The following is a 56,931-nucleotide window of genomic DNA, read 5'->3' on the forward strand; positions in this document are numbered from 1 at the left end:
GTGCCGCACCACCGGCAGGCCTTCACCGCCGCCGGGGTGCACCCCGACGACTGCCGGGAGCTGGCGGACCTGGCCCGCTTCCCGTTCACCGGCAAGGCGGACCTGCGCGACAACTACCCGTTCGGCATGCTGGCCGTGCCCCGGGAGCGGGTCGCCCGGTTGCACGCCTCGTCCGGCACCACCGGCCGGCCCACCGTGGTCGGTTACACGAAGGACGACCTGGCCACCTGGGCGCGACTGATGGCCCGCTCGATCCGGGCGGCCGGTGGCCGGCCCGGCGACCGGGTGCACGTCGCGTACGGCTACGGCCTCTTCACCGGGGGGCTCGGCGCGCACTACGGCGCCGAGGAGCTGGGCTGCACGGTCATCCCGGTCTCCGGGGGCATGACCGAGCGGCAGGCGCTGCTGATCCGCGACTTCGAGCCGGATGTCGTCATGGTGACGCCGAGCTACCTGCTGGCGATCGTGGACGAGCTGGAACGCCAGGGCGTCGACCCGCGCACCACCTCGCTGAAGGTCGGCATCCTCGGCGCCGAGCCGTGGACCGAGGACATGCGCCGGGAGATCGAGGAGCGCCTCGACATCCACGCGGTGGACATCTACGGCCTGTCGGAGCTGATGGGCCCCGGCGTGGCCGTGGAGTGCGTGGAGACCAAGGACGGCCCGCACCTGTGGGAGGACCACTTCTATCCGGAGATCATCGACCCGGTGACCGGCGCGGTGCTGCCCGACGGCGAGCGGGGCGAGCTGGTGCTGACCTCGCTGACCCGGGAGGCGATGCCGGTGGTCCGCTACCGCACCCGGGACCTGACCCGGCTGCTGCCCGGCACCGCCCGCCCGATGCGCCGGATCGAGAAGATCACCGGCCGGACCGACGACATGATGATCGTCCGAGGGGTGAACGTCTTCCCGACCCAGATCGAGGAGCTGATCCTGCGGCTGCCCGCGCTGTCGCCGCACTTCCAGTGCGTACTGGACCGGCAGGGCCGGATGGACACCCTCACCGTCCTGGTGGAACGCCGGGCCGGGGCGCCGGCCGACCAGGCCGAGCGGGCCGGCGCGACGCTGGTGGAGCAGGTCAAGAGCACCATCGGGGTCAGCGTCACGGTACGGGTGATCGAGCCGGACGGGGTGGAGCGGTCGATGGGCAAGATGCGCCGGATCGTCGACCAGCGGCGGGGCCGCTGACGTGGCGGCGCAGGACGGCCGCAACGCGGCGTACGCGATGTTCGACGCGGACGTGGCCTCGAAGGGCCTCGGCATCGAGCTGGTCTCGGCCGGCGACGGCGCCGCGGTGGCCCGGATGCGGGTCACCCCGGCGATGCTCAACGGTCACGCCATCGGCCACGGCGGTTTCGTCTTCCTGCTCGCCGACACCGCCTTCGCGCTGGCCTGCAACAGCCACGGCCCGGTGACGGTGGCCGCCGGTGGCGAGATCAGCTTCCTCCGCCCGGTGCGGGAGGGGGACCTGCTGGAGGCCCGGGCCACCGAGCGGACCCGCTACGGCCGCAGCGGCATCTACGACGTCACGGTCTGGCGGGACGACGAGGTGGTCGCCGAGTTCCGCGGCCGCAGCCGGACCCTCGCCTCCCGCACCGACGCCAGCTGACCCCCCGGCGCCGCGCCGCGCCGCGCTGCTCGCCCCGCCCCGGCCTTCGCTCAGGATCGCGCTGAAAGCAGGAAGTAGTGGCATCCGAGCGCCTACGAGGCCACTGCTTCCAGGATCGAGCACGATCTTGGGAGGCCGTCCGAGGCAAGGCCGTCCGGGGCGAGGAGGGCCGGGGCGAGGCGATGCGTGGCGGGGAACGGTGGGCGGCGGCTGGCCGGATCGGCCAGCGAGTCTGTTCGGACGTGGTCGCACGGTAGAACGGTCGGCCACCCGGACCCTCCGCGGACCGCCGGCCCGGGAAGCCCGACGAGCGTCCCCGCTCGTGCCCCGCCCTGGCGGGCGAGCGTCGACGGTGGTGCCGCGTCCCGCGCAGCGAGCGTCAACGGTGGGGTCGTCTCCCGCCCGGCGAGCGTCGCTGCTCGTGCTCCGCCCCGGCGGACGAGCGGCAACGGCAGGGCCGTGTCCCGCGCGGCGGGGGTCAACGGCGGTGCCGTGCCCGCGCGGCGAGCGTCGGCGCTCGTGCGGCACCCCGGCGGACGAGCGTCAACGGTGAAGCTGTGTTCCGCGCGGCGGGCGGCAACGGTCGGGCCTCGTCCCGGCCGGCGTCGACGGGCCGGAGACCCTCGGGCGTGACCGACTCGCCGGTCGCCACCTTCGACCTCGGCCGCCTCCCGGAGTGGACGACCAGGCCCACCCTCCGACGCGCGCTGCCCGGGTGCTGCCGGCGGGCGTACCGTCGCGGACGGCGCGCGGTAGCCGGTCCCGGGCCACCCGGGCCACCGCCGGGTCGGCGGGCAGATCGCCACCGGCGGCGGTCGGGCGCAGCAGCCCCTCGGCGACGAGTCCGCGCAGGACCGGGTGGCCCGGCCGGAGCCCAGCCGAGCGAACGTTCGATTGCCGGCGCGGTGACGGTCCACGAGGCTGGCGGCCGCCATCAGCACCGCCCGCGACACTCGTCGAGCCGGTCCAGCCGGGCGTCGACGACGCGGCGTACGTCTCCGGGACCGTCCGGCGGGCCGCCCGTCGCACGCGGCGACGTACGCCGCCGCCACGCCGGGGTTCCCGGCGACCAGCGGCAGCAGCGCCCCGGCCAGCGCGGCCGGGCGGCCGGCCCGGTCCAGCAGGTGTCGCAGCAGCCGCCCGGGTCGACGGCGCGCAGCCGGGGACGCGACACCCGCCGGCACCGGTCGGCGGCGTGGGCAGCAGGTCCGCCCAGCCCGGTCCGTGGGTGGCGACGACCGCGAGCGGCAACCGTCGCCGGCCGCCGTCGCGAAGAGACCGTGCAGGAACCGGTTCGCGGGTGCCGCCCGGTCCAGGTCGTCCACCGCCACCACCACCGGCCGGGCGGCGGCCAGTTCCAGCAGCACGCCGCCACGCCTCGGCGCCGGGGCGCGCGGCGGTGTCGTCGTCCGGGGCGGCGAGCAGGTCGGCCAGCGCCGGCACCGCCGCCGCCCGCGTCGTCGGGTCCAGCCGTCGAGCGCGCGACGAGCCGCCGGCGGACGGTCGCGGCCGGGTCCGTGTCGCGGATCCCGGCGAAGCCGCGGACCATGTCCGCCAGCGGTGCCAGCCGTCCCTGCGGGTACGGCGGGCAGTGCGTGACGCACCAGCGGACCTCGGTGCCCTCCACCGTGGGCACCGCCCGGGCCAGCTCGTGCAGCAGCCGGCTCCGGTGGCTGCCGGTGGCCCGACCAGCGACACCCAGCGGGGCCGACGGTCGCGGACGGCCCGGACGATCTCGTCGGCGGCGGTGGAGAGCCCCGACGCCGGCCGACCAGCGGGCCGTGGTGCCGGGCGGGCGCGGCCGGGCCGGGCCGGTGACCCGCCAGACGTCCAGCGGTTGGGCCTTGCCGGTGAGCGTCATCGTGGCGAGCGGACGCTGCTCCACCAGGCCGGCGGTGGCCCGCCGGGTGGTCGGGCAGACCACCACGGCACCGGGTGGGGCGCTCCGCAGGCGGGCCGCGGTGGTGAGCACCGCGCCGCTGGCCGCCCCGTGCCCCCCGTCGCGGATGCCGGCGACGTCCACCAGCGCCTCGCCGGTGGCCACCCCGACCCGCACCCGCAGCCGGGTGCCGGCGGGCATCCGCCGGTCGACGGCCTGCTGGATCTCCAGGCCGGCCCGCACCGCCCGGTACGCGTCGAAGCCGTCGGAGCCCCCCGCCCCGAACAGCGCCACCACCGCGTCACCGATGTACTTCTCCACCACGCCGTGCCACCGGCGCAGTACCCCCGCCACCGCGCCGAAGTAGGCGTACTGCAGGGTCCGCACGTCCTCCGGGTCGAGCCGTTCGACCAGTCCGGTGGAGCCGACGATGTCGGCGAAGAGCACGGTGACGGTCCGCCGCTCCTCCGGTACCGGCCAGTGGGCCGAGGTGGCGGCTCCCGCCCCGGTGACGATAGTGGACATTGGCTTCGCCCCTTCCCCCCGTGTGTGCCTGACGACCTCCGGAGACTTTCACCACCGGGTCGTCGGGGGATCGGTAGGACGACGTATGTCGAGCACCCGCAACCTTTGGTCGCGAAGTTGACGCGAGGAGTACCACAAGGGCCCTGAGCCCGTAGAGCGGCCAGGGAACCTGTGATTAGGCTGCGTGCCATGGCCAGCGATGTGGACAGCGCACCGCTCGTCGGCCGTGCCGACCAGCTCACGAAGCTGCGGTCGGCGCTGCTGGACGACCTCGGGCCCGGGCACACCGCGGCGGTCTTCCTCACCGGCGAGAGCGGGGTGGGCAAGACCCGGCTGCTGCGCGAGGTGACGGTCGAGTTGCGCGGCGCGGGCGCCCTGGTGCTCACCGGCTCCTGCCTCGACATCGGCGACGCGTCCCCGCTGCACCCGCTGCTGCAGGCGCTGCGCCGCTTCGACGCCGAGTTGACCGCCGCACAGGCCCGGACCTCCTCGGCGGTGCGCGGCCTGTTGCAGCTGTTCGCCGAGGAGACGCCGGGACCGGACGGCGCGGGCGCGCTGCTGGAGCGGGTCTCCCGGGGGCTGCACCTGATCGCCGCCGGTCGGCCCCTGGTGCTGGTCCTGGACGACCTGCAGTGGGTCGACCGGAGCACCCGGCAACTGCTGCTCTATCTCCTGGCCGGCCTGGGTGACCTGCACGTGTCCGTGCTCGCGGCGATCCGCGCCGAGTCGCTGCAGGGCGCCCACCCGCTGCGCCGGGTGCTCACCGAGCTGCGCCGGCTGCGGTCGGTCCAGGTGCTCGACCTGACGCCGCTGGACCGCGCCGACACCGACCGGTTGGCCGCCGCGGTCGTCGGCGCGCCGCTGTCGGCGGAGGCGGCCGACCAGGTGTGGCAGCGCAGCGGCGGCAACCCGTTCGTGGTCGAGGAGCTGGCCCGGGACCTGCGCGACGGGCGTGACGGGCTCTCCGACACGCTGCGCGAGATCTTCCTGGCCCGGGTGGACGCGCTGCCGGAGCACGCGCACGCCGTGGTGCACGCGGTCGCGGTCGGCGTCGAGCCGGTCGGGCACTGGCTGCTGGGGCAGGTGGTCCGGCTGCCGGAGGAGGAGCTGATCGAGGCGGTCCGGGCGGCGGTGGCGCACCGGCTGCTGGTCGGCGCCGACGACGGTTACCGGCTGCGGCACCGGGTGGTCGCCGAGGTGCTGCCGCACGAGCTGTTGCCGGCCGAGCGGGCGGCGCGCACCGCGGTACGCCGAGGCGCTGACCACGGCGCCGACCGAGCTGCACCGGACGCGCTGGCGCACCACCGGCGGCTGGCGGGCGAGCGGCCTGGGCGCTGCCGGCCGCGATGGCCGCCGCCCGCGAGGCCGAGCGACTGCACGGGTACGCCGAGGCGCACCGGCACTGGTCGGCGGCGTTGCAGCTGGCCGCGGTCAGGCACCGGGCGGCCCGACCGACACCGACCGGCTTGACCCCACGGCCGTACGCAGCTGCTGGAGCACGCCGCCGAGGCGGCCCACCACTGCGGCGAGCACGCCCGCGCGTTGGCCCTGCTGGAGGAGCTGGCCGGGGACCCGGCCGGCCACCGGCCTGTGCCCTGCACATCCGGCGGGCCCGTTCCTCGCCGCCGCCGGCCGGTCCGCCCTCGCCGAGGCGGAGTACCGGCGTCGCTGGCGGCCGCCGACTGCGCGTCCCGGGAGCGCGCCACCGCCGCCGCCCATCTCGCCGAGCTGCTGCTGCACCTCGGCCGGTACGCCGAGGCCGGCGCGCAGGCGCGCGAGGCGCTGGAGTTGGCCGCGGCGGTGGAGGGTTCCGCGTCGGAGGTGGTGCTGGCCAGCGCCGCGCTCGGGTTCAGCGAGGCCTACCTGGAGGACCCCGAGGCGGGTCTCGCGGTGATGCGGCAGGCTCTGGACACCGCTGAGCGGTCCGGCCGGCCGGAGGACGTGGCCTGCGCCTACCTGCACCTGGCCGAGTTGCTGACCGGGCCGCTGAACATCCTGGAGGAGGGGGTGGTGGTGGCCCGCCGGGGCGCGGAGCGGGTCGCCGAGCTGGGGTTGGGGCGCACCTGGGAGACCCGGCTGCTGGCGATCGCCACCAACGGGCTGTTCCGGGTGGGGCAGTGGGCCGAGGCGGAGAAGGTGGTCGCGGCGGCGCTGCGGCACCGGCCCTCCGGCGCGGACGCGGTGGAGCTGCTGCTGGCCCGCTGCCGGCTCTCCGTCGGGTACGGCGACGTCGAGGCCTCCGACCGGGACCTGGAGGCGGTCGCCACGGTGCTGGCCGGCGGGGGCGCCCGGCACGTGCTGCCGATGCTGATCCTGCGGGCCGGGCTGGCCATGTGGGAGGGCCGGCACGACGTGGCCCGGCAGGCCGTCCAGCGGGGCCTGACCGAGAGCCGCTCCGACGACGTGATCGTCCTGGCCACCCTGGCCTGGCACGGGCTGCGGGCCGAGGCGGAGGCGCACGCCAGCCGCACCGTTGCGGTGGACGAGACGGCGGTCCGCCGGCTGCGCGACGTGGTCGACCGGGTACGCCGCAAGAGCACGCACGCCGCCCGCCCGGTGCGCTACATCGTGGACGGTTTCCTCGCGCTGTGCGAGGCCGAGGTGAGCCGCCTCGACGGCCGGGGCGACCCGGAGCTGTGGGCCCGCTCGGTGGCGGAGTGGGACCGGCGTCAGCACCCGTACCCGGCGGCGTACTCGCGGTTGCGGCAGGCCGAGGCGCTGCTGGCCCGGCGCAGCCGGGTGGCCACCGCGGGCAAGCTGCTGCGCCGGGCGCACGAGATGGCGCAGGCGCTGGGCGCGGTGCCGTTGAGCAGCGAGATCCGTATCCTGGCCGGCCGGGCCCGGGTGGCGCTGCCGGACCGGCCGGGCGACCCGGTGCCGGTCCGGACGCCGACGCGGGCCGTGGTGGCGGTGGCCGAGCCGGCCGTCGACGAGCTGGCCGTGCTGACCGCCCGGGAGCGGGAGGTGCTCGCCGCGGTCGCGGAGGGACTGACCAACAAGGAGATCGGCCAGCGGCTGTTCATCAGCGAGCGGACCATCGGCGTGCACGTCTCGCACATCTTCGACAAGCTCCAGGTCCGCACCCGGGTGCAGGCCAGCGCGATCTTCCTGCGCAACCGGGCGGACTAGACGTACGACGGGACGCGCCGAATACGTCGTTCTACTGATCCGGCGCGGTGACGCCGGCTGGCAGGCTGTCCGGCGTCACCCGGTGGTGCTCGGCCCACCTCGACCACAATGGAGGAGAGATGACCGAACCGGTCTGGGGTCCCGTGCACCAGGACATCGCCGGGCTGCTCGCCGATCACCCGGCGGACGTGCCGGCGGTGGTCGACCACCTCACCAAGCTGCAGGACCTGCTGGTCCGGATCCCGCCGCTGGAGGCGAGCTGCCCGCTCGCCGACTTCAACAAGCTCTATCTGGTCATCACCAGCACCGTCCTGGACGGCCTCTACGACGACCGCTTCGCCGACCCGGTCTTCCTGGCCCGGCTGGACGTGGAGTTCGCCGCCCGCTACTTCGACGCGTTGCGGTTCTGGACCGAGTCGAGTCCGAGCACCCCGAAGGCGTGGTCCTGCCTGTTCCACCGGATGCGTGGCCCGGACGCCCGGCCGCTGCCCTCGGCCGCCGCCGGGGTGAACGCGCACATCAACTTCGACCTGCCGTTCGCGCTGGTGACCACCTTCGACAGCCTGGAGTCCGAGCCGGTCGACCTCAGCGACCAGCACCGCGACTACCTGGAGATCAACAAGATCTTCGCCGAGCGGATCCCCGAGCTGCGACGCGGCTACCTGGACCACTGGCAGCTCATGATCGACATGGTGAACGGCGAGATCGACGACTGGTACCAGGGCGAGTTGGTCGAGTACACCCGGAACGTGGCCTGGCGCAACGCGCAGAAGATCTGGCGCTGCCGGCACGACCCGGAGGCCCGCGAGTGTGAGCGGACGCGGCTGGACGACAACGCCGCGCTGCTCGGCCGGCTGTTGCTGTCGCCCCTCGGGGCGTTCCTGCAGTAGCCGGGACGGGGGGTCCCCGCGTTCCGCCGGCGCCGGCGGAACGCGGGGACACCGTCGTGCGGACGGCCCGCCCCTGACCGCTCAGGAGCGCCGGGTCCGGCCCCGGTACGCCGCCGCGGCGGCCCGGTTGTTGCACAGCTCGCAGCAGTACCGCTGCCGGCCGGCCCGGGTCCGGTCCAGGTAGAGGCGGCGAACGGTCGGCGGCACACACCCGAACGGTCGGTCCCGCGACCGCGGCCCGCGCGAGGGCCGGTGACCAGGGTCGGCGAACGCGCCCGACCGGGCCGGGCCGGGGCAGCGGGGTCAGGCGCAGGGTGCCGTCGGGGGCGGCCTCGACGGCGGTGCCCCCGCTGGTCTCGGCGAGGACGTCGTTGAGCGCGGTCACCCGGGCGGTCGGGTCGGGGGCGGCGAACACCCGGTAGAGCCGGTCGCGCAGGTCCCGCAGTCGGGGCAGGTCGGCCTCGGTCAACGCGCCGGTGACCTCGTCCAGGCCGGTCTCGCGGCCGGCGGCCCTCATCCGGGCGACGCTGAGCTGGTCGGCCGGGTCCTGGAGCACCCAGTGGGTGTGCAGCAGCGAGACGGCCAGCCGCAGCGCCGGTTCCAGGGGAGGCACCGCGCTCATCGCCCGTCCCGCCGTCCGGTTGCCGACACGTCCGCCGCCTTTCCGCCTTGACCGATCGCCGTCCGCCATTCTACCGTCGTCAGTCATAAAACAAATTTAGAAACTGATGGAGGTGGCTCGTGCGTCGTCTGCCCGTACTCCTGTCCACGGCGGTGCTCCTGCTCGTCGGGACCGTCGCCGGGGTCGCCCGCGCCGATGCCCCTACCGACGCCGCCCGGCCACCCGCCGACACCGTGCTGATCCGCGACATCGAGATCCCGGTGCCCGGGCAGCCGGCCGTCCGGGCGTACCTGGTCCGACCGGTGCGGTCGGGCCCGCACCTGGCCGGGGTGCTGGGCCTGCACTGGTTCGAGCCGGGCCGGTCCAGCCAGGACCGCACCGAGTTCCTGGCCGAGGCGACCGCCCTGGCCGCACGCGGGGTGGTGTCGGTGCTGCCCCAGCTGACCTTCCCGTGGGCCGCCGACCCGGTGGGCGACGCCCGGGACCGGGCCGCGGTCACCGCGCAGCTCGACGCCGTCCAGGCGGCGTACCGGCGGCTGCTCGGCGAGCCCGGGGTGGACCGGGCCCGCACCGCCGTGGTCGGGCACGACTACGGCGCGATGTACGCGGCCGACCTCACCGCCCGGGAGCCGGGCCTGCGGACGGCCGTGCTGCTCGCCCCGGACGCCACCTGGGCCAACTGGTTCGACCGCTACTGGCTCCAGCTCCCGCCGGGACAGGCTGCGGCCTACCGGGCGGTGTTCGCCGGGCTCGACCCGGTGGACCAGGTGCAGCGGCTCGGTGCCGGGGCCTACCTCCAGTTCGCCGCCGAGGACCGGTTCGTCGGCCCGGAGACCCGGGCGGCCTTCGGCACCGCCGCCCCCGCCGCCCGGGTGGCGCTCTATCCGCATGAGGAGCACGACCTGGGCGGGGCGCGGGTCCGCGACGAGCGGGTCGCCTGGCTCGCCGTCCGCCTCGGCCTCGCCGGATGACCGTCGGCCGGTCGGCCCGGGGGTGTCGACCGGCCCACGGGACCGGTGCGGGGCGGGCGGTGTCGCGCCCCGCACCGGGTACGCCCCGTCCATGGCGAGCAGCGCACCGGCCGACCCCACCGCCGCACCGGTTCGGATTCCGCTTCGATCCGCCGTTCCGGCTGCCGCTGGCACTGCTCGGCGTCCGGCCGGAGACCACCGGGGTCGAACTGGACGCCGACACGGTGACGATCCGGTTCGGTCCGTGGCGGCTGCGCACCGCCCGCGGCAACGTCACCGGGGCGCAGGTCGGCGGGCCGTACCGGTGGTGGCGGGCGGTCGGCCCGCACCTCTCCCTGGCCGACGGCGGCGTCACCTTCGGCACCGGCACCACCTCCGGTGTCTGCCTGCGGTTCGCCGACCCGGTGCCGGCGCTGGCGCCCGGCCGGTGGCTGCGCCACCCGGCGGTCACGGTGACCGTCGCCGATCCCGACGGGCTGCTCCGCGCACTCCGCCTCCCGGCGGGGAGCTGATCGGCAGCGACGCGACCGGCGGGGTACGATCCCGGCCGGCCCGATGATCTTTCCGGCTTGTCCGGTTCCGACGGGCGATGCCGTGGGTACCGCCTACGGTCGGGGCAGAGCCGGAAGGGACGGACATGGCGGACGGGCGGGACGGGGCGCAGCCCCGGCGGGTGCGGGGTCGGCGTGCCACCGCGCAGCCCGGCAACGGGCGGGCGCTGCGGGCGGCGCGGGACCCGGAGCGGGGCGAGCGGACAGCCGCGGCCCGCAGGGCGTTCCGGAGTGCGTGGAGAGCCCGGTACGACCCGGCCGAGCCGGCCGGCAGGCTGAGCCGGTGGCTGTTCCAGCACCGGGTGCAGCCGGTCGGCCCGGAGACCCAGGAGCCGGAGGCGAAGGCGCACCCGTGGTGGCAGGTGATGTGCCTGACCGGGGTCGACTACTTCTCCACCCTGTCCTACCTGCCCGCCATCGCGGCGGTGGCGGCCGGGGCGCTCTCCCCGCTCGCCACCCTGCTGATCGTGGCGCTCACCCTCTTCGGGATGCTGCCGATGTACCGACGGGTGGCCCGGGAGAGCCCGCACGGGCAGGGGTCGGTGGCCATGCTGGAGCGGCTGCTGCCGTTCTGGCGCGGCAAGCTCTTCGTGCTGGTGCTGCTCGGTTTCGTGGCCACTTCCTGGATCATCACGATCACCCTCTCCGCCGCCGACGCCACCGTGCACCTGCTGGAGAACCCCTATCTGCCGGCGTCGTTCCCGCACGGCAGCACCGCCGCCGTGGTGGTCACCGTGGTGCTGCTGCTCATCCTCGGCGGGGTCTTCCTGATGGGCTTCAGCGAGGCGGTGCAGGTCGCCATCCCGCTGGTCGCGGTCTTCCTCGGGCTGAACGCGGTGATCGTGGTGGCCAGCCTGGTCGAGATCGCCGCCGACCCGGCGGTGCTCGCCGACTGGACGTCGGCGTTGACCCGGGCCGGCAGCGTCGGCGACGTGCTGGGCACCACCGTGCTGGCGTTCCCGCTGCTGGTGCTGGGCCTCTCCGGCTTCGAGACGGGGGTGAGCATGATGCCGCTGGTCACGGGCGCGGGCGACGACCCCCGGCAGCGGCTCGAGGCCCGGATCCGCAACACCCGGAAGCTGCTCACCGCCGCTGCGCTGATCATGTCGGTCTACCTGATCGCCACCACCTTCGTCACCACCGTGCTGATCCCGGCGAACGAGTTCGCGCCGGGTGGGGCGGCGAACGGGCGGGCGCTGGCGTTCCTGGCGCACGAGCACCTCGGCGAGGCGTTCGGCACCGTGTACGACGTCAGCAGCGTGCTGATCCTCTGGTTCGCCGGCGCCTCGGCGATGGCCGGTCTGATCAACATCGTGCCCCGCTACCTGCCCTCGTACGGCATGGCACCGGAGTGGGGCCGGGCGGTCCGCCCGGTCGTGCTGGTCTACACGGCGATCAGCATCGCCATCACCGTCGCCTTCCGCGCCGACGTCAACGCCCAGGCCGGCGCGTACGCCACCGGGATCCTGGCGATGATGGTCTCCGGCGCGGTGGCGGTGACGATCGCGACGGCCCGCGCCCACCACCGGTTCGCCGCAGTCGGCTTCGGCGTGCTCACCGCGGTCCTGCTCTACGCCCTCGTGGAGAACGTGATCGAGAAGCCGGACGGCATCGCCATCTCCGCGCTCTTCATCGCCGGCATCGTCGCCGTCTCGCTGATCTCCCGGGTCACCCGGACCACCGAGCTGCGCGCCGAGCGGATCGAGTTCGACGAGGCGGCCCGGCGGTTCATCGCCGACTCGCTGGCCCACGACGGCCGGCTGCACCTGATCGCCAACAAGCGGCAGGGCGGCTCGGTGAAGGAGTACCGGGTCAAGGAGCGGGCCCAGCGGGGGATGAACCCGGTGCCGGGCGCCGCGGACGTGCTCTTCCTGGAGATCGACGTGGTCGATCCGTCGCAGTTCAGCCAGGTGCTGCGGGTGCACGGGGTGGAGGCCGGTGGCTACCGGATCCTGCGGGCCAGCAGCCCGGCCGCCCCGAACGCGATCGCCGCGATCCTGCTCGCGCTCCGCGACGCCACCGGGGTCCGTCCGCACGCCCACTTCGAGTGGTCCGAGGGCAACCCGATCGCCCACCTGCTGCGTTACCTGATTCTCGGCCGGGGGGACACCCCGCCGGTGGTCCGCGAGATCATCCGCAAGTCCGAGCCCGACCCCACCCGCCGCCCCGGCATCCACGTCGGCGGCTGACCCGGCCCCGCACCCGCCCCAGCCCGCATGGTCGTGCTCGATCCAGGATCGAGCACGACCATGCGGTGCGGTAGGGCGGCGAGTGGGCAGGGCACAGGGCGCGGAGCGAGGACGAAGCCCAGCCTCCTAGGACGCACTACGGGTGGTGACCCGGGACAACGGTGGCAGGAAGCGGCCCGCGCCACGGGGGAGCGGGGCACGGGCCGGGTGGAACGGGGCGACGACCTACTTGGACGGCTCCGGGAGCTTGCAGTCCACCTTCGGGTTGGCGCCGATGTAGTTCAGCGGCCCGGCGACGATGGTGACCAGGATGGTGCCGGCCTCGGCGCAGTTCTTGTCGTCGTTGCCGTAGTAGCCCCGCTGACCCGCGGCGATCGCGCCGATGATCAGCCAGATGACGACGATGACGCCGAGTATCGAGGTGCCGCGCATGATGTGCCTCCGGGGGTCGTGGTGGATCGAGGTGGAGGCCATGTACCCAATCGCGATGAACGGCTAACGGTGATCGGTACCGGTCAGCCGGACCGATTTCGGCACACCCCGGCATGCCGGCCTCAGTGCGGCGGCGACGGGTCCTCCGGCGGCCGGCCCCGGCTGCGCAGATGATCGGCCACCGCCACCCCGGTCAGGACCAGCATGGTGCCGAGCGCCGCGAAGAGCGGCGGCAGGAAGAGTACGCCGGGAGCGATGGTGAGCAGGGCCAGCAGCCCGCCGGGGCGGGACAGCGAGACCCGGCTGAACACCTCGTACTCGAAGCAGCACCGGCCGACCAGGAAGAGTGCCGGCCCACCCAGGATGACCGCCGCCCAGGCCGGTGGGGTCCGCCCGGCCGGTTCGTGCAGCACCAGGTCGAAGCCGGAGGCGGTGGTGACCACCCCGGCCACCATCAGCAGATGGGTGTACGGGGCGGTGAGCAGGAACCGGCTCGGCTGCCGGGCCCGGGAGATGGCGTGCGGCAGCAGTTCCCCGGACTTGTGCACGTAGATGCGCCACAGCAGCAGGGTGCTGACGAACGCGGTGGCGAAGGCGACGAAGTTCTCCAGCTCCGAGTGGCTGAGACTGAACATGGTGCCGGTGACCAGGATGGCGTCGCCCAGGGCGATGATGAAGAACTGCTGGTAGCGCTCGGAGAGGTGCTCGGCGGTGACGTTGCGCTGGTGCTCCGGGACCACGCCGAGGCCGGGCACCGGGTAGGCGAGGCGAAAGCCGAGATAGTCGATGGCCAGGGCCAGCGCCCAGAGCGCCTCCCGGGCGCCGCCGTGGACGACCCCGCCGACCAGCCAGGGCACCGCGGAGACCGCGAACCAGGTGAAGACCCGCGCCGCGCGCCGCCGGGCCTGCGGGTGGTGGCGCACCGTCGGGAGGAGGAAGAGGCCCCGGCCCAGGTGGATCGCCACGTACGTGCCGGCGAAGACGAGACCCCGGCCGCTGAACGCCTCGGGGATGGCGGTGGTCATCAGCAGCGCGCCGAACATCACCAGGGCGATCAGCACCTTGATCTCGGGGCGCTGCGGGTCGTAGAGGTCGGTGACCAGGGTGGTGATCGCCCAGGTCCACCAGATCGCCATCAGCATGAGCAGGGACTGGAAGGCCCGCTCCCAGGTCACCTCGGTGACCAGGCCCCGGGAGATGAGGGCGAGGGCCACCACGTAGACGAGGTCGAAGAAGAGTTCGAGCAGGGTCACCCGCCGGGGTGACTCCGGGTCACGCACGGGGGGCCGGCCGGCGGGCGGCTCCGGCGTGGCGAAGGGCACGAGCTGCTCCTGCGGTGGCGCGGCCGGCCCGTCCGGCCCTTCACCGACCGTAGCGACCGCCGCCGGCCGGCGCGCCCGTTTTCGTACTTCCCGTCCGATTCTCCGGCACCGGCCGGCGCGCAAACCGGTTGCGGCGGGCCGTCGCCGGCACCACCGTGGCGGGGATGACAGAACAGGGCGCCGCCGTACCCCCGTCGATCGACGTGCCGCTGGTGCGCCGGCTGATCGCCGCGCAGTTCCCCCGCTGGGCCGACCTCCCGGTCCGGCCGGTCGACGACGGCGGCTGGGACAACCGCACCTTCCACCTCGGCGACACGATGAGCGTGCGGTTGCCGAGCGCCGTCGGCTACGCCTCCCAGGTCGACAAGGAGGACCGCTGGCTGCCGGTGCTGGCCCCCCGGCTGCCGCTGCCGGTGCCGGCCCCGGTGGGCCGCGGCCGGCCCGGCGAGGGCTACCCGTTCCCGTGGTCGGTCCGGCGTTGGATCGAGGGGCGCACCGCGCGGGTCGAGCGGATCACGGACCTGACGGAGTTCGCCCGGACGCTCGCCGGGTTCCTGACCGCCCTGCACCGGACCGAGCCGGCCGACGGGCCGCCGGCCGGGGCGCACAGTGCGTTCCGGGGGGCGCCGCTGAGCACGTACGACGGGGAGACGCGGCGGGCGATCGCGGCGCTGGGGGACCGGGTCCCGGTCGACACCGTCACCGAGATCTGGACGCTGGCGCTCCGCTCGGCCCGGACCGGTCCGCCGGTGTGGTTCCACGGTGACGTCGCCGCCGGCAACCTGCTGGTACGCGAGGGGCGGCTGGTGGCGGTCATCGACTTCGGTTGCTGCGGCACCGGTGATCCGGCCTGTGACCTGGCCATCGCCTGGACGCTGCTGTCCGGTGCTAGCCGGTCGGCGTTCCGGGCCGCGCTCGCGGTCGACGACGGGACCTGGGCGCGCGGGCGGGGGTGGGCACTGTGGAAGGCGCTGATCCGGCTCGACGATCCGGACCCGGTCGGCGCGGCGGAGGCCCGGCACGCGCTCGACGCGGTCCTCGGCGAGTACGCGGAGTCCGCCACCCGGTGAGCCGGGCCGGTGGCGACGGATCGCCACCGGCCCGAGAGCGGCTCAGGCGTCCCCGCCCGCTCCCGCCGGCAGGACCTGGTCGGCCTCGGCGTGGGCACCGGCGAGCACCCGGGCCTGCTGGGGCCAGGTGGCGAGGCTGGCGGTGGCGCGCAGGCCGGCGGCGCGCAGCGTGTCCCGCAGCGCCGCCTCGTCCAGGTCGCCGAGCTGCCGGTAGGTGCGGATGCCGGCGGCCTGGAGGGCGGTGGCCAGCTTCGGTCCGATGCCCTGGATACGCCGGAAGTCGTCGGCCCCGGTGGGCTCGCTGCCGTTCGCCGCGCTGCTGTCGACGGCGGAGCCGGCTCGGCCGGGGTGGCGGTGGCGACCGGCGGGAAGGTGTCCTCCACGGCGGGTCGGGGGGCCGGGACGACGGCCGGCGTGGCGGGCTCCCCGGCCTCCGGCGCGTGCTGCCCGGCCGCGGCGACCGGCTCCGCGCCGGCAACCGCGGTGCGCGACGCCGCGTCGTCCCCGACCGGCTCCGCCTCGACAGCGACCGGCTCCGCCTCGGTGACGACCGGCTCCGCCGCGGGGACGGGTTCGGCGGCGACCGGCTCCGCCACGTGGACCGGTTCGGCCTGGACGGGCTCGGCCTGGACGGGCTCTTCGACGGGCGCGACCGGCTCGGCGACGACCGGCTCGGCGGCGACCGGCTCCGCGACGACCGGCTCCGCGAGCCGGGCGGGCTCGTCGGCCGGGGCGGCCTCGTTGACGTCGGTGCGGGGCTCGTCCACGTCGGTCCGGGTCTCGTCGACCGGCTCGTCGGCGGTCGGGAGCGGGGTGGCGGCGGCGGCCAGGGTGGCCGCGGCCGGCGGTGCCTCGTACCCGGTGGGGGTGGGCTCGTCGGACACCGCGGCGGGCGCCGGGGCCTCGTCCACGACGGCGGCCGGGTGCTGCTGGTCGACGACGGCGGTGGCCGGCAGCGGTACGTCGGCGACGCCGGCCACCGGGTCGCCCTCCACGATGGACCGGGTCGTGCCGGTGGTCGGCCGGCGGGATGCCAGCACCCACCCGCCCAGCAGGCCCACCAGCAGGGCCAGGATCACGATCAGCCATTGTCCGAACGTCGACGGCACGGCAAACCTCCCTTGTATGTACGGGTACAGAAGTCGCGGGAAAACTCGCCGCAGCTTGCCACACGTACGCCGGGGACGACAGGGAGGTGGGTCGCGTCCGGCGCTGGTGGGACGGCCTGGTGCCGCGCGGTGGTGGTGGGATGACCGAGCGTGCGACGACTGCGGCGGGTCGGGTGTCCGTACCGGACGAAGGGGGCGTCCCGGGCCCGGTGCCGCCGGGGCCCGGGACGCCGGTCCGGGTGGGGGTGATCGGTCAGCGCAGCGCGCCGGGCGAGGGCGCGTCGGCCGCGTCCCAGCTGTAGAAGCAGCCGGCCACGGCGTCCCGGGGGGAGTGCCAGGTCGGCAGGTAGGGCGAGGTGTGCGCGGAGAGGCGCTCGTTGACCTGGCGGTACAGCGGGTGCTGGCGCGCCCCGGCGACCGCGTCCGGGTCGACGTCCGTGGTCTCCATCAGGTGTACGCACAGGTCGTGCAGGCAGTACAGCGACCGGTGCCGGATGCCGGTCAGTCCGGGCAGCTCGGTGGCGTCGGACTCGGCGAAGATCTGCGCGACCCGCCCCTCCGCCCCTGGGACGATCCGGCTGACGATCAACAGACGACTCATCGGGACCCCTCTCGCCGGTGGTGCCGCGGGACCCACCGGGGGGTGTCGGACACCGTGTGGGACCACCATGCGGGCGGTGCTGTCATCTGCCCGTCACGCCTGCGGTCGGGCCCGTGACGCTGCCGGGGGTGTTGCCGCCGGTCGGCGTGGCGTCGCGGGCGGTCGGGTGGCGTGGCGGATCGGGGCGAGGGTCTCGTCGAGCAGCGCGCACATCGCCGGGGACGGTTCCAGGCGCAGTTCCCGCAGCAGCAGGTCCCGGTAGACGTAGAAGGCGTGCACCGCCTCGAAGGCGTTGCCCTCGGCGAGGTGGATCCGGACCACCAGCCGGTGCGGGGTCTCGCGCAGCGGTTCGGCGGCCATCGCCTCCAGGGCCGCCTCCAGGGCCTGCCCGTGCCGGCCGGCGGCCAGGTGGTTGCCGGCGAGCTGTTCCAGCATGTGCAGGCGCAGCTGCCGCAGCCGTTCGCGTTCCAGCAGCACCCAGTCGTCGTACCAGCCGGGGAGGAGGTCGTGGCGGCCGGCGGCGAGGGCGGCGCCGGTGGTGTCGGGCACGTCGCCGGTGCGGACCCGGGCGGCGGTCTGCACCAGTTCGTCGATGTCGACCGCGACGCGGGGCCCCAGGCGTACGGTGTCGCCGTCGGTGACCAGCGGGCAGTACGGGTCCTGGCGCAGCCGCCACAGCGCGGTCCGCAGCGACGACAGGGCGCGCTCCTCCGCCGTCTCGGGCCAGAGCAGGCCGGCCAGGTGGCTGCGGGTGGCGCCCGGCCGCAGGCCGATCAGCGCGATGACGCGTTGCAGTCCCCGGGGCACCACCACCGGGGTCTCGTCGTGCGTCAGTCGGAACCCGCCGAGCAGGTGCAGCGACACCTGGGGCGCGGACCGCTCCCCGGCGCTCCTCGAATGACCGGTCACGGGCGCACCCCCTGCGCCGGAACCCTCGTCCCGACTGTCCCTCGTTGGCCCGGCGCGACTGCCCGCGACGCCAGTGTCTCCAGCCGTTCCGCCGCGGCGCCCCTCGTACGTCCCGGCCACCGGGCTCACTGGGACGGAGATTATCAATTCCGATTACACTCAGTCAACGGGCGCGTCGACATTGTGACCAGCCGCAGCGCGCGACGATCAGCGCGCTGAACTGCGAGAAAGAGTCGACAAGCGACGGTCGTCAACAGTTGGCGCATAGCTGAAGCACAGTTTGCGTCAACACACCGTCACGAGAGTCCGCGCTGCTTCGGCGGTACCGGGACGCCCCGGTGACGCCCGCGCGAGCACCGTGTGCCGCAGTCGTCCGGCCGGACCGGGTGCACACCGCCGTCACAGGGGAGGCTCGTCCATGGACCGTTCGCTCATCGTCGCGAAGGTGGTGCCGACCGCCGAGGAGCAAGTGGCGGAGATCTTCGCCGAGTCCGACGCGACGGAACTGCCACGCCTCGCCGGCGTCCGGCACCGCTCGCTCTACCGGCTCGGTGACCTGTACGTGCACCTGCTGGAGACGGAGCTGTCGGGGGAGGGCGCGGTGGAGAACGTCCGTCGGCATCCCGAGTTCGAGCGGGTCAGCGCCCGGCTGCGGCCGTACATCACGCCGTACCTGGCGGACTGGCGCTCCCCGCGGGACGCGATGGCGCACTGCTTCTACCGCTTCGACGCCCCCGGGCGGCGGTCGTGACCACCACCGCGCCCCGCGACGAACAGCTCTGGTCGCGCTGTGCCGGTTGTGCGTCGCTGCTGTACCGCAAGCGGCTGCGGCGCAACCTGGACGTCTGCCCCGAGTGCGGCTCGCACGCCCGGCTCGACGCGCCGGAGCGGGTGGCGCAGCTGGTCGACCCGGACTCGTTCACCGCCCTGCCGGACCATCCGGTCGAGGTGGACCCGATCGGTTTCGTGGACACGCTGCCGTACCCGCGCCGGCTCACCGCGGCGCGGGCCGCCACCGGCCTGGCGGAGGCGGTGCTCTGCGGTGCCGCCCGGATCGGCGGGCACCCGGTCGCGCTGGCGGTGATGGACTTCCGGTTCCTCGGCGGCAGCCTCGGCTCGGTGGTCGGCGAGCTGATCACCCGTACCGCCGAGCGGGCGCTCGCCGAGGAGGTCCCGCTGGTGCTGGTCACCGCCTCCGGTGGGGCCCGGATGCAGGAGGGTGCGCTGTCGCTGATGCAGATGGCCACCGTCAGCCAGGCCGTCGCCGGGCTGCGTGAGGCGGGCCTGCTCACGGTCAGCGTGATCACCGACCCGACGTACGGCGGGGTGGCCGCGTCGTTCGCCACCAACACCGACGTGGTGCTCGCCGAGAGCGGTGCCCGGCTGGGCTTCGCCGGCCCCCGGGTGATCCGGCAGGTCACCGGCGCGACGCTGCCGGAGGGCTTCCAGACCGCCGAGTTCCTGCTGCGCCACGGGCAGGTCGACCTGGTGGTGCCCCGGCACGCCCGCGCGCGCGCGGTCTCTCTCTCTCTCTCTCTCTCCACCGCCCTGCTGGCCGCCGCCGGGGCCGGTCGTCCGGTGGCCGGCCGGGTGCCCGTACCCCGGCCGGAGCCGTTGCCGCGGTCGGGCCCGCCCGCCGCGCCGGCCGAGCCCGCCCGGGACGCCTGGCAGACGGTACGCACGGCCCGGCACCCGGGCCGGCCGACCACCCTGGACTACCTGGACACCGCCTTCGACGGCTTCGTGGAGCTGCACGGCGACCGGCTGGGCGCGGACTGCCCGGCGGTGGTCGGCGGCCTGGCCCGGCTCGACGGCCGGCCCGTCATGGTGGTCGGTCACCAGAAGGGGCACACCACCGCCGAGCTGGTGGCCCGCAACTTCGGCATGGCCAGTCCGGCCGGGCACCGCAAGGCGTTGCGGCTGATGCGGCTGGCCGCCCGGCTCGGCCTGCCGGTGGTGACCCTGGTGGACACGCCCGGCGCGGACCCCGGCGTCGGCGCCGAGGAGCAGGGGCAGGCCGCGGCGATCGCGGAGAACATCCTGGCGCTGAGCGTGCTGCCCACCCCGGTCGTCGCGGTGGTCACCGGCGAGGGCGGCAGCGGCGGCGCGCTGGCGCTGGCCGTCGCCGACCGGGTGCTGATGCTGGAGCACGCCGTCTATTCGGTGATCAGCCCGGAGGGGTGCGCGGCGATCCTCTGGCCGGACAGCTCCGCCGCCCCGCAGGCCGCGCGTGCCTTGCGGCTGACCGCGCCGGACCTGTGCCGGCTGGGCGTGGTCGACGAGGTGGTGCCCGAACCCGCCCCGGCCGCGCACCACGATCCGGCGACCGCCGCCGAGCTGCTGCGCGCCGCGCTGACCGCGAACCTCACCCCGCTGCTGGACGTGCCGCCGGCCACCCTGGTCCGCCGTCGCCGGCAACGTTTCCGCCGCGCGCGGCGCGGCCCGACCGGTGGTGGCCCGATGAGCGCCGTGCCGGGGCCCGACGCGGTCCTGGAGGGGCTGCGCCGGCAGGCCCGCAAGCTGGTCGACGAGCTGGCCGGCCCGGTCCGCCGGGTCCGGCTGCGCAGCGGCGAGACCGTCCTGGAGGTGGAGTGGCACGGTCCGGCGCAGGCCGCCCCCGCCCCGGCGCCCCGGACCGACCCCGAGCCGGTGGCGGTCGAGGAGCCGACCGTCGAGGCGGACCGGCTGACGGTGCGGTCGCCGGTGGTCGGCACCTTCTACCGCTCCCCGGAGCCGGGCGCGGCGCCGTTCGTCGCCGTCGGTGACCTGGTCCGCACCGGTCAGGTGATCGGCATCGTCGAGGCGATGAAGCTGATGAACGAGGTGATCGCCGACCGGGCCGGCCGGGTGCTGGAGATCATGGTCTCCGACGGCAAGCCCGTCGAGTACGACCAGCCGCTGCTCGCCCTGGCGCCGGCCACCGACGGCGGGCGGTGAGCGGTGTTCGGCAAGCTGCTGATCGCCAACCGGGGCGAGATCGCGCTGCGCGTCCTGCGCGCCTGCCGGGAGCTGGGCATCCGTACCGTGGTGGTGCACTCCAGCGCGGATGCGAACTCGCTGCCGGTGCGGCTGGCCGACGAGACCGTCCGGATCGGACCGGCGGCCAGCCGGCAGAGCTACCTGAACGCGGCGGCGATCGTCGAGGCGGCCCGGCAGACCGGGGCGGAGGCGGTCCACCCCGGCTACGGCTTCCTCTCCGAGGATGCCGACTTCGCGGAGATCTGCGCGGAGAACGGGCTGGTCTTCGTCGGCCCGCCGCCGCAGGTGATGTCCGCGCTGGCCGACAAGTCCACCGCGCGGGCGCTGCTGAGCCGGGCCGGGCTGCCGCTGCCGCCGGGCAGCGTACGGACCCTGCCGACGGTCGCCGAGGCCCTCGCGGTCGCCACCGAGGTCGGCTACCCGGTGATCGTGAAGGCCGCCGCGGGCGGGGGCGGGCGCGGGATGACCGTGGTCCGCTCCGCCGCCGAGCTGCCCCGGGCGTACACCCGCACCCGGGCCGCCGCGCAGCTCGCCTTCGGCGACGACCGGGTGTACGTGGAGCGGTACCTGACCGACGCCCGGCACGTCGAGGTGCAGGTGCTCTGCGACAACCACGGCAACGGGGTGCACCTGGGCACCCGGGACTGTTCGGTGCAGCGCCGCCACCAGAAGCTGGTCGAGGAGGCGCCCGCGCCGGGCCTCTCCGCGGCCACCCTGGACAACCTGGCGCAGTCCGCGCTGCGCGGCGCCCTGTCGGTCGGCTTCACCGGTGCCGGGACGGTGGAGTTCCTGGTCGACGAGGCGGAACGGTGCCACTTCCTGGAGATCAACTGCCGGATCCAGGTGGAGCACCCGGTCACCGAGATGATCACCGGGATCGACCTGGTGCACGAGCAGCTGCACGTCGCCGCCGGGGTGCCACTGCGCATGCGGCAGGAGGAGATCCAGCCGCGCGGGGTGTCGGTGGAGTGCCGGGTCAACGTGGAGGACCCGGAGCGGGACTTCGCGCCCACCCCCGGCCGGCTGGAGCGGTTCCGGCCGCCCGGCGGTCCGTTCACCCGGGTGGACACCCACGGCCACCCCGGCTACCTGGTCAGCCCGCACTACGACTCCCTGCTGGCCAAGGTGGCGGTCTGGGCGCCCGACCGGGACTCGGCCCTGCACCGGCTGGACCGGGCCCTCGGCGAGTTCGACATCGCCGGCCCCGGCATGCGGACCACCATCCCGTTCGTCCGGCGGGTGCTCGACGACCCGACGTTCCGCGCGGCCCGCCACACCACCGCCCTGGTCGACCGGCTGCTCGCCGCCCGTACCCCCACCACCACCGACGCCCCGGCCGGCGCCGACGGCCCGGCCACCATCGACGGCCCGGCCGGCCCGGTGCCGGCCGCGCGGAGCGGGACCGACCGGGAACCCGTCACCGCCGCCGACCCGCCCGGCCCACCCGCAAGGAGGACCCGATGACCGTCACGCACGACCGACCGCTCACCGCGGAGATCACCGACATCCTGGTGGCGCACTGCGGCCTGGATCCCGACGCCGCCGCCCGCACCCCGGCGGCCAGCCTGGAGGAGCTGGGCATGGACTCGCTGGCCCTGCTCGAACTCTCCGCGGTGGTCGCCGACCGGTGGCGGGTGACCATCCCCGAACAGGCCGGGCAGCTCAGCATCGCCGGCGTCGCCGACCTGGTGGCCCGCCGCGTCGCCCCGCCCGGGCACACCGAGAACGCGGTGGTCATCGACGCCCCGCTGCCGTTCGTCTGGGACGTCACCAACGACGTGGCCCGGTGGACCGACCTGTTCACCGAGTACGCCGTCGTGGAGATCCTGGAGCAGCAGGGCGACACCGTCCGGTTCCGGCTCACCATGCATCCCGACGAGAACGGGGTGGCCTGGAGCTGGGTCAGTGAACGGACCGCCGACCCGGCCACCCGCGAGGTGCGGGCGCACCGGGTGGAGACCGGGCCGTTCGCCTACATGAACATCCACTGGCGCTACGACGAGGTGCCCGGCGGCACCCGGATGACCTGGGTGCAGGACTTCGCGATGAAGCCCGACGCGCCGGTCGACAACGCCGGCATGACCGACCGGATCAACACCAACAGCAAGGTTCAGCTCGCCGTCATCAAGGACCGCGTCGAACAGCGCGCCGCCGCGTCGGCCGCCGCCGCTCCCGCGCCGCGGCAGTCCACCGAGGAGGTCGGGAATGAGTGACACCACCACCGCGCCGGTCGCCGCGCGGGACGTACCGGCCGACCGGCGGCGCGGCGGCGAACTGCGGGTGCTGCTCGGCCCCCGCACCGTCGGCAGCACCTCCGGGTTCATGGGGGTGGCCGTGCTGGCGCCGGGGGAGCGGATCGCCGAGCACTACCACCCCTACAGCGAGGAGTTCCTGTACGTCTCCCGGGGCGCGATCACCGTCGACCTCGACGACCGGCCGGTGCCGCTGGCCGCCGGGGAGGCGTTGTTCGTGCCGAAGGACGTCCGGCACCGGCTGCGCAACACCGGCGACGAGCCGGCCGAGGTGGTGTTCCACCTGGGTCCGCTGGCGCCCCGCCCCGAACTGGGCCACGTCGACACCGAGGTCGCGCAGCAGCGGGGGCCGTCGTGACCGGCCGACGCACCGTGGTCACCGGCATCGGCGTCGTCGCGCCCGGCGGCGTCACCCGGGACCGGTTCTGGAAGACCATCACCGAGGGGCGGACCGCCACCCGGCGGATCAGCTTCTTCGACCCGTCGCCGTTCCGGTCCCGGATCGCCGCCGAGTGTGACTTCGACCCGGACGCCGCCGGGATCACCCTCGCCGAACGGCAGCGCGCCGACCGGTACGTGCAGTTCGCCCTCGCCTGCTCCACCGAGGCGCTCGCCGACAGCGGGTTGACCCTCACCGACGTCGGGCGGGACCGCGCCGGGGTGGTGCTGGGCACCGCCGTCGGCGGCACCATGGCGCTGGAGCAGGAGTACGTGCGGGTCAGCGACGCCGGCAGCCGGTGGCTGGTCGACCACACCCGCGGCGGGCCGTACCTCTATCAGGCGCTCGTGCCGAGCAGCCTGGCCGCGGAGGTGGCCCGCCGGCACGGCCTGCACGGGCCGGCGCAGGTGGTCTCCACCGGCTGCACCTCCGGCATCGACGCCATCGGGTACGCCCACCAGCTGATCGTCGACGGTGAGGCGGACGTGCTGCTCGCCGGGGCCGCCGACTCGCCGATCTCCCCGGTCACCGTCGCCTCCTTCGACGCGATCCAGGCGACCAGCCCGGACAACGACGATCCGGAGCACGCCTCCCGGCCGTTCGACGCGGACCGGCACGGGTTCGTCCTCGCCGAGGGGGCGGCGGTGCTGGTGCTGGAGGAGGCCGAGCACGCCCGCCGGCGCGGCGCGCACGTCTACTGCGAGCTGGCCGGCTATGCCAGCCGCAGCAACGGCTTCCACATGACCGGGCTGCGCCCCGACGGGGTGGAGATGGCGCTGGCCATCACCGACGCGATGCGGCAGGCGCGGATCGCGCCGGGCGACGTGTCGTACGTCAGCGCGCACGGCTCCGGCACCCGGCAGAACGACCGGCACGAGACGGCCGCGTTCAAGCGGGCCCTGGGGCCGGCCGCGTACCGGGTGCCGATCAGTTCGATCAAGTCGATGGTGGGTCACTCGCTGGGCGCGATCGGCTCGATCGAGATGGCCGCCTGCGCCCTCGCGATCGAGTACGGCGTGGTCCCGCCGACGGCCAACTGGAGCACCCGGGACCCGGAGTGCGACCTGGACTACGTGCCGAACGAGGCGCGCGAGCTGCCGGTGGACGTGGCGCTCTCGGTGGGCAGCGGCTTCGGCGGCTTCCAGTCCGCGATGATCTTCCGCCGACTGGCGGCGGTATCGTGAGCGCGAGGAGTGAGCCGGTTCTGCGAGCCCCGCGGTCGCGAACGGAGCTGGCGCAGTGACCGCGCGGGCGGTGGTGACCGGGGTGGGGGTGGTCGCGCCGAGCGGCGTCGGCGCCGACGCGCACTGGGCGACGGTCCTCGCCGGCACCCGGCGCACCGGGCCGATCACGCTGTTCGACCCGGCCGGCTACCCGACCCGGATCGGCGGGGAGGTGCCCGACTTCGACGCCACCCGCTACGCCGACTCCCGGCAGCTCGTGCAGACCGACCGGTGGACGCACCTCGGTTTCGCCGCCACCCGGTTGGCGCTGGCCGACGCCGGCCTGCCCGAGCAGGCCCCGGACCCGTACGACTGGGCGGTCACCCTGGCCAGCTCGTCCGGGGGGAACCTGTTCGGGCAGCGGGAGCTGCAGCGGCTCTGGGGCGGGGCGACCCGGACCGTCGGGGCGTACCAGTCGATCGCCTGGTTCTATGCGGCGAGCGTCGGGCAGCTGTCGATCCGGCACCAGCTCAAGGGGCCGTGCGGGGTGCTGGACGCCGAGTCGGCCGGTGGGCTGGACAGCCTGGCCCACGCGGTCCGCACCATCCGCCGGGGCACCCCGGTGGTGGTCGCCGGCGCGACCGAGTGCCCGCTGAGCCCGTACGCGTTGGCGTGTCAGCTCCGCTCCGGCCTGCTCAGTGACGTGTCCGACCCGGAGCGGGCCTACCGGCCGTTCGACGCCACCGCCGCCGGCTACGTACCGGCGGAGGGCGGCGCGGTCTTCGTGGTGGAGGAACTCGGGCACGCGCTGGCCCGGGGCGCGCGGATCTACGGTGAGGTGACCGGCTGGGCGGCCACCCACGACGCCGCCCCCACCGAGGCGGACGTGGAGCCCGACCCGACACACTACGCGCGGGCGCTGCGGCTGGCCCTGGACCGGGCCGGGGTGCGGCCGCACGACGTGGACGTGGTCTTCCCCGACGCGCTGGGGGTGCGGGCGCACGACCGGGCCGAGGCGGCGGCGCGGCGGTCGGTGTTCGGTGACCGGCCGCCGCCGGTGACCACGCAGAAGCCGCTGACCGGCCGCGCCCACCAGGGCGGCTCCGCGCTGGACGTGGCGACGGCGCTGCTCGCCTTCCGGCACGGGCTGCTGCCCGCCTCCGCCGCCCCCGACCAGCCCGCCGACGGCTGCGAGCTGGACTTCCTGCGCGAGCCCCGCCGCCTTCGCACCCGGGTCGCGCTCATCGGCGCCCGCGGCTTCGACGGCTTCAACAGCGCCCTCGTCCTCCGCGGCGCCGCACCCCCACCCACCCCCTGACCGTCCGCCCCGGGCCCGACCAGACAGTGCGCCCGGTTTCCCGGAAAGAGTGGCCATTCCCCGCGGAATGGCCACTCTTTCGGTGAAAGTGCGCCCGCCGGAGGACTTCCGGCATCCCGGCGTACGGGGTCGATCCTTCCTGGCCGATCGAGGGTCGGCAATCCGTCCGGGCGCTCGTTTTGATCTAGCCATTTGCATCTAGCAATGGCTGAGGGGCTGTCGTACTGTTCCCGCAGCACCCCGGAGAGCGCACCTGTTGGGCGGATTCGCCCACTTTCAGCCTGGGCGGTGGGCGTGGTGGACAGTCAACGGACGACCGAAGATCCTGCGGTGACCGACCCGAGCTGGGTGGACGACATCCTGCTGGCCGGTCCGCCGACCGACATCTGTCTGCGCCTGCCCGAGCCGGTGGACCGCGGCACCCTGCGCCGGCTCGTCGAGGCGGCCCAGACCCGGCTCGCGGCGGCCGGGCTGCGTCCGGGCGGTGCCGCCGCGCTGCGCCTGCCGCCGTCGGTGGCGTACGTGGTGAACCTGCTCGCCACCTGGCGCACCGGGGCCCAGGCGGTCCTGCTCGACCACCGGCTCACCGACCATGAGGTGGACCGGGCGCTGCGCCGGCTCACCCCGCAGGTGGTCGTCGCCCCGGTCCGTACCGGCGGCGGCGCGCTGCGGGTCTTCCTGGACGTCACCGAGGGGGTCACCCCGTACGCCGACCGGCCCGCCGGCAGCGCCCACGCGGTGATCCAACTCAGCTCCGGCTCCACCGGCCCGTCCAAGGTGATCGGTCGGACCGCCGCCGACCTGGTCGCCGAGGTGCACCGCTACACCCTCATCGACGGGGTGGCGCGGGCCGGCGAGCGGATCATCCTGCTGCCCTCGATGGTGCACGTGCTCGGCCTGGTCGGCGGCCTGCTCCACGGGCTGCACACCGGCGTCGAACTGGTGCCGCCGCAGCGGCTCAGCGGGGATGCCATCCTCGCCGCCGTCGCCGCCCAGGACACCCCCGCCACCGTGCTCGGCGTGCCGTTCCACATCGGACTGCTCGCCTCCACCCGCCCGGCCGGCCCGCTGCCGCAACTGGTCCGGATGACCACCGGCGGCGAGCTGGTCCCGGCCGCCGTGGCCCGCGCCTTCACCGACCGCTTCGGCGTCCCGCTGGGCAACATGTACGGGATGACCGAGGTCGGCGTCATCGGCACCGACCTGTACGGGCGGCACCGACCCGCCATCACCCCCGCCCCGGGCATCCAGGTGCGCGAGGTCGGCGGCGAGCTGCTGGTCAGCTGCCCGGCGTCGCCGTACGTCGGGCTCAGCGACCCGACCCGCTGGTCCGACGGGTGGCTGCACACCCGCGACGCCGGCACCGTCGACCCGGACAGCGGCCGGGTCACGGTCGCCGGCCGGCTCGACTCGCAGGTGTCCGTGGGTGGCCTGAAGGTCGACCTGAGCGAGGTGGAGGCCACCGTCGCCGAGCTGCCCGGGGTGGGCGCCGCCGTGGTGGTCTGGGACGACGGGATCACCGCGTACGTGCAGCCGGACGGGCCGCTCACCGAGGAGACCCTGGACGACCTGCTCGCCGAGCGGCTGGCCGGCTACAAACGGCCGCGTACGCTGCGCCTGCTCGACCGGCTGCCCCGGACCACCACCGGCAAGCTGGTCCGCTCCGCCCCGGCGCTGCGGGCGGCGGCGTCGTGACCGGGCCCTGCGGCACGCGCCCGCCCCGCCCGAACCGCCACTCCCCAGCCCACCACCGACCGCGCCGACCGCGCGCGGCCTACCACCGGCGGCGCCGACCGCGACCGGGCCGCTAGGCGAGGACGACCCGGATCTCGCCGGCCGCCCCGGCGACCGCCACCGCCAGCACCAGCCCACCGTCGGACGCGAGGTCGCCGCCGAGCGGCGGATGGCCGACCCGGAGTCCGGGACGGCCGGGCACCGGACGCAGCGGTCCGAGTTCCGGCCGGGGCACCGGGCGGCGCAGTCCCTGCCCGCGCAGCCCCGACCCGAGCGCCTTGCCGACGGCCTCCTTGGCGGTCCACAGCCGCAGGAAGTCCAGGTCCCGCCCGGTTGCCGGGCGGTCGCCCAGCCAGCCCACCTCGTCGGGGTGGTACCAGCGGCGGGCCAGCGCCAACGCGGGCAACGGCCGGCACGGCTCGACGTCCACCCCGACCGGGCCGCCCAACCGGGCGGCGACCACCACCACCTGCTCGACATGGCTGACGCTGACCGGCAGCGTCCGGCCGTCGTCGGCCCGTACCACCGGGCGCCCGCCGGGCTCCCGGCTCACGTCGATCCGCGTTTCCGTCCGGCCGAGCAGTGCGCCACCCGCGCGCCGCAGCAGCCGCCCCACCAGCACCCGCTGGTCACCGGCGGTACGGCCCATCCACACGTACACGGTGTCCCGACCGGGCACCGGCAGCTGGACCACGGAAAGAGGTTACCGCCATGCGAGACGAGGTCCGCACCTTCGTCATAGCGCAACTCGCCGACATGAACTACGACGTCGACGACATCGACGACGACACCACCCTCGGCCCCTCCGGGGTCGACCTGGAATCGCTCGCCCTCGCCGACCTCTCGGTCCGGGTCGAGGACCGGTACGGCCTCAAGTTCGCCGACGACGAGTCGGAGAAGCTGGCCCTGATGACGGTCGGCGAGTTCACCACCATGGTGGCCGACCGGGTCGTCGGGGCGACCGGCGACCGGCCCTGATGGACGGTCGGCCCCGGCTGGGGCGCGCCGACCTGGTGGGCATGCTCGCCGAACTGACCGCGAGACCCGTCGACCAGGTGCCCGACCGGATCGGCTCGATGGAGCTGGCCTGGCTGGTGCACCTCGTCGAGCAACGCCACGACCGCCAGCTGGACCTCACCGACGACCAGCTGGCCGGCATCCGCACCGTCGACGACGCGCTGGCGGTGTTCCACGCCGCGCTGACCGCCCCCGCAGATGGTTGAGCGGGGACGGCCCGTACCGATCACCGGCGTCCATGCGCTCAGCGCCCTCGGCAGGGGCGTCGACGCGCAGCTCGCCGGGGTGCTCGCCGGCACCCCGGCGTTCGGGCCGGTACGGCGCTTCGACACCACCGGCCGCCGGGTCACGGTCGCGGCCACCCTGCCGCAGGTCGGCACCCTCGCCGACGAGCTGACCGACGCGGTCGACCGGCCCTGCCGGGCGCCGGCCTGGATGCGGCCCGGCGGGCCGAGTCGCTGCTGCTGGCCACTCCACGGCGGGCCCACGCCCGACGGCGGGCCCGAGGTGCCGGCGCTCGCCGGGCACCTCGCCGGCCGCTGCGGCCTCGGCGGATCGACCCGCGTCTACACCACCGCCTGCGTCTCGGCGAGCACGGCGGTGGCCGACGCGGCCACCTGATCGGGCGCGGTGACCTCACCCGGGTCGTGGTGGCCGCCGGCTACCTGGTCGAACCGGACCAGTACGCGCTCTTCGACGCCGGCCGGGCGCTCGCCGCCGACGGCGCGGTCCGCCCGTTCAGCGCCGGACGGCAGGGCCTGCTGCTCGGCGACGGGGTGGCCGCCGTGGTGCTGGAGTCCGCCGACGCCGCCCCGTCGGCGGGGCCGAACCGCTGGCCTCGGTGCACGGCTGGGGACGGGCCGGCGACGCGTACCACCCGTGCCAACCGACCCGCGCGGACCGGCCTGGCCCGCGCGGTGCGCTCCGCGTGCGCCGGGCCGGGCTGCCCGCCGAGGCGGTCGGCTACGTCAACGCCAACGCCACCGGTACGCAGTCCGCCGACGCGTCGGAGGCGGCGGCGCTGCGGCTGGCCCTCGGTGACCTCGCCGACCGGCTGCCGGTCGCTCCACCAAGGCGCTGCACGGGCACACGCTCGAGGCGTCCGGCCTGCTCGAACTGGTGGTCACCGCGCAGGCGCTGCGGCACGGGAAACTGCCCGTCAACGCCGGTTTCCTGGCCCCCGACGACGCCTGCCCCCTCGACGTCATCACGACGCCCCCGCGCCCGCCGTCACCCCGTACGCGCTCACCCTGAACGCCGCCTTCGGCGGCGCGAACACCGCGCTCCTGGTCGGTGCCCCGTGACCCCCGACGCCGGGCGGACACCGGTCGGGTGGCGGGTGCTCGCCGAGGCGCGCTGGCCGGAGCCCGGCGACGGACACCGCCGGGGGTGCCGGGCTTCGTGCACTCGGCGTTCGCGCCGCTGGTCGTGGCGGTGGCGGAGCGCTGCCTGCGCCGGTACGCCGACCCGCCGGCGGGCCGGACGGCGGTGCTGCTGGTCAGCGCGCACGGGGACCGGAGCAGCGCGGAACACGTCCGCGCCACGGTGGCCGCCGGGGGCCGGATCGGGCCGCTGTTCTTCTACCAGTCGGTGCCGAACAGCGTCGCCGGGCACGTCGCGGCCCGCTGGGGACTGGACGGCCCGGTGGTCTGTCTGAGCCCGACCGGCGACCCGTGGGCCGCCGGCGTCGCCGAGGCGGACCTGCTGCGCTACGACGGCGACGCCGACCAGGCGTTGCTGGTGCACGTCGACGCGGCACCCGACGGCACGCCCACCGGGGCGGTCGCGGTGCTGCTGGGGGGAGGGACCCGTCAATGAGGACGAAGGGACTGCGCGGCGCGCTCGCCGCCGACCCCGAACTGGGCGCCGGGAACGTGCTCGCCCGGGTGCTGGCGCACGGCGCCGACCCGGACGGGCCGGGGCTCACCTTCGACACACCGGTCGACGGCCACCCGGCCGAGCAGCCGCTGACCCTGGGGCAGCTCGCCGAGCGGGTCGCCGCCCGGGCCGCCTGGCTGCACGAGCACGGGGTACGGCCCCGGGACCCGGTCGCGGTCTGGGCCACCGGCGCGGCCGACATGGTGCTCTCCTTCCTGGCGCTGGCCCGGCTCGGCGCGATCCCGGCGCTGATGAACGGGCGGCTGCGCGGAGATCCGCCGAGTACATCCGCCGGCTGCGCCCCGCCGGGGTGTCGCCGACGCCGCGCACACCGGGCTGCTGGCCGGGCACGACCTGGGCGCCCCGCTGCTGGGCCGGCCAGCCGACGCGGGCGCCGGGGACCCGGCCGCCGCGCCCGCCCACCACCGGCACCACGACGAGGACCCGGTCGTCATCACCCACACCTCCGGCACCACCGGGGTGCCTAAGGCGGTGCTGCACTCGCACGCCAGCCTCTTCGCCGCCACCCGGCACCTGCTCACCATGCCGCAGGCACAGGGCACCCACCGGATCCTCAACGCGCTGCCCGCCCCGCACACCGCCACGGTGCTCATGGTCAACCAGGCGCTGGGCAACCGGGCGGAGATGTTCCTGCTCTCCGACCAGGGCGGCGAACGGGTCCTGGAGGCGATCCGGCGCTGGCGGCCCGACGGGGTGTTCGGCTTCTCGGTGACCTGGGCGGAGCTGGCCCGGTTCGACCTGTCCGCGTACGACCTGACGTCGGTGCGGCTGTGGTTCAACACCGGGGACGCCTCGCACGAACCGCACATCCGTCGCCTGGTCCGGGTCGGTTCCCGCGACGTGGTGACCCGCGACGGGGTGACCCGGGTGCCCGGCTCGGTCTTCATCGACGGGCTCGGCTCCAGCGAGATGGGGCACTCGATGTTCCACGTCACCCACACCGTCGACACCGACCGGTACGGCCGCTGCGTCGGCCGCCCCTACCGGTTCGCGAAGGTGGCGGTGCTCGACGAGCACGGCGACGAGCTGCCGCCCGGCCGGGTCGGCTGGCTCGGCGTCGACTCGCCGTCGCTGTTCCGGGGCTACTGGAACGACTCGGTGACCACCTGGCGGTCCCGGCTGCGCGGCTGGTACCTCACCGGCGACCTGGTCCGCACCGACTCCGACGGCCGCTTCTACCACCTGGACCGGGCGGTGGACTCCGTCGACGCGGGCGACGGGAAGCGCTTCTTCACCGCCCTGTCCGAGGAGCGGGTCCTCGCCGCCTGCCCCGACGTCACCGACTGCACCGTGGTGATCGTCAAGGAGGCGGCCGGGGTGGTCACCGACGTGCTGCTGGAACTCGCCACCGGGGCGGACCCGGAGGTGGACCGGACCGAGCCGGTCCGGGCGGCGCTCGGCCCGGACGTCGGGGCGACCCTGCGCCGGGTGGTGCCGGTCCGGGCGGACGACATCCCGGTCACCGTGACCGGCAAGGTCCGCAAGGTGGCGCTGCGCGAGCGCCACCTGACCGAGCGGGCGTCATGACCGCCGTCATCACCGGGATGGGCCTGTTCACCCCGGTGGGACGGGGGGCGGAGGCGACCTTCACCGCGCTGACGTCCGGCCGGTCCGGGCTGGTCCGACCACCCGAGGGCCACCCGGCGCGGGAGTCGCTGGAGGTGGCCGGGGTGCTGCCGCCGATCGACCCGCGCGACGTCGCGTCCGGACCGGAGACGAAGGTGCTCGACCGGATCGTGCTGCTCGCCCTGCTCACCGCCGCCGAGGCGCTGGCCGACGCGGGCATCGAGGTGGGCCGGGACGTCGACCCGGGCCGGATCGGGGTGATCGTCGGCGGGGTCGGCGGCATGGCCACCCTGGAGACGCAGGTGCTGGCCCGGGCCGCCCGGGGCCGCGCGGCGGTCAGCCCGTACCTGCTCACCGGGATCCTGCCGAACATGCCGGCCGCGCGGATCGCGATCGCGCACGGCATCCGGGGCTACAGCTCGGCGGTGGGCACGGCCTGCGCGTCCGGCGCGCAGTCGGTCGCCGACGCGGTACGCCTGATCCGGGCCGGCGAGGCCGACGTGGTGGTCTGCGGGGCGAGCGAGGCGCCGCTCTTCCCGACCTTCGCCGACACGTTCGGCAACGCCCGGGCGCTCGCCCGGGGCTGGGCCGACCCGACCGAGGCGAGTCGCCCGTTCGACAAGCGGCGCAACGGTTTCGTGCTGGCCGAGGGGGCGGCGCTGCTGGTGCTGGAGCGCGCCGGGCACGCCGCCGCCCGGGGCGTCACCGGCTACGCCGAGGTGGCCGGTTACGGGGCGACGACCGACGCGTACCACCCGACGGCGCCGCGACCGGACGGGACGGGGGCGGCCGAGAGCATGCGCCGGGCCCTGGCGAGCGGGGGAGTCACCGTGCGGGACGTCGGCTACGTCAACGCGCACGGCACCGGCACCCGGCTCGGGGACATCGCCGAGGCCACCGCGCTGGGGCAGGTGTTCGGGGTGGGCGGGGTGCCGGTCAGCGCCACCAAGGCGCTCACCGGGCACCTGCTCGGGGCGTCCGGGGTGCTGGAGGCGGCGGCCACCGCGCTCGCGCTCGGCCGGGGGCTGCTGCCGCCGACCTACCACCTCGACGACCCGGACCCGGACTGCCCGGCCGACCACGTCCGGACCTTACCCCGGGCGACCACCGCCGAGTACGCGCTGACCAACTCCTTCGGCTTCGGCGGCCAGAACGTCAGCCTGCTGCTGCGTCGGGTCGCCGGCGACTGCTCCGGGTCGCGGCGCGGCGACAGCCGCGCCGAGCCGGAGTGGTCGTCACCGCGCCGACCGGCCACCCGACCAGCGGAGTGATGCCATCCCGGGCGCCGCGCGCCCGCACGTCGACCACGGGGGGAACAGGAAGGGCTGGATCAATGGAGATCACCGGAATAGACCACCTCGAACTGCACGTGGGGGACGCCCGGCAGGCGGCCTTCTACTTCGGCACCGCGGTCGGTTTCCAGCTGCGCGGCCAGGGGGGACCGGAGACGGGGCTGGCCGACCAGCGGTCGCTGCTGCTGGGGCAGGCCGACATCCGGCTGCTGCTCACCTCCGGGCTGACCGCCGAACATCCGGCGTCGACGTACGTGCAACGGCACGGCGACGGCGTCGCGGTGGTGGCGCTGGAGGTCGACCACGCCGCCGGGGCGTACGCGGAGCTGGTGGCGCGCGGCGCGACGGCGGTGGCCCCGCCGCGCACCTGGACCGGCGCGGACGCCGAGGTGGTGACCGCCGAGGTCGGCGGCTTCGGCGACGTGCGGCACCGGCTGGTGGAGCGGCGCGGCGACCGGGCCGACTTCCTGCCCGGCGCGATCGAGTCGCTGCCGGCCGGCCCCGGCGACGACCTGCTCGCCGAGGTCGACCACCTGGCCGTCTGCGTGCCACCCGGGCGGCTCGCCGCGACCGTCGCCTACTACGAACGGGTCTTCGGCTTCGCGTCGACCTTCACCGAGCACGTCGAGGTGGCCGGGCAGGCGATGAACTCCACCGTGGTGCAGAGCCCGTCCGGGCGGGTCACCCTCGTGCTGCTGGAGCCGGACACCAGCCGGCGGCCCGGCCAGATCGAGGACTTCCTGCGCTGGCACGCCGGGGCCGGGGTGCAGCACCTGGCGCTGCGCACCGACGACATCGTCAGCGCCGTCGGCGCGCTCGCCGGGCGGGGCGTCCGCTTCGCCGGCACCCCGGGCAGCTACTACGACGGCCTGGAGCAGCGGGTGGGGCCGGTCGACGCGCCGCTGGCCCGGCTGCGTGAGCTGGGCGTCCTGGTCGACTCCGACCACGGTGGACAGCTGTTGCAGATCTTCACCGAGTCGATGCACGTGCGCCGCACCCTCTTCCTCGAACTCATCGAGCGGCGCGGCGCGCGCACCTTCGGCAGCGGCAACATCCGGGCGCTCTACGAGGCCAAGGAACGGGAGCTGACCGCGGCGGGGGCGAACCCCGGCGTCGCGGCCGGCACCACCACACCCACCGTCGCGGCGCGACCCGCCGTGGCGGCGACGAGTCGAGAGGTGGCGGCATGACCACGACCGAGCCCGCGCTGACCGCCGAGGAGGAGGCGCTGCTGCCCTCCCCGGCCGACGTGCGGTTCTACACCGAGCACGGCTGGTACCTGTCGAAGAAACTGTTCACCGACGACGAGGTCGACGCGCTGGCCGCGGCGGCCGACCGCTACTACGCCGGGGAGCGGGACCGCACCCTGCCGGTCCGGCCGCCGAAGCTCGCCTACTGGGACCCGTCGAAGGGACCGGTGCAGCGGCACAACGACTACGTCCACCACGAGCACGACGGGCTCGGGGCGATCCTGCGCAAGCCGCTGCTCGGGGCGGTCGCCGCCCGCCTGGCGCAGGCCGACGAGATCCGGATCTTCCAGTCCACCCTGATCTACAAGCCGCCGATCTCCGGCGAGCCGTCGAACATCGTGCCCTGGCACTTCGACAAGCACTACTGGGCGTCGTCGTCGTCGGAGCGGATGCTCACCGCGTTCATCCCGTTCCACGACTGCGGCGAGGAGATGGGCACCATCACCATGGTCGACGGCTCGCACCGTTGGCGGGAGGTGGGCGCGGACGACACGGTGGTGCGGCACTTCGCCGAGCGCGACCGCGACCAGCTGGAGGAGATGCTCGCCGAGAACGCCGCGTACAACGGCGCGGTGATCCGCAAGATCCCCGTGGTGATCCCGAAGGGACACGTCAGCTTCCACCACTGCCGCACCTACCACGGCAGCGGCCCGAACCTCAGCGACCGGCCCCGGCAGGCGATCTCGCTGCACCTGCAGGACGGCGGCAACAGCTGGCGGGAGTATCCGCTCTCCGACGGGACGCTCGCCGCGTACAACCACGACGTGCTGGTCCGCCGCACGCCCGACGGGCGGCCGGACTACGCGGACCCCGAATTCTGCCCGGTCGTCTGGCGCGACCGCGCCCAGCAGGGAGGCTGACAATGTCACGGTACGACTGGGGTGGCACGCACCCGGGCATCGAACGGCTGGAGCAGGCGGTCACCGAGCGCCGCGACGCCGTCGTCCGGCATCCCCTCTACGCCCACCTCGACACCCACGAGGCGCTGGTCACCTTCATGGCGCACCACGTCTTCGCGGTGTGGGACTTCATGTCGCTGCTGACGTCGCTGCAACGCCAGCTCACCTGCGTCACCGTGCCGTGGATCCCGACCGGCCCGACCGGCAGCCGCCGCCTGATCAACGACATCGTCATGGTGGAGGAGAGCGACGAGCTGGGCGACGGCTACATCAGCCACTTCGAGCTCTACGTGCGCGGCATGCGGGAGGCCGGCGCCGACACCACCGCCGTCGACCGCCTCGTCGACCTGCTGCGGGCCGGGCGGCCGGTCACCGAGGCCCTGACCGAGGCCGGCGTGCCCGCCCCGTCGGCGGCGTTCGCCGGCACCACCTGGCGGATCATCGAGCAGACCCCGGTGCACTGCCAGGCGGCGGCCTTCGCGTTCGGCCGGGAGGACCTGATCCCCGAAATGTTCACCCAGGTCGTCGCCGTCAACGACCGCAGCCACCGGCTGAACACCTTCGTCGACTACCTCGAGCGGCACATCGAGGTCGACGGCGAGCAGCACACCCCGATGGCCATGCAGATGCTGGCCGACCTCTGCGGCGACGACGACACCAAGTGGCAGGAGTGCGCCGACACGGTCAACGAGGCACTCACCGCCCGGGCGAAGCTCTGGGACGACATCCTCGCCGCGATCAAGGAGGGCCGGCCGGCGTGAGCGCCGACCCGGTCCGGCTCTACCGCACGGTACGGCTGATCCGCCGGTTCGAGGAGCGGGCCATCGACCTGGTGCACGCCGGGACGATCGTCGGCGGCATCCACCCGTACCTCGGCCAGGAGGGGATCGCCGCCGGGGTCTGCGCGGCGCTGCGCGCCGACGACCTGGTCACCGGCACCCACCGGGGGCACGGGCACGTGCTGGCCAAGGGCGCCGACCCGGCCCGGATGCTCGCCGAGCTCTGCGGCCGGGCCACCGGGCTCAACCGGGGCCGGGGCGGGTCGATGCACGCCGCCGACCTCGGCGTCGGGGTGCTCGGCGCGAACGCCATCGTCGGCGCCGCCGGCGCGATCCTCACCGGGGCGGTGTGGGCCCGCCGGCGGCGCGGCGCCGACGTCGTCGGCGCCACCTTCTTCGGTGACGGCGCGGTCAACGAGGGAATGCTGCTGGAGGCGTTCAACCTGGCCGCGCTCTGGCGGGTCCCGGTGCTGTTCATCTGCGAGAACAACGGCTACGCCACCACCATGCCCGTCGCGGGCGCGGTCGCCGGCACCATCGCCGGCCGCGCCGAGGCGTTCGGCATGCCGGCCACCGTCGTGGACGGCCAGGACCCCGAGACCGTACGCGTGGCCACCGCCGCCGCCGTCACGCGGATGCGCGCCGGCGGCGGCCCGGAGCTGGTCGAGGCCCGCACCTACCGCTTCGACGCCCACCACACCTTCGAACACGTGGTACGCCTCGACTACCGGACGCCCGACGAGGTGGCCGCCGGTCGGGCCCGCGACCCGGTGGACATCCAGGCCGCCCGGCTGTCGGCGGCCGACCGGGCGGCCGTCGACGCGGAGGTCGAGACCACCCTCGCCGCGGCGGTCGAGTTCGCCCTGGCCAGCCCCGAGCCCGACCCGGCCGGCGCGCTGGACCACCTGTACGCCAGCGGGCTGGTCGCCCGGACCGGAGGTGGCTGATGCCCCGGCTCTCCTACCGTCGGGCGCTCACCCGGGCGCTCGCCGACGAGTTGACCCGCGACGAGTCGGTCTTCCTGCTGGGCGAGGACATCCGGGTGGGTGCCTCGAACGTCACCTCGGGGCTGCTGAAGCGGTTCGGGCCGGACCGGGTGATCGACACCCCGCTGTCGGAGCAGGCGTTCACCAGCTTCGCCACCGGGGCGGCCCTGGCCGGGCTGCGGCCGGTCGTCGAGTTCCAGATCCCGTCGCTGCTGTTCCTGGTCTTCGAGCAGATCGTCAACCACGCGCACAAGTTCCCGCTGATGACGGGCGGGCAGTGCGCCGTGCCGGTCACCTACCTGGTGCCCGGCTCCGGCTCGCGGACCGGGTGGGCGGGGCAGCACTCCGACCACCCGTACGGCCTCTTCGCGCACGTGGGGGTGACCACGGTGGTGCCGGCCACCCCGGCCGACGCGTACGGGCTGCTGGTGTCGGCGATCCGCTGCGACGACCCGGTGGTGGTCTTCGCCCCGGCGGGCGCGCTGGACGTCCGCGCCGACGTGCCCGATCCGGCGCCGGTGCCGCTGGGCCGGGGCGTGGTCCGGCGCGCCGGCGCCGACGTCACGGTGGTCGCCGTCGGGCACCTGGTGCACGACGCGCTCGCCGTCGCCGACGAACTCGCCGACCAGGTCTCCGTGGAGGTGTTCGACCCGCGCACCCTCTATCCGTTCGACCGGGACGGGCTGGTCGAGTCGGTGTCCCGCACCGGCCGGCTGGTGGTGGTGGACGACTCCAACCGGTCCTGCGGCATCGCCGCCGAGATCATCGCCACCGTGGTCGAGCGGGTCCGGCTGGCCGCGCCGCCCCGCCGGGTCACCCGCCCCGACGGGGCCGTGCTGCCCTTCGCGCCCGCCCTGGACCGGGCCGTGCAGCCCGGCCGGGACCAGCTCCGCGCCGCCATCCAACTGACCATGAAGGACGGATGACCGATGGACCCGAACTACGTGTGGCCGCCCGCCGCACAGCCGTGGAGCGACCTTCCCGAGTCCACCCGTACGGCGATGGTGGCCAGCGGCGCCGCGGCCTGGGAGCAGGTCTTCCACGGCCGGGCGACGTACAACCGGCAGTGGCGGCTGGCCCGCCCCCCGGTGTTGACCGCCGACGCGTTCCGCGAGCTGAACGAGGTCTGTGACCGGATCGCCCAGCTGATCCTCCAGGCGTGCCGCCGGCGGGCCTCCACGGCCGGACAACTGCGCCGGCTGCTGGACGTGCCGGAGGGGGAGACCCGGCTGCTCGACGAGGACGAGCCGCTGCACGACGGCCTGCTCGCCGCGTTCCGGCCGGACGTGCTGCTCTCGGACGGGGTGCCGTGCATCGTCGAGTACAACATCGACAGCAGCCTCGGCGGCGCGTTCGACGCCGACACGGTGATCTACCGCTACGCCGACCTCTACCGCGAGCGGGGCCTGCTGGACGGGGTCCGGCCGGCGCCGTCCCTGCTGGATCAGCGGTTCGTGGCGATCCGGGACACGCTGGGCCTGGCCGACGGTGCCCGGGTGGCGCTGCTGATGGACCTCGACGCCGACTATCCCGGCCTGGAGGACCCGGAGACGTTCCTGCGGATCCTCGACCCGCTCGCCGACCGGGCCAAGCACTTCGGCATCGACCTGGTCATCGCCGGCCTCGCCACCGCCACCGTGGACGCCGGGAAGCACCTCTTGGTCGGCGGTGCACCCGTCGACGCGCTGTTCCGGCTCTTCGTGCCCAACCGGGTCACCCCCAGCGCCGGCCTGGACGCGGTGGCCGCCGCCCTGGCCGCGGGCACCCTGCCGATGTTCGTCAGCGCCGCCGCCTGGCTGCTCGGCAACAAGCTCAACTACGCCTGGCTCTGGGCCGACCTCGACCTGCTCTCCGAGGCCGACCGGACGCTGGTCCGCCGGTACGTCCCGCACACCGTCGCGCTCACCGCCGACCAGCTCGACCGGGCCCTCGCGGACCAGGCGAACCTGGTGGCGAAGCCGGCCGGTGGCTCCGCCGGGTACGGGGTGCTGATCGGCCGGGAGCTGAGCCCGGTCGCCTGGGAGGACGGCGTCCGCGCCGCCGTCGACGCGGGCGGCAACATCCTCCAGCGCTACCACCACGCCGACCGGGTGCCGATGGACTTCGTGCGGATCGAGACCGGGGAGACCGTCACCGCCGAGGTGCCGTACAGCCTGGCCCCGTACCTGTTCGGCCGTACCGCCTCCGGCGCCCTGGCCCGCGTCGGCTTCCCCGGCTGCGAGGAGGTCCTCAACCTCGCCCGAGGCGTCCTCCTCACCGGCATCCTCCTCACCGACTGAGCCCCCGCACCCCACCACCCGCCCGGCCCGGCCCCGGTGATCAAGAAGTTCTGGTCCGCCGACCGGCGTGTCCCCGACGCAAACTTCTTGATCACCGGGCCACCGGCGGGCCGCGAGTGGGTGGGGTGGGTGGAGGTCGGGCGGGGCAGCCGGCGGGGTAGGTCGTGCGCTACCGTCGACGGGTGATCCCGGTGGAGGCTGTCGCAGCCGCGTACGCCCGATGGATCACGCCCGCGCTGCCGTTGTACGGCAACGACCACGAGCGGGCCGACTTCGCTCCCTGACCCGCGCCGGCCTTCGCCCGCAGGTCCGCCCGTCCACGCCATCGCACCGGGAGCGATGTCCCATGCCCACTGTCCAGTCGCCCGCCACCGGGATCGGGGCGGTCCTGCGTACCGCGCAGGTGCCGCGGGTGCTCGTCGCCGCTCAGGTCGGCCGCCTGCCCACCGCCTCCGGCCCGCTCGCCCTGCTGCTGTTCGCCCGGCAGTCGCTCAGCCTGACCACCGCCGGTCTGCTCGTCGCCGCGTACACCGGCGGGATGGCGGTCGGGGCGCCGCTGCTCGCCCGCGCCGTGGACCGCTGGCGTCAACCGCCGGTGCTGTGGGGCTCGGCGATCCTGTCGGGCGCCGGATTCGGCGTCGTCGCCACCGGCGTCCTGGGTGTCCCGGGCGCCGTGCTGGGTGCCGTGCTGGCCGGGTTCGGCACGCCACCGTTGGAGGCGTGCCTGCGTTCGCTCTGGCCGGATCTCCTGCCCCCGGCGGCCGTGCCGGTCGCGTACACGTTGGACGTCGCCGTCCAGGAGGTCATCTTCGTGGTCGGTCCGCTCACCACGCTGCTCGCGGTGGCCCTCGGCGGTCCGGCCGCGGGGCTTCCGGTGGCGGCGCTGCTGCAACTCGCCGGCACCGCGGTCTTCGCCCGCGCGCCCGCGGTCCGCGCCTGGCGCGGTGTCCCGGCCGTACGCCACTGGGCCGGCCCACTCCGGCGTCCCCGGTTCACGGCCATGCTGGCCGGCGTGGCCTGCGTCGGCATGGCGATCGGCGGCATCGCGGTGGCCGTCACGGCCTACGCGGAGGCGGCCGGCGACCGGCACCTCGCCGGTTGGCTGCTCGCCGCGCAGGCGACCGGTGCCCTGATCGGCGGCCTGCTCTACACCCGGGCTGCGCCCGGCGGCCCCGGGCGGCTGCCGCTCTTCGCCGGGGCGTTGGCGGTCGGGTTCCTGCCGCTGTTGTCCACCCCGCGCCCCGCCCTGATGGCGGTGCTGCTGGTCGTCAGTGGGTTGGCCCTGCCGCCGGTGTTGACCGCCGTCTTCGTCGCGGTGGACCGGCTGGCGGCACCAGGCACCGCCGCCGAGGCGTTCGCCTGGGTCGCCACGGCGTTCACCGTCGGCAGCGCCGCCGGCTCGGCGCTCAGCGGCCCGTTGCTGGCGATCGGCGTCCGCCACGGCCTGGCCCTGGCACCCGTCGCGGCCCTGCTGGGCGCCGTGGTGATGACGGCTGTCACCAGGCACGCATCCACCGGTGACCTCCGTGCCGCCTCAGGTGCCGGGGGGCGGCCATGACCGGGCACCCTGACCGCCACCGGCACCTCGAGGTCGGCGACCCCGGGTCGACGGCGTCGTCGGTCGCGGGAGGTGCGGCGGACCTCCGCCTCGCGTTCGAGGTGTCGGAGCTGGCGGCGCAGCTCGCGCTCGCCTACTTCCGCTCCGGCGTGGCGGCGACGCTGAAGGACGACGGCACTCCGGTCACCGAGGCCGACCGGGCGGTCGAGCGACTGCTCCGCGAGCGGCTGTCCGCGGCGAGGCCGGCGGACGCGCTCCTCGGCGAGGAGTTCGGTCGACTCGGTACGTCGGATCGGGTCTGGATCATCGACCCGGTGGACGGCACGTCGTTCTTCAGTCGGGGTGATCCGAACTGGCGGATCCACGTCGCGTTGGAGGTCGCCGGGCGCACCGAGCTCGCGGTCGTCACCGCTCCCGCGCTGGGACGCCGCTGGTGGGCCATTCGGGGCGGCGGATCCTTCGAGTCGCCCTGGCCCCGCGGGGAGACCGCGCCGAGGCGCCTGCGGGTCAGCACCACGTCGCACCTGGCCGACGCCCGAGTCGATGTCCTGGGCGACGCGCACCGCGACTGCCTGCCACCGGGTGTGGCCCGCGCACCGGCGACCCCCCTCCCGCTCGTCGAGCTGGTCCGGGGCGAGATCGACGGCTTCCTGGTCGAGCGTTACCACCTCTGGGACCACGCGCCCTGGATCCTGCTCGTCGAGGAGGCCGGCGGACGGTTCACCGACCGGACCGGCGGCCACGCCGGCGACCAGGGCGGCGGCCTCTACTCCAACGCCCTCCTGCACCCCCACCTGCTCACCGCCCTCGCGTACCCCACCCACCCCTGACCTGGTTGATCAAGAGGTTTGCGTCTCCCGGAGCCGGATTCCTGACGCAAACCTCTTGATCAACCCGCGGGGGCGGGTCAACCCGCGCGGGTGGGGGTGGTGAAGAAGGTGGTGACGGGGGTGATGAGGGCGGGGGGTGCCACGGCGATGCCGTTGTGGGGGCTGCCGGGGACGCGGAGGGTTCGGGCCCGCGGGATGACGGCGGCCAGGCGGGTGTTGACCTCGGTGAAGTAGGGGGCGGCCCGGGCGCCGCTGATCAGCAGCGTCTCCGCGGTGATGGCGGCGTACTCCTCGACCGGGCCGTCGTACTCCTGGATCTGCCGCGACTCGGCCAGCGTCATCCCCACCAGGCCGCCCATCGTCCGCCCGACCTCGGTGCGCAGGAACGCCCGGCAGATCGCGGTCCGTACGCCGAGGGGGAGCCGCGACGCCGCGGACTGCGGGTTGACCGCCGCGCCCACGATCGCCAGCGCCCGCGCGGTGTTCCCGTCCCGGACCGCCTCCTGCGCCGGGTCGATGAACCCGGTCGGCAGGCCGTGCCCGGCCAGGTGGAGCGGCGCGTCGTAGACGGCGATCCGGTCCAGCGGCAGCCGGAGCGCGGCCCGCAGCACGACGAAGGCGCCGTAGCTGTGCCCGATGGCGCGCCGGGCGCCGGTGTGCGCGAGCACCGCACCCAGGTCGTCGACCTCCTGCTCCACCGTGTACGGCTCGCGGCGCGGTGCGGCGTCCGCCCGGCCGCGCCGGTTGTACAGGTGCACGGTGAACCGGTCGGCGAGCCGCGCGGCGAGCCGCCGGTATTCGTGGATGGTGACCCCGCCCCCGTGCACCACCACGAGATCCGGGCCGCTTCCCCTGGAGTGCAGGACGATTCTCGCGCCGTCCGGTGCCGTGATCCGCTGCATGACCGCTCCCTTCCGCACCGCGAAACCGCGAACGCTGTTTGCAGTTTAGAGTAGTGGGGTGAACGGCGCACCGAGCAGTCCGGCCGACGGCGACTCGGCCGGACGGTCGATCTGGACCCGGCCGCAGCGCGGCACCCGCGGGCCCGCCCCGACGCACAGCCGCGACGAGATCGTCGCCGCCGCCGTCGGGTTGGCCGATGCCGACGGGTTGGCCGCCGTGTCGATGCGCGCGGTCGCCGGCGCGCTCGGGATGGCGGCGGGTTCGCTCTACCGGCACCTGTCGTCCCGCGACGACCTGCTGGACCTGATGGTCGACCGGTGTGCGGGGGAGCTGCGGCCCTACCCGGCCGGCGACGGGCACTGGCAGGACCAGTTCCTGCTGCTGGCCCGCCGCCAGCTGGCGCTCTACCGGCATCACCCGTGGCTGCCGGACGCGACGGCCCGCCGCGCCACCCCCGGGCCGAACACCCTCGCCTACTTCGACGCCTGCCTGCGTCTGCTGCAGCCGGTGCGGGCCGGGGTCGCCGCGAAGTTCGAGGCGATCGCCATGGTCACGGGCGTGGTGTCGCTCTTCGCCCGCAGCGCGGCGGCCGCCGGCACCGTCACCTTCGACCACGTCGATCTGGCGGACCATCCACACCTGGCCGCCGCGTTCACCGAACCCCCGGCCGCTCCACCTCGCGGGGACCTCTTCGAGCGCACCCTGCGCAGCCTGCTGACCGGCCTGCTCGCCGCCGATCCGGGCTGACCCCGCTCAGCGGGCGGTGAGGTGGCGGCCCAGGACGCGAAGAGTGACGGCGGTGGCGACGGCGTCGCTGCGCGCGCTGCCGTGCCGGCCGTCGCTGCTGTAGAGCGACGGGTCGGCGACGAGCGGATGGTCGGTCAGGTGCACGTGCAGCGTGCCGAGCCGTTCCGCCAGCCGGCCGGTACGGGAGGACAGCAACCGCATCCGCTCGCCCAGGCCGGGCCGTAGCGACGCCGGTACGGCCGGGCTGTGCGAGACGTCGAACATGCCGACGGTGATGACGTCCGCCCCGGCCGCTTGGAGGGCGCCGACGATCGCGGTCAGCTCGGCGTCGACCGCGTCCGGGTCGTAGCCGGGTCGGAAGGCGTCGTTGCCGCCGCAGACCACCAGCGCCAGGTCCGGTCCGAACGCCAGCGCGGGGGCCAGTTGCGTCGCGCGTACCTCGTGCGCCCGCAGCCCTCGCAGCCCCAGGTTCAGGTACGCCAGTCCCGGCCGCACCGCCGACAGCTCGGCGGCGATCCGGTCGGCCCACTGCACGTCGGGATAGCCGTCGACCGGCTCGCACATCCCCTCGGCCACGCTGTCGCCCAGCACCACGAAGCGCCGCCACGGATGCCCCCGCAGCAGCTCCCCGCCCTCCCCGTCCCGCAGGCAGTACGGATCCGAAGCTTCGGCGACCGTCGATCCCATCCCCGCACGCTATCCGACCCGCACCGCTCCGCGCATTCGCCACGGTTCTCCCGGGCAGCGATCATGAGGTTGCCGGCACCCGGTCCGGCGGCGGTGGGGTGATGGTCGCGGCACGAGCGCTCAGCCGGCGGCCGGTGACTTTGGCCGCGTGCCGGTGCAGCGCGCCGTCCGGGCCAGGGCGCGGATCCGGACCAGCAGCAGCAGGTTCAGCGCCACCAGCGGGAAACCGGCGAACTCGTTGTCGAGCAGCCAGAAGAGCTGCCCGACCAGCAGTTGGAGGAGCAGTGCCGCCGCCACGAGGCGCAGCGCCGGCGCCCGCTGCCCGGCGTGCCACCGCACCAGTCCGACGACGGTGAGCAGCAGCGCGGTGCTCGCCGCCGCGACGTACACCTGGTTCCCGACGGTGGCGTCCCGGGACAGCAGCACGAGGGGCCGCCCGATGGCGAAGACGACGAACAGGGACGTCACGGTGAGGACGGTCCGCGCGGACAGGCGCCGGTTGAGCCTCGCCCGGGGCCGGTTGAGTCCGTCCCGGAGGGGGCTGAGCCTGGCCCGGAGCCGGCCCGGATCGGACCGGGTGAGGCGTTGCCCCAGTGGGGCGGCCGGCTGGCCGCCGACAGTCGGTGTCCGGTCCCACCGGCCCGCCCGCATCTCGTCGGGCGGCGTGGTGGCGGCCGCGCCGGCGAGCGCGTCGAGCTGGTTCACCAGGCGCTCGTGGTCGGTGAGTGGCCGCCGGTGCACCCCGACGCGCCCCACCAGCCAGGTGGCGACGAAGGTGCCGTAGATGATCGCGGCGACCGGCTCGTAGAAGTAGTTGTTGTCCCGGGTGACGAACTTGCCGACCTCGTCGATGAAGAGACCGAAGCCGAGGCCGCCGACGATCGCGGCGAGCCGGAGCGCCCGGGGACCGAGGAAGAGCAGTGACAGCAGTTGACCGACCAGCATGCCGAGTCCGCCCCAGAGCACGTGCGCCAGGTGCAGGCCGCCGGAGCCGACCTGCGGGAAGCCCGTCGCGGCCAGGAAGGCACGGGTCACCGCGATGCAGAGCACCGCGCTGACCAGGAACAGTTCCAGCCGGTCCGGTCCGGTCGCCGCGCGAACGAGGACCGGTGCGTGCCGTCCACTCATGCTCCCGATGCTCGGCGCGGCGGCCGGGCTCGCGCATCAGGTGACTCCCGGGTCTTCCCCGGGCAGCGGACCCCGGACGGGCGTCCGGGCGAGTCGGCTCCGGGCACCGCCCGGAGCAGGGCGATGTCGTGGTGGTCGACGTCGCGCGGCGGGTGGCCCTCGCGGAAGCGCAGTTGCTGGGTCACCGACAGGCAGGGCACCGGCCGGCCGCCAATCACTCCCTCGGTGAAGCCGTCCGCCGGGTAGTCGAAGGTGACGCCGTCCAGCCCGGCCTGGACGCCGCTGCCGTCGGCGACCGCCGGGCCAGCAGCGGGCCAACGGTGAGCACCAGGCAGGCCACCGACATCACCAGCAGCGCCGGGGTCAGCCCGAGCAGGGCCACCGACCAGCCGCCGAGCAGCGCACCCACCGGCAGCCCGAGGAACGCCACCGAGCCGGCGATGCCGAGCACCCGGGTCTGCAACGCGGCCGGCACCCGCTCGTAGAGGGCCGCGCCGAGCAGCGGGTTCACCACCGAGATCGCCACCCCGGACAGGAACGTCACGGTGAGCACCACGGCCAGCCGGTCGCTGAGGGCGAGGGCGAGCAGGCGGGGGGTACCGCTGAGCGCCACCCCCAGCGCGAAGGTGAGCTGGCGGGGCAGCCGCGTACCGGCCATCGTGAAGAGCAGGTTGCCCGCGAGGGCCCCACCGGCGAAGACACCGAGCAGCAGGCCGAACCCGGCCGGGTCGCCGAGGACCCGGGCCACCCACAGCGGGATCCACACCGCCACGCTGGCGTTGGCGAACATGTTGGACACCGACACCACCACCAGCATGGTCAGCAGCGTCCGGTCGGCGCGCAGGTGCGCGAAGCCGCCCCGCAGGGCGCGCAGGTAACCCTCCCGGGCCGCCGGCACCGCCGGGGCCGGCGGTCGCACGAGTACGCCGACCAGCAGCGCGCAGACCGCGAAGGTGCCCGCGTCGATCCAGATCGCCCGGGTCACCCCGACCCAGTCGATCAGCAACCCGCCCAGCACCGCCCCGAACAAGGTCATGCCCCGGGTCAGCCCGTCGTAGGCGGAGGTGAGCCGGATCAGCGGCACCCCGGCCCGCTCGGCCGCCGGCTTGAACAGCACGTGCTTGACCCGGTCGCCGATGCCGCGCAGCCCGCCCGCCACCGCCACCAGCGCCAGCAGCGTCCCGAAGCCGAGCCAGGGCGCCAGCGCCACCACCGCCATCGCCGCCGCGCTCGCCGCGTCCGCCACGACCGAGGTGCGGCGCACCCCGAACCGGTCCGCCCACGGTGTGGCCAGGGCGGAGGAGAGCAGGTACGGCAGCGTCTCCGCCGCCGCCACGAGGCCCATCCGGGTGGGGCTGCCGGTGGTCTCCAGCACCAGCCAGGGGATCGCCACCACCGAGATGCGGGTGCCCAGGTTGGAGATCAGGTCGGCGCCGACCAGGGTGAACAGTTCCCGGCGCGGGGTCACGCCCGGCCGCCGCTGGCCGTCGGCACCGCGTCGGCGTCCTGCGGATGGTCGGCCGCGTACCGGGCGCGCAGGGCACGCTTGTCGACCTTGGCCGACCGGTTCAGCGGCAGCGCGTCGACGAACTCCACCGCGCCGGGTGCCCAGGTGTCGCTCAGTTCCCGGGTCACCAGGGCGATCAGCTCGTCACCGGTCACCGTGCCCCCCGGCGCCCGCACCACGTACGCGTGCGGCAGCTCCCCGGCGACCGGGTCCGGTACGCCGATCACCGCCGCCGCCCGGACCTCCGGGTGGATGGCGAGCGCGTCCTCGATCGGGCGCGAATAGATCGGCCAGCTCTTCTGCCGGGTCAGGATCCGGTCCTGCAGGCGGTCGACCAGGTAGAGGTAGCCGTCGGCGTCGAGGTGGCCGATGTCGCGGGTGCGGACCCAGCCGTCGACCAGCGTCTCGGCGGTCAGCTCGGGCCGGCCGTGGTAGCCGGCGAAGCTCAGCCTCGTGCGGACCCAGACCTCGCCGTCCACGCCGGGTGGCAGCACCCGCTGCTCGGCGTCGCGGATCTGCACCGCCACGTCCCCGTACGGCCGGCCGCAGGAGCGCAGCCGCTCCGGGTGCGCCGGGTCGTCGGTGAGCCCCGGCAGGGCACAGATCACCACCGCCTCGCTGAGGCCGTACACGATGCGCAGGACCGGGCCGAAGCGCGCGATCGCCTGGCGCAGCCGGACGGGCGCGGCGGGCCCGGCGCCCACGTTGAACATGAACATCGCGGAGAAGTCCGCGCCGGGCAGGTCCGGATGGTCGAGGACCTCGGAGAGCATCGGTGGGGTGACGAAGGTGGAGGTGAGCCGCTCGGCGTCGACGGTAGCGATGAACGCCGCCGGGTCCCACCGGTCGCGCAGGAAGAGCACCCCGCCGGTGAAGAGGTTGAACAGGGTGGTGATCTGCCCGCTGGCCAGCCACATCGGTGAGTGCGACAGGTGCCGCAGCAGCGGCAGGCCGGCGCCGCGGAAGTCGGCCGCCAGGGCCAGCACCTGGCGATAGAAGCTCTCCCGGTGGTGCACCAGCTTCGGTGTGCCGGTGGTGCCGCTGGTCTGCAGGAACGACTCGGGTGCGGGCACCTCGGCCGGGAGCACGGGCGCCCCGTCGGCCGGTGCGGTCAGGTCCGGGCCGGCACCGCCCGGGCCGAGGCAGAGCACCGGTACGCCGGGGAGCCCGGCGGCGAGCTGCGCGCCGAGACCGTCGGCGGCCCGGGGGTCGTGCACGAAGGCGTCGGGGCGGGCCAGCGCGACGAACTCGTCGATCTCACGGCGGGAGGTGACCGGCGCGATCCACATCGTCCGGCAGCCGAGCAGGTGCGCCGCGAGTTGCAGCAGCGGCCCCTCGACGGTGTTGCCGAGCATCACCAGCACGGCGGCGCCGGGGCGGACACCGTGCCGGGTGAGGGCGGCGGCCAGCGCGCGCACCTCGGCGGCGACGTCGGTGTAGGTCAACCGCCGGCTCTCGCCGACCAGCGCCTCCCGCGCGCCGAAGCCGGCGAACAGGTCCAGCGCGTCGTGCACGTAGGACGTCGGTCGGGTGGACTCCTCGGTCATCGCACAGCCCCCATCGCGGTCCGGCGGCCGGTGCCGCGTCGGCCCGGTGGGGCCCGCCGCGCCGTCCGGCCGCGAGCGGCGTCCGGGCAGGTCACGGCCGGGACGCGACGACCGGTGCGCGGGTCGGCGACCGCACCGCCGCCGCCTGCGAGCCTAGGCGGGCCGCCGGGCGCGCGGACAGAGCCGAACGGTGTCCGCGCACGCGGAGCAGACATTTGACCATGTCGATCAGGTCGATTGACGCCCGTCAGCGCCGGCCGCTAGCTTTCGGTCCATCGTCCGGGCGGTGCCGGCAACCGGCCCGCGTACCGGACTGCCAACCATGGAGGTTCAATGTCGACCCCGAAGAGATGGCACGTCATTGCTTCCGCCGCCACCCTGCTGATCGTCGGTACCCCGGCGGTCGTGGCGAGCGCCGGCCCCACCGACACCGACCGCGCCCGGCCCGGGCGGACGGAGTGGGCCGGCAGCTGGGCGGCGGCGGTGACCCGCGGCAACACCGTCGGCCTCACCAACACCGGCCTCAACGACCAGAGCATCCGGATGACCGTGCACACCTCCGTCGGCGGTGACCGGCTGCGGGTCCGGCTGACCAACCTCTACGGCGAGCAGGCCGTCAAGGTCGGGCACGCCACCATCGCCCGACCGAACACCGCCACCGGAGACGACCGCTCGGACATCGACCCGGCCACCCTGCGCGAGCTGACCTTCGGCGGCGCCACCTCGGCCACCATCAACCGGGGCGCCGAGCTGCTGAGCGACCCGCTGGACCTGCCCGTCGACGAGCAGGAGGATCTGCTGGTCACCCTGCACTTCCCGGTGCTGACCGGCCCGGTCACCTTCCACGGCCAGTCCCGGGCGACCACCTTCATCGGCGCCACCGACCTGACCACCGCGGCCGGTGGGGCCGGTTTCACCATCAAACCGAACTGCTGCTGGATGTTCCTCTCCGGGATCGACGTGGAACGCCGGCTCAGCCCCGGCGCGGTCGTCGTCTACGGTGACTCCATCGCCGACGGCAACGGCAGCACGGTCAACGCCAACAAGCGCTGGCCGGACCTGCTCGCCGCCCGGCTCGCCGACGCCCGCCCCGAGGTCCGCACGCCGGGCGTGCTGAACATGAGCCTCGCCGGCAACCGGCTCAACCACGAGGGCCCGGAGCCCGGCGCGGGTGGCTTCCCCGGCTACAACGAGCTGGGCCCGAACGCGCTGGCCCGGCTCAACGAGGACGTCTTCGCCCAGACCGGCGCGCGGACCCTCATCACCCACCTCGGCATCAACGACATCTGGATGAACGGTGACTCCGCGGAGAGCATCATCGCCTCCCTGCGGCAGCTCAACCAGCAGGCGAAGGAGCGCGGCCTGACCAGCCTGGTCGGCACGATCACCCCGTACGAGGGCAACGGCGGCCCCGGGGTGTGGACACCGGAGAAGGACGCCACCCGGCAGGCGGTCAACACCTGGCTGCGCGGCCCCGGCGGGCAGGAGTTCGACGGTGTGCTCGACTTCGACGCGGTGCTGCGCGACCCGGCGCAGCCGAGCCGGCTGCTCCCGGCGTACGACTCCGGCGACCACATCCACCCGAACGACACCGGCAACCAGGCGATGGCCGACGCCGTACCCCTGCGCCTGCTCGGTCTGTGACACCGGTGGGGGCGGCGGGTGACCCCCGCCGCCCCCACCGCCGATTCCTGGGGAGGTACGACCGCCGTGGACGTCGACGAGATCCTGACCGGCCTGTACAGCGAGGCCGGTCGGCAGAACCCCTATCCCTGGTACGCGGCCCTGCACCGGCACGGTCCGGTCAGCGAGGTCCCGGCCCGTGCCGAGCACCGCACCGTCACCGCCGTCGCCGTCGGGTACGACGTGGTCGACCAGGTGCTGCGCGACCCCGGCTGGTACAAGGGGATGCCGCCCGGCTGGCAGGAGCAGGAGATCCTGCGCACCTTCCTCACCTCGATGATGTTCGTCGACCCGCCCGACCACACCCGGATGCGGGCCGTCTTCGCGAAGACCTTCACGCCGCGCCGGCTGGGCGCCCTGGAGCCGGTGGTCGTGCGGGTGGTGGACACCATGCTGGACCGCATCGCCGAGGCGGGAGCCGGCGGCGCGGAGGTCGACTTCGTGGCGGACTTCGCGTACCCGGTCCCGGCGCTGGTGATGGCCGAGTTCATCGGCCTGCCCGAGGCGGACCTGGCGTGGTACCGGCAGCGGGTCGACTGGATCGACGAGTACATGGACGTCGCCGGCAAGACCCCGGAGCGGCTGGCCCGGGCCAACCGGGCTGCCGAGGAGCTGCGCGACTACTACCGCGACCTGATCGCCCACCGCCGGGCCCGACCCGGCGAGGACCTGATCAGCGGGCTGGTGGAGGCGCTGGACGGCGGTGGCGTCGAGCTGACCGAGGACGAGCTGATCAGCAACCTGATCGTGCTGTTCAACGCGAGCTTCGTGACCACCGTCTACATGTTCAGCAACGGCCTGCCGCTGCTGCTCGACCACCCGGACACCGTCGCGGCGCTGCCCGGCGACGACGCGCTGGCCCGGGGCTGCGTCGACGAGGTGCTGCGGATGGCCAGCCCGGTGCACTTCCTGGCCCGGTCCGCGCCCCGGGACACCGAACTGGCCGGCGTGCCGGTCGCCCGGGACGAGAACGTGCTGCTGCTGATCGCCGGGGCCAACCGCGACCCGGCCCGGTTCCCCGACCCGGACCGCTTCGACCCGCACCGGGACGGGCCGCCGTCGCTCGCGTTCGGGGTGGGGCTGCACTTCTGCCTCGGCTCGGCGGTGTCCCGGCTGGAGGGGCGACTCGCCCTGCCCCGGCTCTTCGCCCGGTTCCCCGGCCTCGCCGTGACGCAGGCACCGACCTACAGCGGCAGCCTCTTCCTGCGCGGCATCGACAAGCTCTTCGTCGCCACCGGCAGTTAGGAGACCGCCATGGCCCTCGACCCCCAGGTGGTCGCGTACCGGGCCGCGCGCGCGGCCGCCGGCACCGTACCGCTCTACCGGCAGACCCTGGCGCAGGCCCGCGCCGCGGACCTGGCCGCGATCCGCGCCGGCGGCGGCGATCCCGAGCCGGTCCATGAGGTACGCGACGCGCACGTCCCCGGCCCGGGCGGGCCGCTGCCGGTGCGGATCCACCGGCCGGCCGGCGACGGACCGCTGCCCACCCTGCTGTACTTCTTCGGCGGTGGCTGGACGCTCGGCAGCGTGGAGACGGCCGACGGGATCTGCCGCCGGCTGGCCAACGCCACGCCCTGCCAGGTGGTGACCGTGGGTTACCGGCTGGCCCCGGAGCACCGGTTCCCGGCCGCCGTGCAGGACTGCCACGCGGCCCTGCGGTGGATCGCCACGCACGCCGACGAGTTCGGCGCGGACCCGGACCGGCTGGCGGTGGGCGGTGACAGCGCGGGCGGCAACCTGGCCGCGGCGGTCACCCTGCTGGCCCGCGCCGACGGCGGCCCCCGGCTCGCCGCGCAGCTGCTGGTCTATCCGAACACCGACCAGCGGCCCGGTCCCGCACCGGCCGGCGAGGAGGACCCGCTGCTGTTCAACCGGCACTCGGTCGCCTGGTATCGGGGGCACTACCTGGCCGACCCGGGGGACGCGGCCGATCCGTTGGCCTCGCCGCTGCTGGCCGAGGACCTGTCCGGGCTGCCGCCCGCCCTGGTGGTGACCGCCGAGCACGACCCGCTGCGCGACGAGGGCGAGCGGTACGCCGACCGGCTGCGCGCGGCCGGCGTACCCACCGAGGTCACCCGGTATCCCGGCATGATCCACGGCTTCTTCGCCATGCCGGGGGTCTTCGACGCCGGTCGGCGCGCCCAGGAGCAGGCGGCGGCGTTCCTGCGCGACCGGTTCGGGCCGCAGCTGCCGACCGCTCCGGCCGGCGTGACGGGGCGCGCCGATGACTGAGCGGCTGACGTCCGAGGTGCCGGCCCGCGCGCCGGAGGTCGCGACCGGGGCGTCGATGGCTGACCGCCCTGCGGTGTGCCTGGACGACTTCGCCGAGGCGGCGCGGGCGGTGGTGCCGCCGGACGCCTGGGAGTACGTCGACGGGGGCAGCGGGACCGAGACCACGCTGGCCGCCAACCGGGCCGCCCTCGACCGGATCGCCGTGCTGCCCCGGGTGTTGACCGGCGTGGACTCGCCCCGCACCGACGCCCCGCTGCTCGGCCGCCGGCAGGCGATGCCGGTGGCGGTCGCGCCGATGGCGTACCAGAAGCTGGTCCATCCGGACGGCGAGCCGGCTCTGGCGGCGGCGGCCCGCGCGGCCGGCGTGCCCTACGTGCTCAGCACGCTCAGCAGCACGCCGGTCGAGGAGGTCGCCGCCGTCGGCGGGGAGGTCTGGTTCCAGCTCTACTGGCTGCGCGACCGCAGCATGGTGACCGACCTGGTGGCGCGGGCGGCGGCGGCCGGCTGCACCGCCCTGGTGGTCACCGTCGACGTGCCGGTGCTCGGCCGGCGGCGGCGCGACCTGCGCAACGGCTTCGCGTTGCCGCCGCAGGTCACCGCGGCGCACCTGCCCGGCGGGCGGGACGACCTCGCCCATCAGGGCACCCCGGGGTCTCCGCCGTCGCCGCGCACACCGGCGCCGTCTTCGCGCCCGCGCTGAGCTGGTCCGACCTGGCCTGGCTGCGCGCGCATACCGGACTGCCGCTGCTGGTCAAGGGCATCCTCGACCCGCGCGACGCGGTCCTCGCCGCGGCGGCGGGGGCGGACGGCGTGATCGTCTCCAACCACGGCGGCCGGCAGCTCGACGGCGCGCCGGCCAGCGCCGAGATGCTGCCGGAGGTGGTCGCCGCGGTGGGGGAGCGCTGCGAGGTGCTGCTGGACAGCGGGGTACGCGGCGGCGTGGACGTGCTGCGGGCGCTGGCGCTCGGCGCGAACGGCGTGCTCGTCGGCCGGCCGATGCTCTGGGCGCTCGCGGCCGGCGGCCGGGCCGGGGCGCAGGAGGCGTTGGCGCTGCTCGCCGCCGAGGTGCGCGACGCGCTCACCCTGGCCGGCTGCGCCGACCCGGCCGCCGCCCGCGGGCTGCGCACCCGGATCGGCGGGCCCACGTGACGGCGGTGGACCTGGAGGTGGCGGCGCTGCACCCGGCCGTCGACGATCCGGCGTTGAACTCGATGAACTTCCTCAACGAGGTGGCGCAGCAGTATCCGGACGCGGTGTCGTTCGCCGCCGGCCGGCCGTACGAGGAGTACTTCTCCGTCGACGCGCTGCACCGGCACCTGGAGACGTTCCGCCGGCACCTCGCCGACGACCTCGGGCAGGGCCCGGAGCAGATCCGGCGGACCCTGCTCCAGTACGGCCGCACCAAGGGCATCGTGCACCACCTGATCGCCCGCCACCTCGCCGTCGACGAGCGGATCACCGTCGACCCGGAGAGCATCGTGGTCACCGTCGGCTGCCAGGAGGCGATGTTCCTGGTGCTGCGGGCGCTGCGGGCCGACCCCCGGGACGTGCTGCTCGCGGTCGCCCCCACGTACGTCGGGCTCACCGGCGCGGCCCGCCTGGTCGACCTGCCGGTACGCCCGGTGACCGGCGGACCGGCCGGGATCGACCTGGCCGACCTGCGCGCCCAGCTGCACCGGGCCCGGGCCGAAGGGCTGCGCCCACGCGCCTGCTACCTGATGCCCGACTTCGCCAACCCGTCCGGCGTCAGCATGGACCTGGACCGGCGTCGCCGGCTGCTCGACCTCGCCGCCGAGGAGGAGTTGCTGCTGATCGAGGACAACCCGTACGGGCTCTTCCCGGCCGGGGACGCCGACCGGCTGCCCACCCTCAAGGCGCTGGACACCCGGCGGCGGGTGGTCCACCTCGGGTCGTTCGCCAAGACCGTGCTGCCCGGGGCCCGGGTCGGCTACGTGGTCGCCGACCAGCGGGTGTCCGGCTCCGACGGGGCCGTCGGCCCGCTCGCCGACCAGCTCGCCAAGATCAAGAGCATGGTCACCGTGAACACCTCGCCGATCGCCCAGGCGGTGATCGGCGGCGCGCTGCTGGCGTACGACTGCTCCCTGGTCGCGGCGAACGTGCGGGAACGCGCCGCGTACGCGCGCAACCTGCGGCACCTGCTCGACGGGTTGGCCCGGCGCTTCCCGGCCGGCGGCCCGGTGCGCTGGAACGCGCCCGCCGGCGGGTTCTTCGTGGTGCTCACCGTGCCGTTCGGCGTCGACGACGCGCTGCTGCACCGCTCGGCCCGCGAGTACGGCGTGCTCTGGACCCCGATGGCGCACTTCTATGCCGACGGGGCCCCGGTCGAGGCGCTGCGGCTCTCGGTCAGCGCGGTCACCCCGGCCCAGATCGAGGTCGGACTGGACCGGCTCGCCGCCCTGGTCACCGACGAGCTCGCCGCCCGGGCCGGGTCGGGCTGACGCCACAGTGTCGCCGTTGCGCCACCACCCGTGTTCCCGCTCGGCATCGGACCGTAGATAATGGACCGATGGTTGCCTGGGAGTACGCGTTGCTGGTCCGTCGCTATCAGGGGCAGGGCCGCAATTTCCACGTGTCGTTCGTCTGGTACGGCCCCGACGGGTCCCGCACCGACATCACTCCGTACGGCGACACCGCGATCGCCCACCTCAACCGGGCCGGCCGGGACGGCTGGGAACTCGTCTCGGCCGCCGAGGACGTGAACAACGTCCAGGGCAGCACCGAGGTGCACCGCTACCACCTCAAGCGCCCGCTCAAGGGCTGACCGGCTAGCGTTCCTCCCACGGCCGGCACCCGGCCGCCCGACCAGGGGAGGGTTCGTGAGCCGGTACGTCGTCGGGGTCGACCTCGGCACCCTCTCCGGCCGCGCCGTGGTGGTCGACGTCGCCGACGGCACCGAGCGCGGCGCGGCGGTCCACCCGTACCGGCACGGGGTGCTCACCGAGCGGCTGCCGGACGGGGCGCCGCTGCCCCCGCAGTGGGCGCTGCAGGACCCCGCCGACCATCGCGAAGTGCTGCGCACCGCCGTGCCCGCCGCCGTACGGGCCGCCGGGATCGACCCGGCCGACGTGATCGGTATCGGTCTGGACGCCACCTCCTGCACCGTGCTGCCCACCCTCGCCGACGGCACCCCGCTGGCCGAGCTGCCCGCGCTGCGCGGCCGGCCGCACGCCTGGCCGAAGCTCTGGAAGCACCACGCCGACCAGCCGCACGCGGACCGGATCAACGCCCTCGCCCGGGAGCGCGCCGAGCCCTGGCTGGCCCGGTACGGCGGCCGGGTCTCCGCCGAGTGGCAGCTCGCCAAGGCTCTCGCCGTGCTCACCGAGGACCCCGAGGTGTTCCACCGCGCCGACCGGTGGATCGAGACCGCGGACTGGCTGGTCTGGCAGCTCTGCGGCCGGGAGACCCGCAACGCCTCGGCCGCCGGCTTCAAGGGGCTGCGGCAGGACGGCCACTACCCGAGCCGCGACTTCCTGGCCGCCCTGCACCCCAGGCTGCCCGAGCTGCTGGCGAAGGTCGACGGGCCACTCGCGCCACCGGCCGCCCGGGCCGGTGACCTGACCGGGCCGCCGCCCGGTGGACCGGCCTGCCGGTCGGCACCGCGGTGGCGGTCGGGGCCATCGACGCGCACGTCACCGCCGCGGCCGCCCGCGCGGTCCGGCCCGGCCGGATGCTGGCGGTGCTCGGCACCTCCACCTGCCTGATCATGAACTCCGACACCTGCCACGAGGTGCCCGGGCTGTGCGGGGTGGTCGAGGACGGGGTCACCGCCGGCCACTGGGGCCACGAGGCCGGGCAGAGCGGCGTCGGCGACATCTTCGCCTGGTACGTCGACCGCGCCCTGCCCGCCTCCTACGCGCAGGAGGCCCGCCGCCGGGGCGTGTCCCCGTACGCGCTGCTCGACGCGCTCGCCGCCGACCAACCCGTGGGCGGGCACGGGCTGCTCGCGCTGGACTGGCACAGCGGCAACCGGTCGGTGCTGATGGACCACGAACTCAGCGGCGTGCTGGTCGGGCTCACCCTGGCCACCCGCCCCGAGGAGATCTGGCGGGCGCTGCTGGAGGCGACCGCGTTCGGGGCGCGGACGGTCGTCGAGGCGTTCACCTCGGCCGGCGTACCGGTGGACGAGCTGACCGCCGCCGGGGGACTGACCGGCAACCGACTGCTGCTGCGCACCTACGCCGACGTGCTGCGCCGGCCGCTGCACGTGCTCGACACCGACCACCCGGCGGCGCTCGGCGCGGCCGTCCACGCGGCGGTGGCCGCCGGGGCGTACCCGGACGTGCCGACCGCGTCCGACGCGATGGGTGCCCCGCACCGTGAGACCTGGCGCCCCGATCCCGCCCGCGCCGCTGCCTACGACGACCTGTACGCCGAGTACCGCGCCCTGCACGACCACTTCGGCCGCGGCGGCACCGACGTCCTGCACCG

The 56,931-nt window shown here is 75.0% G+C and carries 50 protein-coding genes and 7 pseudogenes (2 of these 57 only partly in view); 44 read left to right on the forward strand and 13 right to left on the reverse strand.

What is annotated here, in order from left to right; genetic code table 11:
* Both paaK and paaI read left to right on the forward strand, forming a co-directional pair.
* A protein-coding gene (paaK, locus tag MRQ36_RS25915; RefSeq protein WP_242799346.1) for a phenylacetate--CoA ligase PaaK crosses the window boundary here: on the forward strand, positions 1-1,188 show its 3' portion. It extends 120 nt beyond the left edge of the window; the window shows 1,188 of its 1,308 coding nt (coding positions 121-1,308); its start codon lies off the left edge, out of view; the stop codon is at positions 1,186-1,188.
* 37 nt (positions 1,189-1,225) lie between these two features.
* The gene (gene paaI / locus MRQ36_RS25920) at positions 1,226-1,609 is read left to right on the forward strand and encodes a hydroxyphenylacetyl-CoA thioesterase PaaI (protein WP_242801389.1); all 384 of its coding nucleotides are present in this window, start codon (positions 1,226-1,228) and stop codon (positions 1,607-1,609) included.
* A 934-nt stretch (positions 1,610-2,543) separates the two neighbouring features.
* Here paaI and MRQ36_RS25925 read toward each other — a convergent pair.
* The gene (locus tag MRQ36_RS25925) at positions 2,544-4,013 is read right to left on the reverse strand and encodes an adenylate/guanylate cyclase domain-containing protein (protein ID WP_242799347.1); all 1,470 of its coding nucleotides are present in this window, start codon (positions 4,011-4,013) and stop codon (positions 2,544-2,546) included.
* Between the two features lie 189 nt (positions 4,014-4,202).
* Between MRQ36_RS25925 and MRQ36_RS34705 the strand changes: the two are divergent.
* Both MRQ36_RS34705 and MRQ36_RS25940 read left to right on the forward strand, forming a co-directional pair.
* Positions 4,203-7,142 (forward strand): annotated as a pseudogene (locus MRQ36_RS34705) (helix-turn-helix transcriptional regulator).
* A 119-nt stretch (positions 7,143-7,261) separates the two neighbouring features.
* A complete protein-coding gene (locus MRQ36_RS25940; RefSeq protein WP_242799350.1) occupies positions 7,262-8,032 on the forward strand; it encodes a DUF5995 family protein in 771 nt (256 codons plus the stop codon).
* Between the two features lie 81 nt (positions 8,033-8,113).
* Here MRQ36_RS25940 and MRQ36_RS25945 read toward each other — a convergent pair whose 3' ends face one another.
* Entirely contained in the window at positions 8,114-8,239 is a 126-nt protein-coding gene (locus tag MRQ36_RS25945) for a CGNR zinc finger domain-containing protein (RefSeq protein ID WP_242799351.1), read from the reverse strand.
* 534 nt (positions 8,240-8,773) lie between these two features.
* Here MRQ36_RS25945 and MRQ36_RS25950 point away from each other — a divergent pair.
* The 3 genes from MRQ36_RS25950 to MRQ36_RS25960 all read left to right on the forward strand — a co-directional run bounded on the left by MRQ36_RS25950 (position 8,774) and on the right by MRQ36_RS25960 (position 12,365).
* On the forward strand, positions 8,774-9,625 hold the full coding sequence (locus MRQ36_RS25950; protein ID WP_242799352.1) for a S9 family peptidase: 852 nt from the start codon (positions 8,774-8,776) through the stop codon (positions 9,623-9,625).
* Between the two features lie 59 nt (positions 9,626-9,684).
* Complete coding sequence (locus MRQ36_RS25955; RefSeq protein ID WP_242799353.1) at positions 9,685-10,137, forward strand: hypothetical protein; 453 nt, start codon at positions 9,685-9,687, stop codon at positions 10,135-10,137.
* A gap of 125 nt (positions 10,138-10,262) precedes the next feature.
* Positions 10,263-12,365, forward strand: coding sequence for an amino acid transporter (locus MRQ36_RS25960; RefSeq protein WP_242799354.1), 2,103 nt, complete (start codon positions 10,263-10,265; stop codon positions 12,363-12,365).
* A 225-nt stretch (positions 12,366-12,590) separates the two neighbouring features.
* On the opposite strand, the gene MRQ36_RS25965 is transcribed toward MRQ36_RS25960, so the two are convergent.
* Positions 12,591-12,797 carry a hypothetical protein gene (locus tag MRQ36_RS25965; RefSeq protein ID WP_242801391.1) on the reverse strand — a complete coding sequence of 69 codons (207 nt, stop codon included), beginning with the start codon at positions 12,795-12,797 and terminating at the stop codon, positions 12,591-12,593.
* Positions 12,798-12,919: 122 nt separating this feature from the next.
* Positions 12,920-14,119 carry a low temperature requirement protein A gene (locus MRQ36_RS25970; protein ID WP_242799355.1) on the reverse strand — a complete coding sequence of 400 codons (1,200 nt, stop codon included), beginning with the start codon at positions 14,117-14,119 and terminating at the stop codon, positions 12,920-12,922.
* A 164-nt stretch (positions 14,120-14,283) separates the two neighbouring features.
* Between MRQ36_RS25970 and MRQ36_RS25975 the strand changes: the two genes are divergently transcribed.
* Together MRQ36_RS25975 and MRQ36_RS25980 are read left to right on the forward strand one after the other, a co-directional pair.
* Positions 14,284-15,189, forward strand: coding sequence for an aminoglycoside phosphotransferase family protein (locus tag MRQ36_RS25975; RefSeq protein WP_242799356.1), 906 nt, complete (start codon positions 14,284-14,286; stop codon positions 15,187-15,189).
* A 440-nt stretch (positions 15,190-15,629) separates the two neighbouring features.
* Entirely contained in the window at positions 15,630-16,442 is an 813-nt protein-coding gene (locus MRQ36_RS25980; RefSeq protein ID WP_242799357.1) for a hypothetical protein, read from the forward strand.
* A 109-nt stretch (positions 16,443-16,551) separates the two neighbouring features.
* On the opposite strand, the gene MRQ36_RS25985 is transcribed toward MRQ36_RS25980, so the two are convergent.
* The gene (locus MRQ36_RS25985) at positions 16,552-16,899 is read right to left on the reverse strand and encodes a TcmI family type II polyketide cyclase (protein ID WP_242799358.1); all 348 of its coding nucleotides are present in this window, start codon (positions 16,897-16,899) and stop codon (positions 16,552-16,554) included.
* A 93-nt stretch (positions 16,900-16,992) separates the two neighbouring features.
* A complete protein-coding gene (locus MRQ36_RS25990) occupies positions 16,993-17,808 on the reverse strand; it encodes a BTAD domain-containing putative transcriptional regulator (protein ID WP_242799359.1) in 816 nt (271 codons plus the stop codon).
* 418 nt (positions 17,809-18,226) lie between these two features.
* Between MRQ36_RS25990 and MRQ36_RS25995 the strand changes: the two genes are divergently transcribed.
* The 9 genes and pseudogenes from MRQ36_RS25995 (at position 18,227) to MRQ36_RS26035 (ending at position 27,654) form a co-directional block, all read left to right on the forward strand.
* Complete coding sequence (locus MRQ36_RS25995) at positions 18,227-18,559, forward strand: TcmI family type II polyketide cyclase (protein ID WP_242799360.1); 333 nt, start codon at positions 18,227-18,229, stop codon at positions 18,557-18,559.
* Positions 18,556-20,268, forward strand: a pseudogene (locus tag MRQ36_RS26000) (acetyl-CoA carboxylase carboxyltransferase subunit alpha); the annotation flags it as partial. The gene MRQ36_RS25995 and the pseudogene MRQ36_RS26000, both read left to right, overlap by 4 nt.
* Positions 20,269-20,745, forward strand: coding sequence for an acetyl-CoA carboxylase biotin carboxyl carrier protein (gene accB / locus MRQ36_RS26005; RefSeq protein WP_242801393.1), 477 nt, complete (start codon positions 20,269-20,271; stop codon positions 20,743-20,745).
* A 3-nt stretch (positions 20,746-20,748) separates the two neighbouring features.
* Positions 20,749-22,251: an acetyl/propionyl/methylcrotonyl-CoA carboxylase subunit alpha gene (locus tag MRQ36_RS26010; RefSeq protein WP_242799361.1), complete on the forward strand. Its 1,503-nt coding sequence runs from the start codon at positions 20,749-20,751 to the stop codon at positions 22,249-22,251.
* Complete coding sequence (locus MRQ36_RS26015) at positions 22,248-23,000, forward strand: SRPBCC family protein (protein WP_242799362.1); 753 nt, start codon at positions 22,248-22,250, stop codon at positions 22,998-23,000. Before MRQ36_RS26010 ends, MRQ36_RS26015 begins: the two co-directional genes overlap by 4 nt.
* Positions 22,993-23,397 (forward strand): cupin domain-containing protein, encoded by a 405-nt coding sequence (locus tag MRQ36_RS26020; protein WP_242799363.1) that lies wholly within the window; start codon positions 22,993-22,995, stop codon positions 23,395-23,397. Before MRQ36_RS26015 ends, MRQ36_RS26020 begins: the two co-directional genes overlap by 8 nt.
* Positions 23,394-24,662, forward strand: a complete 1,269-nt coding sequence (locus tag MRQ36_RS26025) for a beta-ketoacyl synthase (protein ID WP_242799364.1) — start codon at positions 23,394-23,396, stop codon at positions 24,660-24,662. The genes MRQ36_RS26020 and MRQ36_RS26025 overlap by 4 nt, the downstream gene beginning before the upstream one ends.
* A 55-nt stretch (positions 24,663-24,717) precedes the next feature.
* Positions 24,718-25,959, forward strand: coding sequence for a beta-ketoacyl synthase N-terminal-like domain-containing protein (locus MRQ36_RS26030; RefSeq protein ID WP_242799365.1), 1,242 nt, complete (start codon positions 24,718-24,720; stop codon positions 25,957-25,959).
* Positions 25,960-26,289: 330 nt separating this feature from the next.
* On the forward strand, positions 26,290-27,654 hold the full coding sequence (locus MRQ36_RS26035) for a class I adenylate-forming enzyme family protein (protein ID WP_242799366.1): 1,365 nt from the start codon (positions 26,290-26,292) through the stop codon (positions 27,652-27,654).
* A gap of 112 nt (positions 27,655-27,766) precedes the next feature.
* Here MRQ36_RS26035 and MRQ36_RS26040 read toward each other — a convergent pair whose 3' ends face one another.
* Complete coding sequence (locus MRQ36_RS26040; protein WP_278188793.1) at positions 27,767-28,342, reverse strand: 4'-phosphopantetheinyl transferase superfamily protein; 576 nt, start codon at positions 28,340-28,342, stop codon at positions 27,767-27,769.
* 62 nt (positions 28,343-28,404) lie between these two features.
* On the opposite strand from MRQ36_RS26040, the gene MRQ36_RS26045 reads away from it, so the two are divergent.
* The 17 genes and pseudogenes from MRQ36_RS26045 (at position 28,405) to MRQ36_RS26120 (ending at position 42,048) form a co-directional block, all read left to right on the forward strand.
* The gene (locus MRQ36_RS26045; RefSeq protein ID WP_242799368.1) at positions 28,405-28,671 is read left to right on the forward strand and encodes a phosphopantetheine-binding protein; all 267 of its coding nucleotides are present in this window, start codon (positions 28,405-28,407) and stop codon (positions 28,669-28,671) included.
* On the forward strand, positions 28,671-28,916 hold the full coding sequence (locus tag MRQ36_RS26050; RefSeq protein ID WP_242799369.1) for an acyl carrier protein: 246 nt from the start codon (positions 28,671-28,673) through the stop codon (positions 28,914-28,916). Before MRQ36_RS26045 ends, MRQ36_RS26050 begins: the two co-directional genes overlap by 1 nt.
* Positions 28,909-29,331 (forward strand): hypothetical protein, encoded by a 423-nt coding sequence (locus tag MRQ36_RS34710; protein WP_242799370.1) that lies wholly within the window; start codon positions 28,909-28,911, stop codon positions 29,329-29,331. Before MRQ36_RS26050 ends, MRQ36_RS34710 begins: the two co-directional genes overlap by 8 nt.
* Before the next feature lie 29 nt (positions 29,332-29,360).
* A pseudogene (locus MRQ36_RS34715) lies at positions 29,361-29,459 on the forward strand (hypothetical protein); the annotation flags it as partial.
* Between the two features lie 92 nt (positions 29,460-29,551).
* Positions 29,552-29,820: pseudogene (locus MRQ36_RS34720) on the forward strand (beta-ketoacyl-[acyl-carrier-protein] synthase family protein); the annotation flags it as partial.
* A 9-nt stretch (positions 29,821-29,829) separates the two neighbouring features.
* Positions 29,830-29,964, forward strand: coding sequence for a hypothetical protein (locus MRQ36_RS34725; protein ID WP_374251232.1), 135 nt, complete (start codon positions 29,830-29,832; stop codon positions 29,962-29,964).
* Between the two features lie 85 nt (positions 29,965-30,049).
* A pseudogene (locus tag MRQ36_RS26070) lies at positions 30,050-30,528 on the forward strand (beta-ketoacyl synthase chain length factor).
* Positions 30,525-32,136: pseudogene (locus MRQ36_RS26075) on the forward strand (class I adenylate-forming enzyme family protein). Before MRQ36_RS26070 ends, MRQ36_RS26075 begins: the two co-directional pseudogenes overlap by 4 nt.
* On the forward strand, positions 32,133-33,446 hold the full coding sequence (locus tag MRQ36_RS26080; RefSeq protein WP_242799371.1) for a beta-ketoacyl synthase: 1,314 nt from the start codon (positions 32,133-32,135) through the stop codon (positions 33,444-33,446). The pseudogene MRQ36_RS26075 and the gene MRQ36_RS26080 overlap by 4 nt, the downstream one beginning before the upstream one ends.
* A 62-nt stretch (positions 33,447-33,508) precedes the next feature.
* Positions 33,509-34,657: a 4-hydroxyphenylpyruvate dioxygenase gene (hppD, locus tag MRQ36_RS26085; protein ID WP_242799372.1), complete on the forward strand. Its 1,149-nt coding sequence runs from the start codon at positions 33,509-33,511 to the stop codon at positions 34,655-34,657.
* Complete coding sequence (locus tag MRQ36_RS26090; RefSeq protein ID WP_242799373.1) at positions 34,654-35,577, forward strand: phytanoyl-CoA dioxygenase family protein; 924 nt, start codon at positions 34,654-34,656, stop codon at positions 35,575-35,577. Before hppD ends, MRQ36_RS26090 begins: the two co-directional genes overlap by 4 nt.
* 2 nt (positions 35,578-35,579) lie before the next feature.
* Positions 35,580-36,377, forward strand: coding sequence for a DUF3050 domain-containing protein (locus tag MRQ36_RS26095; RefSeq protein ID WP_242799374.1), 798 nt, complete (start codon positions 35,580-35,582; stop codon positions 36,375-36,377).
* Positions 36,374-37,342, forward strand: a complete 969-nt coding sequence (locus tag MRQ36_RS26100; RefSeq protein ID WP_242799375.1) for a thiamine pyrophosphate-dependent dehydrogenase E1 component subunit alpha — start codon at positions 36,374-36,376, stop codon at positions 37,340-37,342. Before MRQ36_RS26095 ends, MRQ36_RS26100 begins: the two co-directional genes overlap by 4 nt.
* Positions 37,342-38,307 (forward strand): alpha-ketoacid dehydrogenase subunit beta, encoded by a 966-nt coding sequence (locus MRQ36_RS26105; RefSeq protein ID WP_242799376.1) that lies wholly within the window; start codon positions 37,342-37,344, stop codon positions 38,305-38,307. The genes MRQ36_RS26100 and MRQ36_RS26105 overlap by 1 nt, the downstream gene beginning before the upstream one ends.
* Positions 38,308-38,310: 3 nt before the next feature.
* Positions 38,311-39,660: a hypothetical protein gene (locus tag MRQ36_RS26110; protein WP_242799377.1), complete on the forward strand. Its 1,350-nt coding sequence runs from the start codon at positions 38,311-38,313 to the stop codon at positions 39,658-39,660.
* A gap of 346 nt (positions 39,661-40,006) precedes the next feature.
* Positions 40,007-41,218 (forward strand): MFS transporter, encoded by a 1,212-nt coding sequence (locus MRQ36_RS26115; RefSeq protein ID WP_242799378.1) that lies wholly within the window; start codon positions 40,007-40,009, stop codon positions 41,216-41,218.
* On the forward strand, positions 41,215-42,048 hold the full coding sequence (locus MRQ36_RS26120) for an inositol monophosphatase (RefSeq protein WP_242799379.1): 834 nt from the start codon (positions 41,215-41,217) through the stop codon (positions 42,046-42,048). The genes MRQ36_RS26115 and MRQ36_RS26120 overlap by 4 nt, the downstream gene beginning before the upstream one ends.
* A gap of 77 nt (positions 42,049-42,125) precedes the next feature.
* Here the strand turns inward: MRQ36_RS26120 and MRQ36_RS26125 are convergent, their stop codons facing one another.
* Complete coding sequence (locus MRQ36_RS26125; RefSeq protein ID WP_242799380.1) at positions 42,126-42,950, reverse strand: alpha/beta fold hydrolase; 825 nt, start codon at positions 42,948-42,950, stop codon at positions 42,126-42,128.
* A 58-nt stretch (positions 42,951-43,008) separates the two neighbouring features.
* Between MRQ36_RS26125 and MRQ36_RS34115 the strand changes: the two genes are divergently transcribed.
* Positions 43,009-43,698, forward strand: a complete 690-nt coding sequence (locus MRQ36_RS34115; protein ID WP_242799381.1) for a TetR/AcrR family transcriptional regulator — start codon at positions 43,009-43,011, stop codon at positions 43,696-43,698.
* Between the two features lie 6 nt (positions 43,699-43,704).
* Here MRQ36_RS34115 and MRQ36_RS26135 read toward each other — a convergent pair whose 3' ends face one another.
* The 5 genes from MRQ36_RS26135 to MRQ36_RS26150 form a co-directional block, all read right to left on the reverse strand.
* Positions 43,705-44,385, reverse strand: a complete 681-nt coding sequence (locus MRQ36_RS26135; protein ID WP_242799382.1) for an SGNH/GDSL hydrolase family protein — start codon at positions 44,383-44,385, stop codon at positions 43,705-43,707.
* Between the two features lie 120 nt (positions 44,386-44,505).
* Positions 44,506-45,513: a hypothetical protein gene (locus MRQ36_RS26140; RefSeq protein WP_242799383.1), complete on the reverse strand. Its 1,008-nt coding sequence runs from the start codon at positions 45,511-45,513 to the stop codon at positions 44,506-44,508.
* Complete coding sequence (locus tag MRQ36_RS34730) at positions 45,510-45,779, reverse strand: nucleotidyltransferase domain-containing protein (protein ID WP_374251198.1); 270 nt, start codon at positions 45,777-45,779, stop codon at positions 45,510-45,512. The genes MRQ36_RS26140 and MRQ36_RS34730 overlap by 4 nt, the downstream gene beginning before the upstream one ends.
* A complete protein-coding gene (locus MRQ36_RS26145; RefSeq protein WP_242799384.1) occupies positions 45,728-46,981 on the reverse strand; it encodes an MFS transporter in 1,254 nt (417 codons plus the stop codon). Before MRQ36_RS26145 ends, MRQ36_RS34730 begins: the two co-directional genes overlap by 52 nt.
* Positions 46,978-48,567, reverse strand: coding sequence for an AMP-binding protein (locus tag MRQ36_RS26150; protein ID WP_242799385.1), 1,590 nt, complete (start codon positions 48,565-48,567; stop codon positions 46,978-46,980). Before MRQ36_RS26150 ends, MRQ36_RS26145 begins: the two co-directional genes overlap by 4 nt.
* Before the next feature lie 360 nt (positions 48,568-48,927).
* On the opposite strand from MRQ36_RS26150, the gene MRQ36_RS26155 reads away from it, so the two are divergent.
* The 8 genes and pseudogenes from MRQ36_RS26155 to MRQ36_RS34125 all read left to right on the forward strand — a co-directional run.
* Complete coding sequence (locus tag MRQ36_RS26155) at positions 48,928-50,211, forward strand: SGNH/GDSL hydrolase family protein (protein ID WP_242801395.1); 1,284 nt, start codon at positions 48,928-48,930, stop codon at positions 50,209-50,211.
* Between the two features lie 66 nt (positions 50,212-50,277).
* Complete coding sequence (locus MRQ36_RS26160; RefSeq protein ID WP_242801397.1) at positions 50,278-51,495, forward strand: cytochrome P450; 1,218 nt, start codon at positions 50,278-50,280, stop codon at positions 51,493-51,495.
* Positions 51,496-51,504: 9 nt separating this feature from the next.
* Positions 51,505-52,482, forward strand: coding sequence for an alpha/beta hydrolase (locus MRQ36_RS26165; protein WP_242799386.1), 978 nt, complete (start codon positions 51,505-51,507; stop codon positions 52,480-52,482).
* Between the two features lie 55 nt (positions 52,483-52,537).
* Positions 52,538-53,631, forward strand: a pseudogene (locus MRQ36_RS26170) (alpha-hydroxy acid oxidase).
* Entirely contained in the window at positions 53,574-54,941 is a 1,368-nt protein-coding gene (locus tag MRQ36_RS26175; RefSeq protein WP_374251201.1) for a PLP-dependent aminotransferase family protein, read from the forward strand. The pseudogene MRQ36_RS26170 and the gene MRQ36_RS26175 overlap by 58 nt, the downstream one beginning before the upstream one ends.
* A gap of 68 nt (positions 54,942-55,009) precedes the next feature.
* The gene (locus MRQ36_RS26180; protein WP_242799388.1) at positions 55,010-55,264 is read left to right on the forward strand and encodes a hypothetical protein; all 255 of its coding nucleotides are present in this window, start codon (positions 55,010-55,012) and stop codon (positions 55,262-55,264) included.
* Positions 55,265-55,319: 55 nt separating this feature from the next.
* Complete coding sequence (locus MRQ36_RS34120; RefSeq protein WP_308194917.1) at positions 55,320-56,204, forward strand: hypothetical protein; 885 nt, start codon at positions 55,320-55,322, stop codon at positions 56,202-56,204.
* Positions 56,171-56,931, forward strand: partial view of an FGGY-family carbohydrate kinase gene (locus MRQ36_RS34125; protein ID WP_308194918.1) — the 5' portion only. 40 nt of this gene lie beyond the right edge of the window; the window shows 761 of its 801 coding nt (coding positions 1-761); the start codon lies at positions 56,171-56,173; the stop codon falls past the right edge of the window. Before MRQ36_RS34120 ends, MRQ36_RS34125 begins: the two co-directional genes overlap by 34 nt.

This window comes from Micromonospora sp. R77 (genome assembly GCF_022747945.1).
Classification (GTDB): Bacteria; Actinomycetota; Actinomycetes; order Mycobacteriales; family Micromonosporaceae; genus Micromonospora.

Bases quoted from the DNA above. Each gene is read 5' to 3' on its own strand.
- paaI (WP_242801389.1), top strand. From the start codon at position 1,226: ATGTTCGACGCGGACGTGGCCTCGAAGGGCCTCGGCATCGAGCTGGTC.
- MRQ36_RS25925 (WP_242799347.1), bottom strand. From the start codon at position 4,013: ATGTCCACTATCGTCACCGGGGCGGGAGCCGCCACCTCGGCCCACTGG.
- MRQ36_RS25940 (WP_242799350.1), top strand. From the start codon at position 7,262: ATGACCGAACCGGTCTGGGGTCCCGTGCACCAGGACATCGCCGGGCTG.
- MRQ36_RS25960 (WP_242799354.1), top strand. From the start codon at position 10,263: ATGGCGGACGGGCGGGACGGGGCGCAGCCCCGGCGGGTGCGGGGTCGG.
- MRQ36_RS25965 (WP_242801391.1), bottom strand. From the start codon at position 12,797: ATGCGCGGCACCTCGATACTCGGCGTCATCGTCGTCATCTGGCTGATC.
- MRQ36_RS25975 (WP_242799356.1), top strand. From the start codon at position 14,284: ATGACAGAACAGGGCGCCGCCGTACCCCCGTCGATCGACGTGCCGCTG.
- MRQ36_RS25985 (WP_242799358.1), bottom strand. From the start codon at position 16,899: ATGAGTCGTCTGTTGATCGTCAGCCGGATCGTCCCAGGGGCGGAGGGG.
- MRQ36_RS25995 (WP_242799360.1), top strand. From the start codon at position 18,227: ATGGACCGTTCGCTCATCGTCGCGAAGGTGGTGCCGACCGCCGAGGAG.
- accB (WP_242801393.1), top strand. From the start codon at position 20,269: ATGAGCGCCGTGCCGGGGCCCGACGCGGTCCTGGAGGGGCTGCGCCGG.
- MRQ36_RS26015 (WP_242799362.1), top strand. From the start codon at position 22,248: ATGACCGTCACGCACGACCGACCGCTCACCGCGGAGATCACCGACATC.
- MRQ36_RS26020 (WP_242799363.1), top strand. From the start codon at position 22,993: ATGAGTGACACCACCACCGCGCCGGTCGCCGCGCGGGACGTACCGGCC.
- MRQ36_RS26040 (WP_278188793.1), bottom strand. From the start codon at position 28,342: ATGGGCCGTACCGCCGGTGACCAGCGGGTGCTGGTGGGGCGGCTGCTG.
- MRQ36_RS26045 (WP_242799368.1), top strand. From the start codon at position 28,405: ATGCGAGACGAGGTCCGCACCTTCGTCATAGCGCAACTCGCCGACATG.
- MRQ36_RS26050 (WP_242799369.1), top strand. From the start codon at position 28,671: ATGGACGGTCGGCCCCGGCTGGGGCGCGCCGACCTGGTGGGCATGCTC.
- MRQ36_RS34710 (WP_242799370.1), top strand. From the start codon at position 28,909: ATGGTTGAGCGGGGACGGCCCGTACCGATCACCGGCGTCCATGCGCTC.
- MRQ36_RS26080 (WP_242799371.1), top strand. From the start codon at position 32,133: ATGACCGCCGTCATCACCGGGATGGGCCTGTTCACCCCGGTGGGACGG.
- hppD (WP_242799372.1), top strand. From the start codon at position 33,509: ATGGAGATCACCGGAATAGACCACCTCGAACTGCACGTGGGGGACGCC.
- MRQ36_RS26090 (WP_242799373.1), top strand. From the start codon at position 34,654: ATGACCACGACCGAGCCCGCGCTGACCGCCGAGGAGGAGGCGCTGCTG.
- MRQ36_RS26095 (WP_242799374.1), top strand. From the start codon at position 35,580: ATGTCACGGTACGACTGGGGTGGCACGCACCCGGGCATCGAACGGCTG.
- MRQ36_RS26105 (WP_242799376.1), top strand. From the start codon at position 37,342: ATGCCCCGGCTCTCCTACCGTCGGGCGCTCACCCGGGCGCTCGCCGAC.
- MRQ36_RS26110 (WP_242799377.1), top strand. From the start codon at position 38,311: ATGGACCCGAACTACGTGTGGCCGCCCGCCGCACAGCCGTGGAGCGAC.
- MRQ36_RS26115 (WP_242799378.1), top strand. From the start codon at position 40,007: ATGCCCACTGTCCAGTCGCCCGCCACCGGGATCGGGGCGGTCCTGCGT.
- MRQ36_RS26120 (WP_242799379.1), top strand. From the start codon at position 41,215: ATGACCGGGCACCCTGACCGCCACCGGCACCTCGAGGTCGGCGACCCC.
- MRQ36_RS26125 (WP_242799380.1), bottom strand. From the start codon at position 42,950: ATGCAGCGGATCACGGCACCGGACGGCGCGAGAATCGTCCTGCACTCC.
- MRQ36_RS26135 (WP_242799382.1), bottom strand. From the start codon at position 44,385: ATGGGATCGACGGTCGCCGAAGCTTCGGATCCGTACTGCCTGCGGGAC.
- MRQ36_RS26140 (WP_242799383.1), bottom strand. From the start codon at position 45,513: ATGAGTGGACGGCACGCACCGGTCCTCGTTCGCGCGGCGACCGGACCG.
- MRQ36_RS26150 (WP_242799385.1), bottom strand. From the start codon at position 48,567: ATGACCGAGGAGTCCACCCGACCGACGTCCTACGTGCACGACGCGCTG.
- MRQ36_RS26165 (WP_242799386.1), top strand. From the start codon at position 51,505: ATGGCCCTCGACCCCCAGGTGGTCGCGTACCGGGCCGCGCGCGCGGCC.
- MRQ36_RS26180 (WP_242799388.1), top strand. From the start codon at position 55,010: ATGGTTGCCTGGGAGTACGCGTTGCTGGTCCGTCGCTATCAGGGGCAG.